The following is a 56087-nucleotide window of genomic DNA, read 5'->3' as shown; positions in this document are numbered from 1 at the left end:
CCGGCCCGGCACCGCCCGGCCCAGCACCGCCCGGTGCGGTGCGGTGCGGTGCGGCACGACGGGGGCGGGGTGGCGGCGCGGCAAGCGTCGTCACCCCGCGTGACGGGCGTCAGCAGGTTGGCCTACCTGTCCACTCCACGGATTCTCGTTGCTGGTGCGCGACAGTGGATTGGGCTGGTTCACGGCGTGCTCGTCTAGGCTGGCCGGCCGGAGGTGGTGCGGGTGCGACGGACAGCGCCGATGGCGAACGCGGTGGGGCTGCTGGCCGGGTATGCGCTGGACAGGGCGCTCGGCGACCCCCGCCGGTGGCACCCGGTGGCCGGTTTCGGGCAGGCAGCGGGCACGCTGGAGCGCCGCCTCTACCGCCCGGACCGAACGGCGGGCACGGCATTCACCGCGCTGGCCGTGGGCGGGCCGGTGTTGCTCGGGGCGGCCGCCGCGGTGGCTACCCGGCACCGGCCGGTGACCCGGGCGGTGCTGGTGGCGGCCGGCACGTGGGCCGTTCTGGGCGGCCGCACGCTACGACACGAGGCGACCGTCATGGGTCGTACCTTGCGTGACGGCGACCTGCCCGCCGCCCGGCGACGCCTCGGTCACCTCTGCGGGCGGGACCCGTCGACGTTGGGCGAGTCGGAGCTGGCCCGTGCCACAGTCGAGTCGGTCGCGGAGAACACCTCCGATGCGGTGGTCGCACCGCTGCTCTGGGGTGCGGTCGCTGGTCTGCCCGGGCTGCTGGGCTACCGCGCGGCGAACACGCTCGACGCGATGGTCGGGCACCGGTCGACGCGCTACGCGCGGTTCGGCACGCCGGCCGCTCGGCTGGACGACGCGCTCAACCTCGTGCCGTCCCGGCTGACCGGGCTGCTCACCATCGCCGTCGCGCCGGTCGCGCACGGGGACCGGCGGCGCGCCTGGCAGGTGTGGCGGCGGGACCGCAACGACCACCCGAGCCCCAACGCCGGTCAGTGCGAGGCGGCGATGGCCGGTGTGCTCGGGGTCCGCCTCGGTGGTCGCAACGTCTACTTCGGGCGCTCCGAGGTGCGGCCGTTCCTCGGCGACGGTCCCCGCCCGGAGGCGCGGCACCTGAAGCGGGCCGCCCGGATCTCCGGCGCGGTGGGGTTGGCCGCCGTCGGGTTGGCCGCCGCGTACCCCGTGACACTCGGCCGGCTGGTTGGCGCGGTGAGCAGGCGTGCGCTGATCGGTGCCGTGGGCCGGCGAGGGCCGGCAGGTGCGGCCGGCGGGCGCGGGCTGGGCGGCGTGGCCGGGGCCCTGCGGCTGGGCGGTGCCGGTGAGCATGGGCTGCGGGGCGTCGGTATGGGCAGGGCTGCCGGGGTGGCCGAGGGCGTCGGGGTGCGGCGGGGGAGTGGGAGGTGAGCGGCGGGCTGCTGGTGGCCGGTACGACGTCCGATGCCGGCAAGAGCGTGCTCACCGCCGGCATCTGTCGTTGGCTGCACCGGCAGGGCGTGAAGGTGGCGCCGTACAAGGCGCAGAACATGTCGAACAACTCGGCGGTGGTCGTCGGGCCGGACGGGCGCGGCGGCGAGATCGGGCGCGCCCAGGCCATGCAGGCCGCGGCGTGCGGGATCGCACCCGACCTGCGGTTCAACCCGGTGCTGCTCAAGCCGGGCAGCGACCTGGCCAGTCAGGTGGTGCTGCTGGGCGAGGCGGTCGACACCATCACCGCGGGCACCTTCCGGCAGCTACGTCCCCGGCTCGCCGAGACGGCGTACGCCGCACTGGCCGAGCTACGCGAGACGTACGACGTGGTGATCTGCGAGGGTGCCGGCAGCCCTGCGGAGATCAACCTTCGGGCCGGTGACTACGTCAACATGGGGTTGGCCCGGCACGCCAACCTGCCCACCATCGTCGTCGGCGACATCGACCGGGGTGGTGTCTTCGCCTCGATGTTCGGCACCGTGGCCCTGCTCGACCCGGCCGACCAGGCGCTGATCGCCGGATTCGTGATCAACAAGTTCCGGGGCGACCTCGGGCTGCTCCAGCCGGGTCTGGACATGCTGCGTCAGGTCACCGGCCGCCCCACGTACGGGGTGCTGCCCTGGGCACTGGACCTGTGGCTCGACGCGGAGGACTCACTCGCCTACGGTCGGGTGCTCGGCCGGCCCGCCGCCCCGCACGGCAGTGAATGGCTGGACGTGGCGGTCGTCCGCCTACCCCGGATCAGCAACGCCACCGACGTGGAGGCGCTCGCCACCGAGCCGGGCGTCCGGGTACGCCTCACCATCGAACCGGCCGAACTGGCCGCCGCCGACCTGGTCGTCCTACCCGGCTCCAAATCCACGGTCGCCGACCTCGGATGGCTGCGCGAAACGGGTCTCGCCGACGCGGTAGCCACCCATGTGGCGGCCGGCAAGCCCCTCCTCGGCCTCTGCGGCGGCTTCCAGATGCTCGGCCGCGCCATCCACGATCCGGTGGAGAGCCGGCAGGGCAGCGTGCCGGGGCTCGGTCTGCTGCCCATGGACATCACCTTCGACCCGCGCAAGACCGTCCGCCAGTCGGTGGGCACCGGCCACGGTGGCCTCCCGGTGCGGGGCTACGAGATCCACCACGGGTACGTCTCACAGGCCGACCCGAACCTGACCCCGCTGCTGACCAGCGACGACGGTGTCGGAGAGGGTGCCGTGCTCGGCGTGGTGCACGGCACGCACTGGCACGGGGCGTTCGAGTCCGACGAGTTCCGCCGCTGGTTCCTCACCGAGGCGGCTCGCCTGGCCGGTCGCAGTGGGTTCCGGGTGGCACCGGCCACCAGCTTCGCCGCCGCCCGGGAACGCTCACTCGACCTGCTCGGCGACCTGGTCGAGCAACACCTGGACACCGATGCCCTCTGGCGTCTCATCGAAGCCGGTCCACCCGCCGACCTCCCCTTCATCCCACCCGGCGCCCCGACCTGACCCTCTTGGCCGGTCCACCGTCCCATGCGGAGCGTGGGGCGGAGGCCGCGCCACGGGCAGCGAGGGTGCTCTTTACCGCGCGCCTGTCGGGCCGCCTGTCGGGCCGCCTGTCGGGCCGCCTGTTGGGCCGTCCGTTGGGGTCCGCCGGGGCCACCGCTTTCGCATGATCGTGCTCGATCCTTGTTTCAGGGGCCTTGTCCGCGCGAGGAGAGGCCTGTTTCCTGGATCGAGCACGATCTTGCGCAGACCGACCGCCCCGGAATGGAACTTGCGGGGCGAGTTCGGGGGGAGTCAGGGGCGGATGTCGGCGGGACGGTCGGTGGTGGGCAGGCCGGCGGCGAGCCAGGCGTCCACGCCGCCGATCATGTCGGTGGCCCGGCGCAGCCCGAGGGTCTGCAGGCTGGCTGCGGCCAGGCTGGAGCTGTAGCCCTGTCGGCACACCAGGATGATCTCCCGGTCGTACCCGGTGGCTTCCGGGATCCGCCAGGCGCTGGCCGGATCGAGGCGCCACTCGAGTACGGTCCGGTCGATGACGACCGCGCCGGGCAGGTCGCCCTGTTCGCGGCGCTGCAGTTCGGTACGGGTGTCGACCAGCAACGCGCCGCCGCGGACCGCCTCGACGGTCTGCTGCGGAGTCAGTCGGTGCAGCCCGGCGCGGGCCTGTTCGAGTAGGGCGTCTATACCGGGGCTCATCACGTCTCGGAGCACCACCCGATCATGCCGATTCGCTGGCACCCCGGGCGGCGAACGGGCCGCCCGTCACCCGTCGCCGCCCCAATTCCCCCGGACGTGACGGTGGCCGGCCGGGGCGGTCAGCCGGACGTGTCAGGCTGACCAACTCAGGCCCACCAATCGGCATGATCGACACGGTCGCAGACAACTGTGGTCCCGCCGACAGGGGCGTCGACGAACCTGAGTCGATCACAGGGCGGGCATCTTCACCGCGGTGCCCTCGCCCGACGAGGCGGCGGCCTGCCCACCAGCGGTGGCGGCATACTTCGGTCATGCACCACGGGAGGCTGCGCTGAACCCGGGAACTGTCGGACCGACGGTGGCGGTCGTCGAGGCGTACGCCGAATTGGCTCGTCGGGTGCTCGCGGGCCCGGCGCGGTTGGGGCGGACCCGGCTCGTCGCTGTCGACGGGCCGAGTGGCGCTGGTAAGAGCCGGTTCGCCGCGCAGCTCGCGGATGCCCTGACGGGGCCGCTCGGCGGCCGACCGCCGGTGGTGCACACCGACGACCTGCTCGACGGGTGGGACGACCAGGTCACCTTCTGGCCCCGGCTCGACGAGGGGGTGCTCGGCCCGCTGCGTAACGGGGAGCCGGGCGCCTACCGGCGGTACAGCTGGGTCCGGCGGTGCTTCCTGCCCCGGCCGGTTCCGGTGCCGGTGGCTCCGGTGCTGGTGGTCGAGGGGGTCAGCGCCGCCCGGGCGGTCGTCCGGCCGGAGCTGACGCTGGCCGTGTTCGTCACCGCGCCCGCGTCGCTGCGGCTGGCTCGCGCTGTCGCCCGGGACGGCCCGGAGATCCTGCCCGAGCTGCGCCGCTGGCATGACGGGGAGCGGGCGCACTTCGCCGTCGACGAGACAGCTGTCCACGCCGACCTGGTGGTGGATGGCGCGCCGACACTGCCGTACGACGCGGATCGGTACTACGTGCGGCTCCGATGAGCGGGGCATGGACGTGGGCCACCGACTGCGGCACGATGCGGAGAGCTACGGCGAACGGGGAGCCACAATGACGGCAGCGGACGCGCCAGCGCGGCGTCGGATCACCCTCACCGGCATCAGCTCGCGGGCCTGGGAGCATCCGGCCGACCGGGGTGCCCTGGTCGCGCTGCGGGAGCTGCGCGGTTTCGACGACGTGCTGCGGGCGTTCTTCGGGATGTGGAACGAGCGGGGTTTCCGGCTGTCCGTGCTGGCCTCCGGCATCCGGGTCGACCACAGGCAGTACCCGGCGGTGTGGCAGCGCTACACCGAGGCCGCGGCGGCGCTCGACGTGGCCGAACTGCCCGAGCTGTACGTGACGCAGTCGCCCTGGTTGGGCGCCGAGGCGGTCGGGCTGGAGCGGCCGTTCATCGTGCTGAACTCCGCCTGCGTGCAGCAACTCGACGAGGATGAGCTGCGCTGCCTGCTCGGCCACGAGTTGGGGCACGTGGGCAGCGGGCACGCGGTCTACAAGACCATGCTCATGATTCTCACCCGGTGGGCGGCGAACCTGAGCTGGTTGCCGGTCGGCGCGATCGCGCTGCGCGCCATCATCGCGGCAATGCTGGAGTGGTGGCGCAAGGCGGAACTCTCCGCCGACCGGGCCGGCCTGCTCGCCGGGCAGGACCCGGGCGCCGCGCTGCGGCTGCTGATGAAGCTCGCCGGCGGCGGTGACCTGTCCCAGGTCGACACCACCGCCTTCCTGGAGCAGGCCGCCGAGTACGCCGGTGGCGGCGACCTGCGCGACAGCCTGCACAAGATCCGGATGACAGCGTGGAGCACCCACCCGGTGCCGGTTGCGCGGGCGGCGTCGCTGCGCCAGTGGATCGACTCCGGGGAGTACGGGCGGGTGCTGGCGGGGGACTATCCGCGCCGCGAGGATGACAGCTCGACAAGCGTGTCGGAGGAGATCAAGGCGGCTGCCGAGTCGTACCGGGAGGAGTTCAGCCGGTCGACCGACCCGCTGGTCGGGTTGCTGCGCCGCCTCGGCGACGGCGCGAGTGACGTCGGCGAGTGGGTGGGCGGCACCGCCGGTCGGGCCCGTTCCTGGATGGACGCCGCCACCGAGGCGGCGGGCCGCGCACACCGCGCCGGGCGGGCCGCCCCGGGCGCGCGGGCCGGCACCGGCCCCGCTGACAGCGGTGACGGCACGGGCTCCGCCGACACGCCCCGGTAAGGCCGGCATACGATGCCGGTCATGACCTCACCGATCATGTCCGAGTCCGAGGTGCGGGCCGCCGTCGAGCGGGAGATGCCCGGCGTCCGGGCCGACCTGGAGCGCCTCGTCCGCATCCCCGGCATCGCCTTCGAGGGCTTCGACCACTCGCACGTGGAGCGCTCGGCCGAGGCGGTCGCCGAGCTGCTGCGCGGCTGTGGCCTGGACGTCGACATCGTGCGATCCGGCGGCCAGCCGGCGGTGATCGGTCGTCGGGCCGCCCCGCCCGGCGCGCCCACCGTGCTGCTCTACGCCCACCACGACGTCCAGCCGGTCGGCGACCGGTCGCTGTGGGAGTCCGACCCGTTCGAGCCGGTGGAACGCGACGGCCGGCTCTACGCCCGGGGCGCGGCCGACGACAAGGCCGGCGTCATGGCGCACGTGGCGGCGCTGCGCGCGTACGGTGACGCGCTGCCGGTCGGCGTGGTCCTCTTCATCGAGGGCGAGGAGGAGTATGGCTCCGACTCGCTGGAGCAACTGCTGGTCGAGCACCGCGACGAGATCACCTCTGACGTCATCGTGATCGCCGACTCCGCCAACTGGGACATCGGCGTACCGGCGTTGACCACCTCGCTGCGGGGCATCGTCAACTGCTTCGTCGAGGTGCGCACGCTGGACCACGCGGTGCACAGCGGCATGTTCGGCGGCGCCGTGCCGGACGCGCTCACCGCGCTGGTCAGGCTGTTGGCGACGCTGCAGGACGACGCCGGTGACGTGGCGGTGGACGGCCTGGTCGGCCGGGAGGGCGCCACCGTCGACTATCCGGAGGACCGATTCCGGGCCGAGGCCGGGCTCGCCGACGGCGTGCAGCTCATCGGCACCGGCCGGATCACCGACCGACTCTGGACCAAGCCGGCGCTGGCCATTCTCGGTGTCGACGCGCCGTCCACCGGCGAGGCGCCGAACGCCCTGGTTCCGGCCGCGAAGGCGAAGCTCAGCATCCGCCTCGCTCCGGGCGACGACCCCAAGCGGGCGTACGCGGCGGTGCGTGCGCACCTGGAGCAGCACGCGCCGTGGGGCGCGCAGGTGACTGTCACCGTCGAACACGACGGTGACCCGTGTGTGATCGACACGTCCGGGCCGATGTTCGACGCCGCCCGTTCGGCCTTCCGGACCGCCTGGGACGGCACCGACCCGGTGGACGTCGGCATCGGCGGTTCGATTCCGTTCATCGCCACCTTCCAGGAGATGTTCCCGAAGGCGGCGATCCTGGTGACCGGCGTGGAGGACCCGCACGCCCGTGCGCACGGCCCGAACGAGAGCCTGCACCTTGGTGAGTTCGCCAGGGTCTGCCTCGCCGAGGCGCTGCTTCTGCGCAACGTGGCGGCGGTGAGCAGTTAGGTGTCAGAACGGCAACTTTGGGCCTGATCTGGGAGTTTACGGCGTGTCGGATGGTCAGCTGTTATAGCCTTTCGTACATGAGTACGAACGAGGTGATGGCCCGGTTGGGGGCCGCTGTCAGCGCGCTGGGAGATGTCGATGTCTCCGCGTGGTCCGAGGACACGCTCAACGAACAGCTCGGTGAGCTCTCCGCCGCACTGGTCGCCCTCGACTCGGTGCTCTCCCGGGTCGCCGGCGAGGTCCGCGCCCGAGGTCTGCGCATCGAGGAACCCGTCTCCGCCTGAACCGTCGTCCGCGTGAGTGGGCGGCACCCTGCCGACACCGCCCGGGCACGGCAATGCCCGGGCGGTGTCGGAGGTGACTGGCAGGATGAGCTGCGTGCGGTTCCTCGATCTGGCAGCCACCTCCGCCGCCGTCGGCGCCACCAGCGGCCGACGGGCCAAGGTGGAGCTGCTCGCTGACGCGCTGCGTCGGCTCGACCCCGGCGAGGTCGAGCCCGGTGCCGGCTATCTCGCCGGTGAGCTGCGCCAACGGCAGACCGGGGTCGGCTACGCGAGCCTGCGTGACCTGCCGCCACCGGCCGCCGAGCCGACGTTGACGGTGGCCGCCGTTGACGCGGCAATCGCGCAGATCGCCGCGGTGCATGGCTCGGGTTCACAGGCTCGGCGTCGGGCGTTGCTCGGCGCCCTCTACGCGGCGGCGACGGCCGACGAGCAGCGGCTGCTCACCGGCCTGTTCAGTGGCGAGCTACGGCAGGGCGCCCAGGCCGGTCTCCTCGCGGACGCGGTGGCCCGGGCCGCCGAGGTGCCGGTGGCGGCGGTCCGCCGGGCGCTGCTGCTCGCCGGTGATCTCCGGGCCGTGGCGGTGGCCGCGCTGGCCGGAGGGGCCGCCGAGTTGGCCGGGTTCGGTCTCCAGGTCGGCCGCCCGCTGGCGCCGATGCTCGCGCAGAGCGCCCCCTCGGTCGACGAGGCGCTGGCCGCTACCGGCACGCCGGCGGTGGTCGACGTGAAGCTCGACGGCATCCGCATCCAGGTGCACCGCTCCGGCACCGACATCGCCGTGTTCACCCGCAGCCTCGACGAGATCACCACCCGGGTGCCCGAGGTGGTCGCCGCGGTCCGTGCCCTGCCGGGCCGGGAGTTGGTCCTCGACGGCGAGGCCATCGGCCTGGACGAGACCGGCCGCCCACTGCCATTCCAGCAGACGTCGAGCCGGGCCGCCCGACGCACCACCCCCAGCACCACCGGGCGCACACCTGTCGCTCCGGCGGTGCTCGCGGCGGCTGCCAGCACCGGCGCGACGGTGCTCACCCCGTACTTCTTCGACCTGCTGCACCTCGACGGCCAGGATCTGATCGACAGCCCCGGCCGGGAGCGGTGGGCCGCCCTCGCCGGTTCGGTGGATTCGTCGCTGCTTGTCGGTCGGATGGAGGTCGACGGCCCGGAGCAGGCCGCCGCCGCGTTCGCCGCAGCGCTCGACGCCGGGCAGGAGGGCGTGGTGGTCAAGGCGCCGGACGCCCCCTACGACGCCGGCCGGCGCGGTGCCGCCTGGGTCAAGGTCAAACCGCGGCACACCCTCGACCTGGTGGTGCTCGCCGTCGAGTGGGGCAGCGGCCGACGCAAGGGCTGGCTGTCCAACCTGCACCTGGGTGCGCGTGACGCGCGCACCGGTGACTTCGTGATGCTCGGCAAGACGTTCAAGGGGCTCACCGACGAGCTGCTGCGGTGGCAGACCGAACGGTTCCTCGGCCTCGCCGTGGAACGCGGCGACTGGGTGGTCCGGGTCCGGCCCGAGCAGGTGGTGGAGATCGCCTTCGACGGGGTGCAGACGAGTTCGCGCTATCCCGGTGGGATGGCGCTGCGGTTCGCCCGGGTGGTGCGCTATCGCGACGACAAGTCCGCAGCGGAGGCGGACACCATCGACGCGGTCCGCGCCATCCACGCCGGCCGCGTGACCGGCTGACCGAGCGGGGTCAGGCGGAAGCGGTCGGCGTCGGCTCGGCGGCCCGGTCCAGGGGAGCCGGGGTGGTGCCGATGCCGGCGGCCCGGCGGGCCTCCCGACGGGCCACCCAGCCATAACCGAAGAGGGCCATCACCGCGAACAGCCACCACTGCACGACGTAGCCGAAGTTCTGCCAGTTGTTGGCGTGCCCGACCGGGACCGCCTTGAACACCGGATCTGCTGCCGGGGTCTGTTCGTCGAGCAGCAGATACGCACCGTAGACCGGGTAGGGAAGCTCGCCGGCCAGCCGCGACACCCCGATCCGCCGGATCTCCAACAGCCCGTCGCGTCGGGTCACCGCGCCGGCGCCGCTCTCGGTCTCATGCACCCGGCCGACCACAGTCACGTCGCCGGTCGGCGCGGCCGGGACCGACGGCTTAGCGGTCGCCCCACCGGGTGCCGGCGGGATCCAGCCCCGGTCCACCAGCAGCGCCGTGCCGTCGGCGAGCACCAGCGGGGTGAGCACCTCGAAACCGACCCGGCTGTCCACCGTCCGGCCACGGACCAGCACTGTGTTCGTGGGGTCGTACCGGCCGGTGACTGTGACCCGGGTCCAGACCTTGTCCTCGGCGGGGGCCGGACCGGCCGTCCCCCCGCCGCCGGTGGGGGCGCGCAGCGCGTCGGCGATCGGCACGGGAGCCATCCGCTGGCCCGCGTCGATCCGTTCGTTGACCTCGGTGCGCCCCCGGTAGCGGTCCAGCTGCCAGTTGCCGAGGAACACCATGACGGCGGCCGCGACCAGGGTCAGCGCGAGGGCGCCCAGCCAGCGTGGGCTCAGCAGGAACCGGTACACGGGACCGAGGCTACTCGTATGACCGGCGCCACTGACCTGGACCGGGCCGGACCGGGCCGGGCGGATGCTCCGGGGCGCTGCCAGGGCCGGGTCGCCCACCCCGGTTGGCGGTGCTCGCGCCTTGAGCCGGGCGGGTATCGTCACGCCGACGGATCGGCCTTGGTCGTCCCGTCGCGTACCCGCCGCCGCTCGCGAGGAGTCGATGATGACCGTCGTGCCGCGCCTGGTGCTCAGCGCGCCGTCCTCCGGGCACGGTAAGAACGCGCTGGCGATCGGGCTGCTCGCCGCCCTGGCCGAGCGAGGGGTCGACGTCGCCGGGTTCAAGCTCGGGCCGGACCACGTCGACGCCGCCTACCTCGGTCTCGCCTCCGGTCGGCCGGGTCGGGTGATCGACCCCCGACTGGTCGGCCTCGACCGGCTCGCCCCGCTGGTGGCGCACGGTGCCGCCGGTGCCGGGCTGGCAGTGGTGCAGGGCAGCATGGGGTTGTACGACTCGGTCGGTGGCCGCCCCGAGCAGGAGTCCACCGCCGCTGCCGCCGCCGCGCTGCGCAGCCCTGTGGTGCTCGTTGTCGACGTGGCCGCGATGGGTCAGTCGGTGGCGGCCCTGGTGCACGGTTTCCGCTCGTACGACGAGCAGTTGTGGCTCGGCGGGGTGATCCTCAACCGGGTGGCGTCGTCGCGGCACGAGGGGATGCTGCGCGAGGCGCTGGACGACGTGGGGGTGCCGGTCTACGGCGCGCTGCGTCGACAGGATTTGCCGGCTGTGCTGCCGTCGCGGCGCCACGGGGTGGCGCCGGTGGTCGACGACTCGGCCGACGCCGTCCGTGCGGTCCGCCGGCTGGGCGAGGCCGTCGCTGCCACTGTCGACCTGGAACGGCTGCTCGGGCTGGCCCGCTCCGCCCCGCCGCTGCCGACGCCGGCCTGGTCTCCCGAGGAGGCCCTCGGCACGTTCACACCCCCGGCGAACCGCCCACTGGTGGCGGTGGCCGGTGGGCCGGGCGGCAGCTTCAGCCACCCGGAGACCACCGAGTTGCTCCGGGCCGCCGGCGCCGAGGTCGTCGTCGTCGACCCGCTGCGCGACGAGGCGCTGCCGGTCGGCACCCGCGCGCTGGTCGTCGGCGGCGCGCTGCCCGAGGCATACGCCGAGCAGTTGTCTGCCAACCGGCGGCTCTGCATCGCGGTGGCCGAGTTGGCGCGGACCGGGCGTCCGGTGATCGCCGAGGGCGCCGGGTTGCTCTGGCTGGCCCGGGAGTTGGACGGGCTGCCGATGTGCGGTGTCCTGGACGCTGTCGGCGTCAGCCGCGACGGTGTGGTGGCCGGCTACCGGGAGGCGACCGCCCAGACCGACAGCGTGGTCGCCGCCACCGGCACGGTGCTGGTCGGGCACAAGGCACACCGTGCGGTGCTCACTCCCCGCGCCGGTCAGCGCCCGGCCTGGAGCTGGGACGGCGGCGCGCCGGAGGGCTTCGTCTGGCGCAACGTGCACGCCTCGCAGCTCACACTGCACTGGGCGAGCCATCCGGAGACGGCGGCTCGGTTGGTCGCCGCGGCGGCGGCCGACCCGACGAGCGAGGTGGTGCCCGCGCAGTCGGGCGAGGTGTCGGTGTGATCGGTCAGGTGGCGGTGCGCCGATTCCCGGCGTTGACCGTCTCCACTCCGCGTACCGAGGTGCGTCAGCTCACGGCGGCTGACGCGGCGGCGGCCGGGGAGATCTTCGCCGACAAGCTGACCCGGCGGTGGCTGCCGCTGCCCGACGACTCCGGCCCGATCGACGGGCTGGCCTGGTGCACCGATCTGGCCCGGCAGCGGCGCGACAGTGGGGAGGGTGACCACTACGCGGTGCTCCGGCGGGAGGACGACCAGGTGGTGGGCTCGCTGTGGACCCGGCGCACCGACTGGGGCGCCCGCCTCACCGAGATCTCCTACGCGATGGCGGCGCACGCGCGGGGCTTCGGCTTCGCCGCCGAGGCGGTCGACGCGGTGGCCATCGCGCTGATCCTGGAGCACGGCTTCCAGCGGGTCGAGTTGCGGGTGGCTCCCGGCAACCTGGCCTCGCGCAGGGTCGCCGAGAAGGCCGGGTTCAGCTACGAGGGTCTGCTGCGCAACGCCGGGTTCGTCAGTGGCGGCCGGGTGGATCTGGAGCTGTGGTCGTTCGTCGCGGCCGACCTGCGCTGAGCCCTGCGCCGGTCAGCCGACGATGGCGTCCGACGGTGGGGTGAACTGGCGGGTCGGGGTGCCTTTCAGGCCGTCGCGCAGGGTCTCCGAAACCGCCTTGATCGGGATCTGGGACTGCCCGTCACCGACAGCGTTGAACGGGTTGTCCGGGTCGGAGATGAAGCTCGCCGCTGCCAACTCCGGGGTGTAGCCCACGAACCAGGCCGACCGGGTGCTGTCGGTCGTACCGGTCTTGCCGGCCACCGGGCGTCCGACGGTGCCCCGCACGCTGTCGGCGGTGGACCAGCCGCCGCAGCTGCCGCGCGCCGGGGTGTCTCCGGTCGGGCAGCGGGCCGCGTCGGTGGCCGCCCGTGCTGCGTCCGCGCTCACCACCTGCCGGCAGCGTGGCTTGGCCACCTCACGGTGCAGGCCGCCCGGGGTGGCGTAGGTGGCGGGCGTGCCGTCCCGGTTCATGATCGCTTGTACGGGGATGGACTCGCAGTAGCGCCCGTCGGCGGCGATGGCGGCGTACGCGTTCGCCATCTCCAGTGGGGTGGCGTCGGAGACGCCCAGGGTGAAGGCACCCCACTTCTTCGCCTTGTCCGGGGAGGCGTGGTCCCGGTCGACGTCGGTGCGCCACCGCAGCCCGAGCTGTTCGGCCAACCGGACCGCCCGGTCCGCGCCGACCTTCTCCTCCAGCCAGACGAAGTACGTGTTCACCGATTTGCCGAAGCCGGACCACATGGTCTGCTGACCGGTCATGGCGCCGCTGGCGTTGGAGGGCGCCCAGCCGTCGTAGACCTCGGAGCGGTAGCGGTATGGGGCGTTGAACGAGGTGGAGAGGGTCATCCCCGAGTCCAGCGCGGCCAGCATCGGGAACATCTTGAACGTCGACCCGGCCTGGTAGCCGGCCAGGTCACCGCCGCCGAGCAGTGGTGCCACGGTGTTCGGGTAGTTGGCCTTCACCTTCGGCCCGGCCTCCGGGTTGGAGCTCTGCGGGTTCTCGGCCAGGTCCAGCGAGTACGTCCGGTTCACCGCCATGGCCTTCACCCGCCCGGTGCCCGGCTCGGACACCACGATGCCGTTGGCGAACGGGCTGCCGGTGGCCTCCTTGGCGCCCACGCTCTTCTCCGCGGCCTCCTGGATCTTCGGGTCGAGGCTGAGCACGATGCGGTAGCCGCCCCGGCGCAGGTTGTCCATCCGTTCCAGCCGGTTCGCCCCGAACGCGGGCTGCGCGCTCCACCAGTTCTTCAGGTAGTCGCAGGCGAAGCCCCAGCTGTTGTACTTTTCCGCCACTGCGGCGCAGTCGTGCGGTGGGGTGGTCAGCTTGAGCCGGATCGGTTCGGACTTGGCGGCGGCGGCCGAGTCGGGGGAGAGGTAGCCGAGCTGGCTCATCCGGTCCAGCACGTAGTTGCGCCGCCCGGTGGCCTCCTTCTGGTCGGAGTCGGCCGGGTCGTACTCCGAGGGGGACTTGACCAGTCCGGCGAGGGTGGCGGCCTCGACCGGGGTGAGGTCCTTCGGGGTCTTGGAGAAGAAGATCTCGCTGGCGGCGTAGATGCCGTACGCCCGGTGCCCGAAGTACGCCGAGTTCAGGTAGCGCTCCATGATCTGTTCCTTGCTGATCTCCTTCTCCAGGTCCAGCGCCATCCGCATCTCCTTGACCTTGCGCAGGCTGGTCTGCTGGGTGGCTTCCTGGACCTCCTTGGGCGTGGTCGCGCTGTCCCGCAGGGCCATCCGGACGTACTGCATGGTCAGCGTCGAGGCGCCCTGGGAGCCGCCGGAGCGGGCGTTGGAGACGAAGGCCCGGGCCACGCCCTTCGGGTCGACGCCGTGGTGCTGGTAGAAGCGGGAGTCCTCGGCGGCGACGATCGCCTGCTGGATGTTCGGCGACATGTCCGACAGCTTGGTGTACTGCCGGTACTCCTCGTAGAACATGGTCAGCACGGTCTTGCCGTCCGGGCCGTAGACGTACGAGGTCTCGGCGGGCAGGGCGGTCTTCAGCACCCGGGTCTTCTGGTCCACGGCGTGCGCGGTGGCCTTCGCGCCGAGCCCGGTGAGGGCGACCAGTGGATAGGCGGCGGCGGCGATCACGATTCCGGCGATCAGTCCGGCGCGGAGGAGAGGGACGAGTCGACCAGCGGCAGCAAGGGGTCGGTTGCTCACCTGGTCAAGTTATGACATTTCCGATTCGTACATGAGAAGAACTCTTAAACCGGCGAGTGGTGACGCGGCTTACGCTGGGATGGACTGTCCCGCCGGCCACCTTCCCGGCAGGATCGCGGACATGTCTGATCAGCCGAGCGCTGTCGCCCCACCCGCTGAGGGCGATCCGGACCTCGCCCACCACGGCGACGCGGAGGCGACAGCCGGTCTGATCGACCTCGCCGTCAATGTCCGTCGGGCGCGACCGCCCGCCTGGCTGGCCGACCCGATCGCCGCGACCCTGACCGACCTGGCCCGCTATCCGGACCCGGCACCGGCCCGGGCGGCGGTCGCCGCCCGGCACCGCCGTCACCCGAACGAGGTGCTGCTCACCGCCGGCGCCGCCGAGGGGTTCGTGCTGATCGCCCAGGCGCTGCGCGGCGTTCGTCGCCCCGTTGTGGTGCACCCTCAGTTCACCGAGCCGGAGGCGGCGCTGCGGGCCGCCGGACACCCGGTCGAGCGGGTCCTGCTCGACGCCGCCGACGACTTCCGGCTCGACCCGTCCCGGGTGCCCGCCGACGCCGACCTCGTGATGATCGGCAACCCGACGAATCCGACGTCGGTGCTGCATCCCGCCCAGACGGTGGCCGCGCTGGCCCGCCCCGGCCGGGTGCTGGTGGTCGACGAGGCGTTCGCCGACACCACAATCGCCTCCGGGCAACCCGGCGAACCGGAGTCGCTGGCCGAACGCCGCGACCTGCCCGGGCTGCTCGTGGTGCGCAGCCTCACCAAGACGTGGGGCCTGGCCGGGCTGCGGATCGGCTACCTGCTCGGCGACGCGGAGCTGCTGTCCCGGCTGGCCGCCGTCCAACCGCTCTGGGCCGTCTCCACGCCCGCGCTGGCGGCAGCGTCGGCCTGCGCCAGCGCCGTCGCGGTCCAGGCCGAACGCGCGATCGCCGCCGACCTTGCCGCCGACCGCGAGCACCTGGTCGCGCGCCTCGCCGAACTGCCCGGTGTACGCGTCGTCGGCCGGCCCGCCAGCGCGTTCGTCCTGCTGCACCTGCCGGGCGCGACAGCGATCCGGGCCGCCCTGCGCGAGCGCGGCTGGGCGGTGCGCCGAGGCGACACGTTCCCCGGCCTCGGCCCGGACTGGCTGCGGGTGGCGGTACGCGACCGAAACACCACCGACGCGTTCATCGACGTGCTGCGCGAGACCATGGAGGCATGATGCTGGAGACCACTGTCGCGGCGATCCGCCCGGCGGACGAAGCGGCCATGGCCGCCGCCCGGGAGCTGCACGGCCGGCTGACCAAGCCGGCGGGATCGCTGGGCGCGCTGGAGGAGCTTTCGGTACGCCTCGCCGGCCTGGCCGGGGTCTGCCCACCACCGCTGCCCGAACCGGCCGCAGTGGCGATCTTCGCCGGCGACCATGGTGTGCACGCCCAGGGGGTGAGCCCCTGGCCGCAGGAGGTCACCGCGCAGATGATCGGCAACTTCCTGGCCGGTGGAGCGGTGGTCAACGCGTTCGCCCGACAGGCCGGCGCCTCGGTGACAGTGGTCGACGTCGGCGTGGCCACCCCGCTGCCCACCGAACCTGCCGCCGAGCCGGCGGTGCGCGACCCGGCCGTGCCTCGGCTGGTTGCCGCGTCCGTCCGCCGGGGCACCCGCGACCTCACCGCGACCGCCGCGCTGACCCGGGACGAGGCGCTGGCGGCGGTGCAGACCGGCATCCGGATCGCCGACGAGCTGATCGACGCCGGCGCCGGCATCCTGCTCACCGGGGACATGGGCATCGGCAACACCACCCCGGCCGCCGTGCTGATCGCCGCGTTCACCGGCGCCGACCCGCTCGACACCACCGGTCGGGGCACCGGGGTCGACGACCCGACGTACGCGCGCAAGGTGGCCGTGGTGCGGGCCGCGCTGGCCCGGCACACCCCCGACCCGGCCGACCCGCTGGGCGTGCTGGCCGCCGTCGGTGGTCTGGAGCACGCCGCCCTGGCCGGGCTGATCCTGGGGGCTGCCGCACGCCGCACGCCGGTGCTGCTGGACGGCGTGATCGCGGTCTCGGCAGCGCTCGCCGCCGCCGCGTTCGCCCCGGAAGCGGTCTGTGCCATGGTCGCCGGCCACCGCTCGGCCGAGCCCGGTGCCACCGTCGCGCTGCGCCACCTCGGCCTCGACCCGCTGATCGACCTGGGGCTGCGCCTCGGCGAGGGCACCGGCGCGCTGCTGGCGTTGCCAGTGGTCACCGGCGCGGTCCGGGTGCTGCACGAGGTGGCCACCTTCGACTCGGCCGGGGTGGTCGAGAAGTGAGCACGTGCAGCGAACGAGCCGTGCGCCTCGGTGGTGCGGCGTGAGCTCCAATCCGTACCCCCTCGGTTTGCGGCTGCACGGGCGGCGGGTGGTCGTGGTGGGTGGCGGCGCGGTCGCCACCCGGCGCGTACCCGCGCTGCTGGACGCTGGTGCGGACGTCCTGCTGGTGGCCCCGGAGCTGACTCCGGCGTTGCGCGCCCGGGCCGACGCGGGTCGGTTGCACTGGGTGCCGCGCCGGTTCGTGCCCGAGGACCTGGACGGCGCCTGGCTGGTCCAGGTCGCTGTCGACGACCCGATGGCGGCGGCCTCGGTGAGCGCCGTCGCCGCCGAGCGGCGGATCTTCTGCGTCCGGGCCGACGACCGGACGGCCGCCACCGCCTGGACCCCGGCCGTGACCCGGCACGGCCCGGTCACCGTGGCGGTGCTCGGCGGCGGCGACCCGCGCCGGGCGATGACGGTCCGCGACGCCATCCGCGACCTCCTCGCCGTGCGCGTGGCACCGGACGGGATCGCTGGCCGGCCCGACGCTTCCACCGGGACGACCGGCGGACGGCAGGCCGGGCGGGTGGCGCTGGTCGGGGCGGGGCCGGGGGACCCGGAACTGATCACAGTGAAGGGCTGGCGGCTGCTCACCGAGGCCGACGTGGTGGTCGCCGACCGGCTGGTACCCGGGCTGCTCCTCGACGAGCTGCGCCCGGACGTCGAGCTGGTGGACGCCTCGAAGATTCCCTACGGCCCGTCCCGGGCCCAGGAGGAGATCAACCAGATCCTTGTCGACCGGGCCCTCGCCGGCGCCTTCGTGGTGCGGCTCAAGGGCGGTGACCCGTACGTCTTCGGGCGCGGCGGTGAGGAGTTGCTGGCCTGCGCCGCCGCCGGAGTGCCGGTGACAGTGGTGCCCGGCGTGACCAGCTCGATCGCCGCGCCGGCCGCGGCCGGCATCCCGGTCACCCATCGGGGGGTGGCGCACGAGTTCACTGTGGTCTCCGGGCACCTGGCACCCGACGCTCCAGCTTCGCTGGTGCGCTGGGACGCCCTCGCCGGTCTGCACGGCACCCTGGTGATCCTGATGGGGTTGAAGAACCTGGCCGCCATCACTGCCACCCTGATCGCCCACGGTCGGTCGCCGCAGACACCGGCCGCCGTCGTCCAGGAAGCCACGACGGGCACCCAGCGGGTGCTGCGCTCCACGCTGGGCGAGGTGGCCGCCGACGCGCTCACGGCCGACCTGCGCCCGCCCGCCGTCGTGGTGGTGGGCGACGTGGTGGGCGCGCTCGACGGCTGAGGCGACGGAGCGCGGCGGTGAACTCCGGCGACGCGCCGGTCAGAACATTGGCGGTGTGGCCCGAGGAAGCGGGTCGGTGTCCCCGAAACCGCCTAGAGGTGCCGGCACAGACGACGGGCCGGAGCAGCGCTGCTCCGGCCCGTCGTGGTCTGTCCGTCGACTACTGCTTGAGCATGTTGTCCAGCAGCAGGGCACAGCGGATCAGCCCGAGGTGGCTGTACGCCTGCGGGTGGTTGCCGAGGCCGCGCTCGGCGAGCGGGTCGTACTGCTCGGGGAGCAGCCCGGTCGGGCCGGCGGTCAGCACCATCTGCGCGAACAGCTCCTCGGCGTCGGTGCGGCGGCCGGTGCGCAGGTACGCCTCGATCAGCCACGCCGTGCAGATGTGGAAACCGCCCTCGCGGCCGGGCAGGCCGTCGTCCCAGTGGTAGCGGTAGACGACCGGGCCGCTGCGCAGGTCCGCCTCGATCCGCAGGACGGTGGACAGGAAGCGCGGGTCGTCGCCCGGGAGCAGGCCGGAGAGGCCGATCCAGAGCGACGAGGCGTCCATGTCCTCGTCCCCGTACGCGACGCTGTACGCCTCGACGTCGGAGTGCCAGCCGTGCTCCAGCACGTTGGCGCCGATCCGGTCGCGCAGGTCCTTCCACTCGGGCCGGTCCTCGCCGCCGTGCTCGCGCATCACGTGCAGCGCGCGGTCGACCGTCATCCAGCACATCACCTTGGAGAAGACGTGGTGCCGAGGTGGCAGCCGTGCCTCCCAGATGCCGTGGTCGGGCTCGTGCCAGCGGCGGCGGACCGCCTCGACCATGTTCTCCAGGACCCGCCACTCGTCGTCGCGCACTGAACCGCGAGCGTCGGCGACGGCCGCGATCAGGTCGGCGATCGGGCCGAAGACGTCCAGCTGCAACTGGTGGTTGGCGAGGTTGCCGACCCGGACCGGCCGGGAGCCGGCGTACCCGGGCAGCGTGTCGATGACCGCCTCGGCGCCCAGCTCGTAGCCGTCGATGGTGTAGAGCGGGTGCAGTCGCTCCGGGTGCCCGCCGGTGCGCTCGATGCAGCCGTCCACCCAGCGCAGCAGCGCCTCGGCCTCCTCGACGGAACCCAGGTCGACAAGTGCGCGGGCGGTCAGCGCCGCGTCGCGCAGCCAGCAGTAGCGGTAGTCCCAGTTGCGGACGCCGCCCAGCTCCTCGGGGAGCGAGGTGGTCGCTGCGGCCAGGATCGAACCGGTGGCTTCGTGGCAGAGCCCGCGCAGGGTGAGGGCGCTGCGCGCGACCAGGTCACGGGCGGTGGACGGCAGCCGCAGCGAGGCGACCCAGTCCTTCCACGGCTGCTCGGCGGCGGCCTGCCGCTCGTGGATCGGCACCCGGTGGTGCTCCAGGCTGTGCGTGCCGAAGCGCAGCTCCAGCACGACCTGCCCACCGGCGGCGGAGAGGTCGACGATCGCCTTGGCGGTCTCGTACCCTCCGTCGTTGCCGACCTCCCACTGCACACCGGGGGCGTAGAGCGCCACCGGTTCGTTGGAGCCGAGCACCAGCAGACCGTCGCCGAGCGGCTGCAACTGGACGGCCACCTGGCCGAACTCGGGCCTCGGCGCGAACTCCACCTTGGCCTTGCCGCTGCCGGTGAGCACCCGGACCAGTGTCGAGTCGCCGGTGATGACCGCCGGGCTGTCGTCCGGGGTGGTCTCCCGGGCGGGCTTGTCCAGCCAGTCGGTGACGGTGAGCCCGGACCAGCGGGTCTCCACTGTCATCGTGCCGGAGCGGTAGCGCTGGCCCAGCGGGATGCCGCCACGTTCCGGTGCGACGCTGAAGTGGCCGGCCGGGCTGCCACCGACCAGGTCGGCGAAGATCGCCGCCGAGTCCGGCTTGGGGTGGCAGAGCCAGCTCACCTTGGCCTCGGGGGTGAGCAGCGCGACGGTACGACCGTTGGCCAGCATGGAGTGCCGTTCGATCGGCACCGCCCGCTCACCGAACAGCCAGTGCCGCCGTGTCTCCAGGAGCAGCGCCAGCGCGCGGGCGGCCTCCAGCGGGTCGGCCACCCGGTAGCTGGCCTGGGTGTCGCCGGGGCCGATCTTGATGCCGAGGTCAGGGCCGTGCAGGTGAGCGAACCCGTTCTCGTCGGTGATGTCGTCGCCGATGAACAGCACCGCGCTGGAGGCGAGCTGGGTCCGCAGCTGGTCGAGCGCGGTGCCCTTGTGGGTGGCCACCACGGAGAGTTCGATGACCTCCTTGCCCTGGGTCACCGTGACGCCGTCGAAGGTGGCCGGACCGTTGCGGACCGCCTCGATGGCGGCGGCGGCGATCTGCGGGTCGACCCCACGGGTGTGCATCGCGACGCTCGCCGGTTTGCGTTCCAGCCTGATGCCCGGGTGCTGGGCGGCGATCTCACGCAGCGCGTTGCGGACCTGGGTCCGCACGGCGACCAGCTCGGGGGAGAGTCGCTCGACGAAGCCGATGTCGAACTCGGAGCCGTGGCTGCCGACGAGGTGCACCTCGCTGGGCAGCCGCGAGAGCGCGGCCAGGTCGCGCAGCGCCCGACCGGAAACCACAGCCACTGTGGTCTGCGGCAGCGCGGCGAGCGCGCGGACCGCTGCCACCGACTCGGGTAGCGGGACGGCAGTGCTCGGGTCTTCCACGATCGGCGCCAGGGTGCCGTCATAGTCGCAGGCGACCAGGAGCTGGGGGACCCGGGCGATCCGGCCGATGGCGGAACGCAACTCAGGGTCCATGACCCCGGTGGCGTTTGCCGCCCCATCATTGACGGACGTGTTCACTCGGCCTCCGCCTCGGGAACTCCGAGCTCCGAGAGGAAAGACTTGGCCCAGTGGCCCACGTCGTGGGTACGCAGGTGACGTTGCATTGTCCGCATCCGGCGGCGTGCCTCGGTTTTCTCCACGTGCACTGCCCGGAGGAGGGCGTCCTTGACCGCGTCCGGGTCGTGCGGGTTACACAAAAATGCCTGGCGAAGCTCGGTGGCGGCACCGGCGAACTCACTGAGTACGAGCGCGCCACCCTGGTCGGCACGTGATGCTACGTATTCCTTCGCCACGAGGTTCATTCCGTCTCGCAGCGGGGTCACCATCATCACGTCGGCAGCAACGTACATCGCCGCCAGCTCACTGCGACTGTACGACTGATGGAGGTAATGGACCGCCGGCACGCCGACCCTGCCGAACTCGCCGTTGATCCGACCGACCTCGCGCTCCACCTTCACCCGTAGTGCCTGGTAGTGCTCCACGCGCTCGCGGCTGGGTGTGGCGACCTGAACCATGACCGCGTCGGGAACTGTCAACTTTCCGTCAGCCAGCAGCTCCCGGAAGGCCTTGAGTCGCAACTCGATGCCCTTTGTGTAGTCCAGCCGGTCCACGCCCAGGATTATCGTCTTCGGGTCGCCCAACTCGGCGCGAATCTGCTTGGCCCGGGCCTGGATCGCCGGGTCGGCGGCCATCCGTTCCATCTCCTGGGTGTCGATCGAGATGGGGAAGGCGCCCGCCTTCACCTGCCGACCGTCGACCTGGATCATCTGCCCCTCGTAGCGCAGCCCGAGCAGGTGCCGGGCCAGCCGGACGAAGTTCTGCGCGGCCAGCCGCTGCTGGAAACCGACAAGGTCGGCGCCGAGCAGGCCGCGCAGGATCTCGGTACGGAACGGCATCTGCATGAACAGCTCGATCGGCGGGAACGGGATGTGCAGGAAGAACCCGATCCGCAGGTCCGGACGAAGCTCGCGGAGCATCGCCGGCACCAACTGGAGCTGGTAGTCCTGCACCCAGACCGTCGCGCCCTCGGCCGCCACATCGGCTGCGGCCTCCGCGAACCGGGCGTTGACCAGGCGGTACGCCTCCCGCCACCGGCGCTTGTAGGCCGGCGTCTCCACAGCGTCGTGGTAGAGCGGCCAGATCGTGGCGTTGGACTGGCCCTCGTAGTAGCGCTCCAACTCCTCGGCGCTGAGCGGGACCGGGTGCAGCCGGATCCCCTCCAGGTCGAACGGCTCGGGGGCCGCGCCGGTGCCACCGGCCCAGCCGACCCAGGTGCCCTTGTGTTCGGCGAGTACGGGATGCAGCGCGGTGACCAGCCCGCCAGGGCTGCGTCGCCACTGCCGACCCTCGGGTGTGCTCACCTCGTCGACCGGCAGACGGTTCGCCACTACGACAAAGGAGCTACGGACGGTCACGATCGGCTACCTCCGGGTACTGACGGGTCCACCGCGATGAGCGTACTGAGCGTAGCTGCGGCGTCTTGTGCCCCGTGCCGGAGTCTCCTACCCGCCTCGGCGCGACCGAATCCTAAAGGTGATCTTGTCGACAGCTCGCCGGTCAGAGGTCGATGATCGGCCATTCCTTCGGCAGTACCTCGCCGAGCAGTTCCCGCCGATCCGTCATGATCGGTGTGGTCGCCCTCGCGGCCTCCATCGCGGCCTGGGCCAGATCCATGCCGCCAAGGCTCCGTGACCAGCCGCCCAGGATCATGCACATGTCGTGCTCCACGGGCGTCACAACGACCTGGTCCAGGTCGCCGACGATGTCGAGCAGGGGCCACCCGTCGTGTGTCACCTGGCGGTACGCGGCGGCCAGGCAGAGCGCCGGGACGATTACGGCCTGTCGCCTGTCCGCGACCTTCGCGATCTGCTCCCCGACCACTTCCACGCCCTCGGAGTAGGCGAGAAGGCATGCGGTGTCGAGTACGAGACCTGCGTCAGTCACGAATCGTCATCCGTCCGCGAGATGCCTCGCTCAGCAGGGCGGCTGCCTTTGCGCGCAACTCCGGAGTGATCTTCGCGTGTGCCTCGTCGAGTTTCCTGCCCGCCTCGGCGAGGCCTTCATCAGTGAGCCGGAAGCCCACCTGTCGAAGTGCGCGCCGCGTGCGCTCGCCAGCCATCCGCTGACGAACCGACTCGGTAATGAAGGCGGAGGCGTTGGATTCCTGCGCCAGCCGCTCCGCCACGTCGTCGGGCACGCTGATCGCGATCTTCTTGGTCATACCGAGGACGCTAGTGGGTGATACCAGGGTCGGCAAGGAGGCGCGCCCGCGTACTCCTGGGGCGGGGTGATGTGGGCGAAGCGCGCCGTACCTGTCAGGATTGACGATGGCGTGCGCGCGGCCGGCTCCCGGCCGGCGGCGGCGGGCGGTCCTCGCAGCCCGCGCCGCGCCGCCGATCAGCGACAGCAACCGACGGAGGTAGCCCGCACCGTGGCCCAGTACATCTACGTTCTGGAAAAGGCGCGCAAAGCGCACGGCGACAAGGTCGTGCTCGACAACGTCACGTTGAGCTTCCTGCCGGGAGCCAAGATCGGTGTGCTCGGTCCGAACGGCGCCGGTAAGTCCAGCCTGCTCAAGATCATGGCAGGGCTGGACAAGCCGAGCAACGGCGAGGCCCGACTCATGCCCGGCTACACCGTCGGCATGCTCGCCCAGGAGCCCCCGCTCAACGAGGCCAAGACCGTGCTCGGCAACGTCGAGGAGGCGGTCGCCGAGACCAAGGCCAAGCTGGAGCGGTTCAACAAGATCGCCGAGCAGATGGCCACCGACTACTCCGACGAGCTGATGGAGGAGATGGGCAAGCTCCAGGAGGAGCTCGACCACCTCGACGCCTGGGACGTCGACTCCAAGCTCGAACTGGCCATGGACGCGCTGCGCTGCCCGCCACCGGACGCCGACGTGACCCAGCTCTCCGGCGGTGAGCGTCGCCGGGTCGCGCTCTGCAAGCTGCTGCTGGAGGCGCCCGACCTGCTGCTGCTCGACGAGCCGACCAACCACCTGGACGCGGAGAGCGTCTCCTGGCTGGAGCAGCACCTGGCGAAGTACGCCGGCACCGTCATGGCGATCACCCACGACCGGTACTTCCTCGACAACGTGGCCGGCTGGATCCTGGAGCTCGACCGCGGCCGGGCCATCGGCTACGAGGGCAACTACTCCACCTACCTGGAGAAGAAGGCCGCTCGGCTGGCCGTCGAGGGTCGCCGCGACGCCAAGATGAAGAAGCGCCTCACCGAGGAACTGGAGTGGGTCCGCTCCAACGCCAAGGCCCGGCAGACCAAGTCCAAGGCCCGCCTGGACCGGTACGACGAGATGGCCAACGAGGCGGAGAAGACCCGCAAGCTCGACTTCGAGGAGATCCAGATCCCGCCGGGCCCGCGCCTGGGCAGCACTGTGATCGAGGCGGTCAACCTCAGCAAGGGCTTCGGCGACCGGCTGTTGATCGACAACCTGTCGTTCTCGCTGCCGCGCAACGGCATCGTCGGCATCATCGGCCCCAACGGCGTCGGCAAGACCACCCTGTTCAAGACCATCGTCGGGCTGGAAGAGCCGACCGGCGGCCAGGTCCGGGTCGGCCCCACCGTCTCGCTGTCGTACGTCGACCAGAACCGCGAAGGCCTCAACGGCGACAAGACCGTCTGGGAGGTCGTCTCCGACGGGCTGGACTACCTGATGGTGGGCAAGGTCGAGATGCCGTCGCGGGCGTACATCGCCGCGTTCGGCTTCAAGGGACCGGACCAGCAGAAGCCGACGAAGGTGCTCTCCGGCGGTGAGCGCAACCGGCTCAACCTGGCGCTGACCCTGAAGATCGGCGGCAACGTCATCCTGCTCGACGAGCCGACGAACGACCTGGACGTGGAGACGCTGTCCAGCTTGGAGAACGCGCTGCTGGAGTTCCCCGGCTGCGCCGTGGTCATCTCGCACGACCGGATGTTCCTGGACCGGGTCGCCACGCACATCCTGGCCTGGGAGGGCGACGACCAGGACCCGTCCCGGTGGTTCTGGTTCGAGGGCAACTTCGAGGCGTACGAGAAGAACAAGATCGACCGCCTCGGCGCGGAGGCTGCCCGGCCGCACCGGGTGACCTACCGCAAGCTGACCCGCGACTGACCGGCCGAGAAGGTGTCTGACCGCTTCGTCTACCACTGCACCCTGCGCTGGTCCGACCTGGACGCGTACGGCCACGTCAACAACTCGCGCTTCCTCACCCTGTACGAGGAGGCGCGGGTGGCGTTGATGTTCGCCGGTGGCCGGGCCTGGGGCGTCGGCTCGTTCGCCGACGGGGTGGTGATCCGCCGGCACGAGGTCGACTACCTGCGCCCGGTCGACTACGCGCTCGGCCGCGCCACCGCGGAGGCGGCACCCACAGTGCGGATCGAGCTGTGGGTGGAGGAGATCCGGGCCTCCCGGTTCACCGTCGCCTACGAGTTGTACGACGGTGAGGTGCTGGCCAGCCGGGCCCGCTCGGTGCTGGTGCCGTTCGACCTGACCCGCCAGGTGCCCCGGCGGATCACCACCGAGGAACGCGACTTCCTGCTCACGTACGCGCCGCAGGGTGGTGTGGCGTGACCCGGCCGGGCACCGCCGAGCCGGGCCGGACGGCGGCGTCCACCCACGGTGTCGCCGGGGTGGCGGACGCGGGCGCCTTCCTGGCCCGGCTGGTCCGGTTGGATCCGGTCGCGCTGGTCCGGCTGCGGCCGGCCGGCGCACCGGGCCGGGTCGCCCTGTGGGCCCGGCTGCCGTGGCAGGTCCTGGTGGTCCGCACTGTTGCCGGTGGGCCGACCGACGGCGTCGCTGAGGACGTCACGGTGGCCGCCTCGGAGCTGCTCGGCGAGCTGGAGCGGGGCGGCGCGAGCCTGCCGACCCGCCGGGACGCCCAGTGGCGGTGGCCGCTGCCGCCGACGGGGAGCCGCCAGGTGGAGGCGCTGCCCGTCGCCGAGTTGCGGCGGATCGCCGACGCGGCGGCGGGCACCCTGCGGACGGCGAGCGAGCAGGGTGTGGCCGGCCGTGCCGTGGGCCAGCGGGTCTTGCGGGACGCGCTGCTCGACCACGTGGCGGTGCTGATCACCCCGGACGGGACGCCCGCCGCGCCGGTCGAGGTGCCGCAGCGGCTGGTGCAGGGGGTGGTCCGGATGGGCTTCCTCGGCGCCGCCCACGGCTCGCCGGCTGGCGAGGGCGGAAACGCCGTTCAGGTGCGGGTGGCCGGTCGTTGGGTCGGCCTGGTGGGACCGCACGGAGCGGCGTGGTTGCAGAAGGCCACGGATCTTGCCGTGACACCCCTGAGCGCTCGTCCGAACGGATGACCCCGGATCATTCTTCTGGTCAGGGGCGGTCGTTGGGGGGGTGCTTCAACCCGGCTGTCCGGGTACCGTCCATCCTCGGATCCAACGCACCGTAGGCGACTGGATCCGCTGGGGAGTGAGGTGCGCGAGCGATGCCGTGGTGGTCATGGCGCCCCGGTCCCGCCGACGGCGGCGATCCGGAAACCCGAAGCGGGGTCACAGTCGATAGCGCGGTCCGGATCGGGCCGCCCAGCCCTCGTCAGCCGGGGGACGACTGCCCGTCCAACGAGCGGCCCGTGCTGACCGAGATGCCCGCCACCGTCGAGCCGGTGAGTCTGCGCCGGGTCTGTGACGCGCTCGATCTGCTCGACGTGCGTTACCTGGCCGACGGCGACGGCAACCTGCTGGCGATGTGGGAGCGGCACGCGGTGCTGGTCACCCTCGAAGGGCCGGAGGACGAGATCCTGGTCATGCGGGCACGCCCGCACGCCACGGTCCCGCCGGACTGGGCCGACCGGGCGTACCGGGTGGTCAACGAGTGGAACCACACCCGCCGGTTCTGCAAGGCGTACATCGGTGACCCGACCGAACGCGGTCAGCTACCGATCTACGCCGAGCTTCAGGTGCCCCTGGGCGCCGGCACCCACGACGCGCTCCTGGTCGAGATGCTCGACTGCGGCGCGGCGGTAGCCACCAGCTTCGTGGACTGGCTGCACGACGAGGGCGCGCTGCTCTGACGCCGCTCCGGGTGGGCTGGGTCAGCCGCCGTTGGCCGGGTCGTCCTCGACGTTGACCATGAAGTACGCGGCCCGCTCCAGGTAGTCCCAGAGGGTGCCTGCGATCTGCGGCTCAAGGTCGAGCCGGTCCACGGCGCGGCGCATGTTCCGCAGCCAGGCGTCCCGTTCGGCCGCGCCGATCCGGAACGGCGCGTGGCGCATCCGCAGCCGCGGGTGCCCACGCTGAGCGGAGTACGTGTTCGGCCCGCCCCAGTACTGCATCAGGAACAGGGTCATCCGGTCCGCGGCCGGGCCCAGGTCCTCCTCCGGGTACATGGGTCGCAGCAGGGGGTCGTTCGCGATGCCGGCGTAGAACTCGTCGACCAGCTTGCGGAAGGTGGGTTCGCCGCCGACCGCTTCGAAGAGGGTCATCGACGCACCGGGACGGTCGGATTCACCTGCGGAAGTCACAGTTCCATCCTGCCAGGTGCGTCAGGCGCCGACCCGACCCGCACGACGTGCGTCGGATCACGCCGCGTCGACGACCCCGAATATCGGTCACCCGGCCTGCACGGCTGGCGGTCGGTTCGACGCTCAGGTGACAGCGTGCCGGCGGTGGCCGTCACCGGCACGCGGGTCGGACGCGCCCGCCACCGGGCGGTCGCCGGCCGGGTCGCCGAGCCCGGAAGGCGGCGGGTCGGCGTTGGCCAACGCGGCGGCAGTGATCGCGTCGTCCACCGTCTGCCGATCCGGCCAACGCAGCGTGGCCACCGCCATCAGCACCACCCCGGCTGCGCTCCAGACCCCCACCACGATCGGAATGGGGAACCGTTCGGCGAGCAGCCCGGTGACCAGCACCGAGAGGCCCTGGATGACCTGTATGCCAGTGGCCATCACCCCGAAGGCGCGAGCGCGGAAGCCGTTGGGCAGCGCCTGGACGAACAATCCGTTGGCCATCGGCATCATGCCGGCGACAGCGAACCCGCAGAGCGCGGCGAGCAGCGCGACCACCAGCGGCGGGGGGTCGAGTAGCACCGGCACGAGCACCAGCGGGGCGAGCACCGCGAGCGGCCGCATCAGCTTCAGCCGGCGAGCCGGCCCGAACAGCCGACTCACCAGCAACCCACCGAGGATGAAGCCGATCGGGTTGGCCACCATGATCGCCGCTTGTGCGGTGCCCGCGCTCACCGCGCCACGGCCCTCCTCGTTGGCCCAGGCTGCGGCCAGGCCCTCGGGAACGATCGAGAAGAGCATCGAACTGAACACCAGCACCGCGATGGCCCGCAGCACCGGTGTGCGGAACACGATGCCGAACCCCTGCCGAGTCTCCTGCAGCAGGTGGCTGCGGTGCTCCGGGTGCATCACCGGCGGGCGGTGGCGCACACCGAGGCGAACCAGCAGAGCCGAGAGACCGAACGTGACCGCGTTGAACAGCAGCGCCGCCTCCGGGTCGACAGCGGCGACAGCGGCGCCGAAGACGTACCCCACGACCTGGGCGGCCTGCCCGACGCTGCTGTTCAGCGACAGCCCCAGCACCAGTCGGTCCCCGGTGAGCAACTGCGGGATCAGCGCGGACTTCGCCGCCTGGCTTGGCGGGTTCGCGAGCGTGGCGGCGAAGATGAGCACCAGCACCGCCTGGTACGGCAGGCCCGGAATGGCGATGAGCAGCATCAGCGCCATCCGGATGAGGTCGCACGCCACCATCACCCGACGGAACGGGTACCGCTCAGCGAGTGCGGCGAGCACGGGACCGCCGAGCAGCCAGGGCAGGAAGCTGACCGCGAAGGCAGCCGCGGACAGCGCGACGGACCGGGTCTGCTGATAGACGAGCAGGGTGACGGCGGCCTTCGCGACATAGTCGCCGATCCAGGAGAGAGCGCCAGCCACGAACACAGCACGAAACTCGTGCTGGGCGAAGACTTCGCGGAATGTGGCGGGGCCTTCCGCAGAAGGTCGCTCGTCAGGCACCGTCGCCTCCATCGGCCCCGGCTCAGCCGCTCGTGGCAGCCCGGCCGGAAGCGCTCGTCAGATCTACGGATCAGCGAGGATGTGATCACGCTTTGGTGGGAACGCGTGCTCCGGATTCTGCCCGATCGTCTGACAACTAGCTAGGTCGAACGGGCCGTTCGTCGCCTCCCCGACTGAACGAACGGACGATACCCGAGGGGCCGGCCGGCCCGCGACCCCTGAATTGCCGGACATTGTCGACGGTGTCAGGTGGCGCCGCCCTGACCGGTCTCGCCCTCGGACAACGGCCGGGTCGACAGACCGGGATAGATGCGGGCCGCAGCGATCTGCGCGGTGATCCCCGAATTTTCCAGCGCCTCGGCGAGACGCCGACGCAGTTCCCGGCCCACCGCGAACTGCCCGTCCGCTGTCGTCTTCACCACCGTGCGGATGACCGCGCCGTCCACCGTCACCTGCTCGACACCCAGCACCTCGGGCGCCTCCACGATCTCCGGTGACAGCTCCGGGTCCATTGCGACCGAGGCGGCCGCTGTCCGTAGCACCGCCGTGGCCTCCTCGGTGCTGTTGAAACCGATGGGCAGGTCCACCACCACGAGGGCCCAACCCTGGCTCTTGTTACCCACCCGGATGATCTCGCCGTTGCGGATGTACCAGAGCACGCCGCGGCCGTCGCGCACAGTGGTGACCCGCAGGCCGACCGACTCGACCACGCCCATCGCCTCACCCAGGTCGACGTTGTCACCTACGCCGTACTGGTCCTCGATCAGCATGAACAGGCCGGCGATCAGGTCCTTCACCAGGCTCTGCGCGCCGAAGCCCAGCGCGACGCCGGCGATCCCCGCGCTGGCCAGCAGCGGAGCCAGGTCGAAGCTGAACTCCCGCAGGATCATCAGCAGCGCGATGCCGAAGACGAACGCGGTGGTCAGGCTGCGTAGCACCGACCCGATCGCCTCGGCCCGCTGCCTCCGTCGCTCGGGCACGAACTCGGCCGGGTCAACAGCGGCGGTGGGTACCCGCTCGCGCAGCGGCCGCAGCATCGTCGGCACCGCACCGTCGGTGGTCGTTCGAACCAACCGGTCGATCGTCCGGTGCAGCGCCCAGCGGGCCACCATCGCCAGTGCCAGGATCAGCAGCACCCGAAGCGGTTTGAGCAGGATCCAGTAGCTTCCCTCGGCGAACCAGGCCGACCCGGTGATCCGGTAGATCCACTCGCAGGAGGTGCTGCCCTGGCAGCTCACCGAGACGGCGTCGGACAGGGCTAGGGGCGTCACGCTGGGGGCACTCACCCTGTCTTCGTACCGCAAGGGGCCCGAGCGCCCGCCGCCGACCCACCGGCCGGGTGAGACCTACCGCCGAGGGCAGGATGTCCGCTGCCTGTTGCTCACCCTCTCCCGGGCAACGCGGCGCGCAACCGTTCGTACTCGGCCTGACTACCGATCGCCGCCCGGTGTTCGGGGTGCGCGACGTAGTGCCCGATGACCGCGGCGAGGAACCCCGCGTCGACGATGTCCGTCCGCAACGCCCCCCGGCTCCGCGGAATGCCGCGTCGCCGAACCAGCCGGGGTTCTGTGATCCTCATCGGGAGCCACTGGCGGCGGTCAGCAGCCGGGGGGATCTGCGGGGCCAGGAGGGCCTCCCACGGCACGGTGAGCGAGCCCAGCGGCCAGGTCTGCCGTACGCCGGACGGATGCAGCCGCACCCCGTGACCCCGCCACGCCCACGTCACCAGCAGCGCGGCCAGGACGATCCAGAGAACATCGAGAACCACGTCGAACGTCGACAGGGTGCCCTGTCTGGACGAGCGCAGCAGTGCGTCGACGCGGGTGGACGCGGGCCCGAGGTAACCCAGGGCGAAGAGCACCGTCCAGGCGGGCCCGGGTGTGGCGAAGGCCGGGATCTGCGGCCACACCACGAAGTAGGCCGGACGGACCCCCATGATGACGATCGCCAGGATCAGCGCCGCCAGGGAGATGAGGATCAACAGGCGCTGCCCCACGACGGAGGCGGCCCCCGAGGCTACGGCGTTCACGCCGACCAGGAGAAGCCCAAGTGCCAGGACGACGTGCCGGTGGCGCACGATCGCGTCGGCAAGCTTGTCGATCATGCCGCTGACCATAGGGGTGGATGGCTGCTGGACCTGTCGGCCGATCGGTCGAGGCTGAGCACTGGAGCGTCGTACCGAGGTGGCTGGTGAGACCGGTGGCGATCAGGCGGCCGGCGCAGGCCCGGCACCGGTGGGACCGGCGGCGGGGGTGTCACACGTCAGCGTCCGCCCAGGCTGGAGCAGTTGCCCGTCCCGGCGTGGGTGATCCGCTTACCAGAAGAGAGATTAGTACGTGCAATCCGGGGTCCGATCAGGGACTATTGGCGCAACGGACGTCGGTGATCGGCCCGGCGTCGACCGTGTGGGCCCTTGTGCCCGGCCCCGGTCGGCGGCGGTCCCCAGCAGCCGCTGAACCGGGAGGGTGAGCGCGATGCCTGACATACGACCCACTGTGGGCTCCGGCGCGTTGGTCCTCAACGCCACCTACGAGCCGCTGTGTGTCGTGTCGGTGCGTCGCGCCGCGATTCTCGTCCTCACCGCCAAGGCGGTCTGCGTCGCCGACGGTGACGGCATCCTGCACAGCGCCCGGGACGCGCTCCCGGTGCCATCGGTGGTCCGGCTGACGCGCTTTGTCCGGGTGCCGTACCGAACGCATGTCGGGCTGTCCCGCCGGGCGATCTTCGCGCGGGACGGGTGGCGGTGCGCCTACTGCCGAGGCCCGGCCGAGACCATCGACCACGTCTTTCCGCGCAGCCGGGGTGGCCGGCACGCCTGGGAGAACGTGGTCGCCGCGTGTGCCAGGTGCAACCACACGAAGGGCGACAAGACCCCTGCCGAGATGGGGTGGCGGTTACACGCCTTGCCGACCGCCCCGAAGGGCACCGCCTGGCGGGTGCTGGGCCACCGCGCCCCCGACCCCCGCTGGGCCGACTGGCTGGACCTGCGGGAGCCCGAGGCAGCCGCCTGACCCCGCAGGGCTTCGTCAGGTTCCGGATTGGGGGCGGATCGCCCGGCGCGCTGCGCGTTCGTGGCGATCGACCGCTCGGCGGTACGCGATATCGAGTAGCCGGTCGATCTCGGGCAGCAGTTGCGGACCGGGCATGACGATGCTGGCGAAGCCGTACTGTGCGTAGCCCGGGTGCGGTACGAGGGTGTCCAGTCGGGCGAAGTCGAACTCGTGCCGGTGCTCATCGAATGCCTTGGGCGGGAAGCCGAACAGCCGCTCGAACTCGGCCCGGCCCACGTCCAGGTTGAGGCGGAAGACGCCGGGGCGGTCAAGCTGTGCGGCCTCGTCGAAGCCGGGCACGTCATGCTCGACGATGGTGGCGAACGGCTGGCGGCGGTCCGGGCCGACGAAGAAGAACCGGTCGCCCCAGGCCGGCTCGGGTGATCCGTTCTCCTCGCTCGCCACCAACTGCTCGACGCCGCCCAGCGCGACGATCCGATCGGCGAGCACTGCCGGGTCGACACCGGTCGGCACGTGCAGGACCACGTCGGCGTGTTCGATGGCGGCCTGGTCCAGCGGGAAGTAGCGGTAGTCGTGCGTCCGCTGCTCCGCCGCTGCGATGTCGGACGTCGGCAGGTACCGGGGAAGGTTGGTCTCCTGCTGGAGTCGGCCCTCGTAGGTCGAGGCGGCGGGCGGTCCGATGCCGAGCGCCGGGCTCGCGCCGAGGCTGCCGGCGATCACCGCGTACCGGTCGCCCAGCAGCGACGCGACGATCGCGCCAGCGCCGGCCCAGGACACCTGGGTGTCGGCGAGCGTCATAGTGCTCAGGTGTCGCTGCAGGTGCGTGTTGTGCGCGAAGACAAGCGTGGGCCCGCGGTGTGCCTCGGCCGACCGGATCGCGAGCAGGTTCTCGGCCATCAGCGCGTCCCGGACCGCGGCCAGGCGGGCGAAGCGTTCCTCCTGGGCCAGTGGTGCGGCGGCTGCGGCGTGGTAACGCAGCAACGCGACAGCGGCCGTGGCGTGCACGAACGCCGCCGGCCAGCCCGCTGACCTCCACGGCGCCCGCAAATACAGCTCGGTCAGCAGGTCGTCGGCGAGCACCCGCAGTCGCTGGGCGTCGGCCGAGCGCCCGACCGATCGGCCCGGTTCCCAGATCGCGGCCGTGTCGCTCCACCGCGCGTCGTCCCCGATCAGGTCGTCGATCTCGGCAGCCCGGTCCAGGTTCAGGAACTGGCAGACCTGGGAGAGGTGACGGCGCGGGCTCGGGGCGCTCTCCAACTCCACCGGGGCGTCGAAGCCGTGGAACGTCAGGCGCTCGGCGACCGGCCGTCCGGCGTTCCACTCCCGCATCCTCAGCAGGAGGTCGCGGTTGGCCGGGGCCGCACCGAATCCGTGGCTGAACCCTTCGGCGAGCGCCCGGTCGAGCGTCACGGCGGCGACGCCCTGCACGAAGTCGTCGGCGATCAGCCCGGCCGCCCGGTCGCTCTCCACGGCGATCGAGCGGTAACCGTGCTCCGCCAGTGACAGAAAGGCCTCGTTGCGGAGCTGGAGGAAGGCGGACTCACCGTGCGTCGGTTCGCCGAGCGCGAGCAGGTCCGGGGATACCGCCAGCAGGTCGAGAAATCGTGGCATTCCATGAACCGTATCGTTGAACCAGCGTTTGAAACTCACGAGCCTTGGAGCGCGGTGACAGCCACAAAACCTTCAAACACGGGGGTACGCAGGCCGGTCGACCTCGCGCGCGCCCACGGTCTCTCCGCGCAGGCAGTACGCAACTACGAACGAGACGGCGTCCTGCCGCCGGCCCAGCGCACCCCGAACGGCTACCGTCGCTTCACCGAGCCGCACGCCAAGGCATTGCGTGCCTACCTCGCGTTGATCACGGGCCACGGCTATGCGGCCAGTGGCGAGATCATGCGGGCCGTCAACCGGGGTGAGATCGACACGGCGTTGCGCGTCATCGACGAGGGCCATGCCCTGCTCCAGCGCGATCGGGAAACCCTGGACGCGGTCGAGACGGCGGTGGCGACGCTCACCGGAACGAGACCGCAGCCGCAGAGCCAGAAAGCCGTGCCGATCAGCGTGCTGGCCCACCGGCTCGGTCTCCAGCCGGCCACGCTGCGCAAATGGGAGCGGGCCGGGGTGCTGCGACCGGTACGTGACCCGGTGACCCACTACCGGCTCTACCGTCCCGACGACGTCCGGGACGCCGAACTGGCGCACCTGTTGCGCCGCGGCGGGTACCGGCTCGACCACATCGCCGGCGTGCTGCGTCGGGTGCGCGAGGCTGGCGGTGCCGAACCGCTCGCCGCGTCGCTGCGCCAGTGGCGGCAACGGCTCACCGAGCGAGGCCGGGCCATGCTCACCGGGGCCGCCCGGCTCGCCGAGTACGTCGACGCCGGTCAGCCGCCTGAACGCGCCTTGACCAGCGAGGCGAAGACCACCACGTTGTCCGCGTAGCCGGTCTCGCCGCCGTCTTTTCGATACATGCCGAGCTGGATCGCACTGTAGAACATTTAGTTCTACACTCTGTCCCATGGAGCGTATCGGGGTCCGGGAGCTGAACCAGAACACGAGTCAGGTCCTGGCTCGGGTGAGTGGTGGCGAGACCGTCGAGATCACCGATCGTGGGCGTCCCATCGCCCGACTGGTTCCGGTCAGTGACGACAGGTCGATGCTGGCCAAGCTCGTAGTGGCAGGGCGGGCCGTTCCGCCAACCGGGAGCGGTCCTGTCCCGCTTCCGCCAACGCTCGGTGCCGAGGACGTGGACGTGGCTGCCGCGCTCGCCGAGATGCGGGACGAGGAGCGCTGGTGATCTACCTCGACTCCGCCGCCGTCGTGAAGTTGGTTCGGCAGGAGGCGTGCAGCGCTGACCTTGTTTCCTGGATCAACGCTCAGGGCGACGTTCCGCTGGTCTCCTCAGCTCTCGTCGAGGTTGAGGTGCCCAGAGCGTTGCGCCGATCAGCCCCGCAAGCGTTGATCGGAGTGCCGGTAACTGTCGGGCGCCTCTTCCGGCTGGAGATCGACGGAACTATCCGCGCGACCGCCGCCGCGTTCGCCGAGCCGACGCTACGCAGCCTCGACGCCATCCACCTTGCCACTGCCCAGGTCCTGACAAACGAGTCCGGGGTGGCACTTGTCGCCTTCGTCAGCTACGACCGGCGACTGCTCGACTGTGCCAAGGCCGTCGGGTTGCCTGTGGCCAGTCCGGGCCAGAACTGACTCGTAGTCCCGATCTGACTGCCTCAACCACCACGCGCCTTGACCAGCGAGGCGAAGACCACCACGTTGTCCGCGTAGCCGGTCTCGCCGCCTACCCACTGGCCGCCGCAGGTGATCAGTCGGAGGCTCGGGCGACTGAAGTCGCCGTACACCTCGTCCACCGGCAGCCCGCCCTTGTCGAACTTCTCCACCGAGTTGACCTCGAAGACCGCCACGCGCTGATCGGTGCGGGTGACCTCGATCTCGTCACCGGAGCGCAGCTCGCGGAGTTTGTGGAAGACCGCCGGCCCGCTGGTGGTGTCGACGTGCCCGACGATCACGGCTGGGCCGTACTGGCCCGGGGTGGGCCCCTGGTCGTACCAGCCGGCCTCCTGGGCGCGGGCCGCGTCCGGCACGGCGATCGTGCCGTCCGGGGCGATGCCCACGTCGTGTACGGGCGCCTGCACGTCGATCTTCTCGATGGTGAGGCTGGTGGGATGGCTGGCCGGCAGTACCGGAAACTTCTTCGGAGGCGGTCGCAGGCCGGCGCTGAGCCGGTCCGGCAGCAGGCTCATTCCGGTCACCTGCTCGACGCCGAGCATCGCCACGATCAGCACCATCAGCGCGGCGATGGCCAGCACCGGGAAACCGGGGCTCGTACCGAACCGGTGTCGGGCCGACGACGGCCCGGCCGGACGCTGCGGCGGCAGCGGGCCGGCGGCCGGATCGGTGGTGGTGACGCTGGCCGACACGGCCTGCCCGGCGACCCGGCGCAGCCGCCCGGAGACGCGGGCCACCAGCCGGCCGGACGCGCGTAGCGCCGGCCCGGCCCGGAGGCGGGCGCGGCGGTCCCGCCGCGCACGCGCGGATCTGCGGGTCATTGGTGATCCGGCTCAGGAGCCGGCTCCCGGTCGACGTCGGCCGCCGGCCATCCCGAGCACTATCGCGGTGGCCACCAACGCCACGCCACCGAGCACCAGCAGCGAGCCGGTGCCACGCCCGCCGGCCATCCCACCGCCGCCGGTCGCCGGGCCCTTGCTGGGTGAGGCCATGTTCAACACTGTCAACGTGGTCGAGGCCGTCTGGCCGTTCTCGCATTGCAGGTCGACCGGGTAGTCACCGGCCGCCTTGTCCCTCGGAATGGTTACCTGCCCGGTCAGGAAGCCCTTGTCGGGTTTGAGCATCACGTGCCCGAACGCGTCGGAGTGCACGTTGGACTGCCGATTGTTGTTGTCGTTGTCGCAGCTCGCCTTGATGTTGACCCGGCTGCCTGCCTGGGCGCTGTTCGGTGTCACCTCGACGAAGACGTTCTCGCCAGCTCGTGCCGGCGCGACCGACAACAGGACGAACGCCCCGACCAGCCCCACCAGTGTCAGTGCGGACGAGAGCGCGCGGTTGATCGTGCGGATTGCCTGCATGATTTCCCCCCAACCGGCGACGACCGCCGGAACCCTCCCCTGGGCACGCGCGCTGCTTTCCCGCTGGCCCGGAGGCAAACCCGCCCCACCCCCACCCCACCCCTCGCCCCTCGCCCCACCCACGCTCGCGATCTTGCACTTTCTGCGCCGACGAAGCGTCTCTTAGACGACATTTCGCCAACAGAAACTGCAAGATCGCGGGGGCGGGGGTGGGGGCGGGGTGGGGTTAGCGGGGGCGGGGGATTGGTCCGGTGGTGGGCAGGGGGGTGACGGGATGCCAGTTCAGTGGGGAGGAGAGGACCATCGTGCTCGACGGTTGGCCGTACGGGGCCAGGCGGTCGATGACTCCCTCGAACGCGCCGATCGAGCCGGCCGCCACCTTCAGCACGCTGCATGCGTCCCCGGTGATCCGGTGGATCTCCAGGATCTCCGGCCAGTCCGCCACCGCCGGGTCGTGCAGGATGCACCGCGCGCCGTAGCAGGACATTCGGATCAGCGCGACAACGGTACGGCCGGCGCGGGCCAGGTCGACGTGGGCGTGGTAGCCGGTGATGATCCCGGCCTCCTCCAGCCGGCGGACCCGCTCCGCGACGGACGGTGGCGACAGGTGCACCCGGCGGGACAACTCGCTGAAGGAGAGCCGCGCGTCGGCCTGCAACTCGCGCAGCAGCGCCCAGTCCATGTCGTCCACGCTCAGACCTTACTTTCGTGAACCGACTTCGCCTAGTTGCCTTTGGTTTGCCAGGAGAAGGCGGCGAGAGCCGTTGATTCGGCATTCCGCAGGCCGATCCGACCGCGAGATCATGACGTCGGCTAGTCCGGGGGAGGGAGACGAGATGGTGGATCAGACGGAGCGGCGGGCGCCGAACCGCCGTGCCACGGTGCAGCCGGTGACCCCCGGACAGCGCGTCGCGCAGGCGGAGCGCACCGGCGGTGAGCCGACCCTGGAGTTCGCCGACATGGTGCCGTACGACGCGTACGTGCAGGCCAGCGCCCTGCACAAGATGCAGCACCCGCTCAGCAGCGACCCGGGCGAGATGTCCTTCCTGATGGTCAGCCAGATCATGGAGCTGTACTTCGGGCTGACCTGCCACGAGCTGCGGGAGACCCAGCGGCTGATCCGCGCCGACCAGATCTGGGAGGCGTTGGCCCCGCTGGGCCGAGCCAAGCTGCACCTGGAGGGGCTCAACGCCGCCTGGCAGGGCCTGCGCTGGATGAGCCCGGCCGACTTCAACCGGTTCCGCAACCTGCTCGGTGAAGCCTCCGGCTTCCAGTCGGCGATGTACCGGCAGTTGGAGTTCCTGCTCGGCCTGCGTGACCCGACGTTGATCCGTCCGTTCCGCCGGCAGGCCGAGGTGCATGCCGAGCTGAGCGCCGCGCTGTCCACCCCGAGCCTCTGGGACGACGTGCTCGCGTTGCTCGCCCGGCGCGGCTTCGACCTCCCCGCCGACCTGCTCGACCGGGACGTGGCCGTCGAACACGACCCGCACCCGTTGGTCGAGGCGGCCTGGGTACGGATCTACGACGACGCCAGCCCGGACAATCACCTGCGGCTGCTCGGCGAGGCGCTGAGCGCTGTCGCCGAGGAGTTCGGCGACTGGCGCTGGAACCACGTCAAGGCGGTGCAGCGGACGATGGGCGCCAAGGTCGGCAGCGGAGGCTCCGCCGGCCTGGCGTGGTTGCAACGCAGCATGGCCCGGGTGGTCTTCCCGGAGCTGTGGTCGGCCCGCACCGCGATGTGACCGGAGAGCGAGAACAAGCAATGACTACCCCTGAAGCCGAGTCGCACCGCCTCGCCCCTGGCGACGCCGAGTCGCACCGCCTCGCCCCTGGCGAGGCCGAGTCGCACCGCCTTTCCGTTGGCGAAGCGGAAGCGCACCGCCGTGACGAGGCCGACCCCGGTCACCGGCACCTGTTCCACGTGCCGCCGGCCGACGGCGGCGACCACAGCGAGTCGGCGTACCTGGCCGGCAACTCGCTCGGCCTGCAACCTCGGGCCACCCGCGACGAACTTCTGGCCGACCTGGAGGCGTGGGGGCGGCTCGGCGTGGAGGGTCACCTGGAGGCGGAGCGCCCCTGGCTGCCGTACCACGAGTTGTTGACCGGGCCGGCCGCGCGACTGGTCGGCGCCCGGCCCGCGGAGGCCGTGGTGATGAACTCGCTCACCGTCAACCTGCACCTGCTGATGGTGAGTTTCTACCGACCGGCCGGCGCGCGCACCCGCATCGTCATCGAGGACGCCGCGTTCCCCTCGGACAGTTACGCCGTGCGCAGCCAGGCCCGGTTCCACGGCCTGGACCCGGACGACGCAGTGGTCCGGTTGCGTCCGCGCGCGGGTGAGGACGCCCTGCGTACCGAGGACGTGACCGACTACCTGGCCGCTGAGGGGGACCGGGTGGCGTTGCTGCTGCTCGGCGGGGTCAACTACCTCACCGGTGAGCTGCTGGACATCCCGGCGATCACGGCTGCCGGCCGGGCCGCCGGCGCGGTGGTCGGTTGGGACCTGGCCCACGCGGTGGGCAACGTGCCGCTGGCCCTGCACGACTGGGACGTCGATTTCGCCGCGTGGTGCTCCTACAAGTACCTGAACTCCGGCCCTGGTGCGCTGGCGGGCGTCTTCGTGCACGAGCGGCACCTCGGCGACGAGAACCTGCCCCGGTTCGAGGGGTGGTGGAGCACCGCGGCGGCGACCCGGTTCGAGATGACGCCGGTGTCCCGGCCACCAGCCACTGTGGAGGCCTGGCAGATCTCCAACCCGCCGATCTTCGCGATGGGCCCGGTGCGTACCTCGCTGGAGCTGTTCGACGCGGTGGGGATGACCGCGCTTCGCGCGCGCAGTCAGCGCCTCACCGGCTGGCTGGAGTCACTGCTCGACGAGGTGACAGTCGGCCGGCCGCTGCGGGTGGTCACCCCGCGCGACCCGGCCCGCCGAGGCTGCCAGCTCTCCGTGCGCATCGGTTCGGGCAGCGCCGCCGAGCTGACCAAACGCCTGCGGTACGAACACGGGGTCATCGCCGACGCCCGCGAACCCGACGTCGTGCGGTTCGCTCCGGTGCCGCTCTACTCCACGTATCTCGATTGTTGGCGTGCGGCTGCCGCGCTCGCCGCGACGGTGGGGGCGACCTCATGACAGCGCGGCGCGACGAGATCGCGATCATCGGTGCCGGGCTGGCCGGCTGTCTGGCTGCCTGCTTCCTGGCCCGGCGTGGCTACCCGGTGGCCCTCTACGAGCGCCGCTCCGACCCGCGTGTCGGCACCGCCGAACGCGGTCGGTCGATCAACCTGGCGCTCTCCGAGCGCGGCCTGGACGCGTTGCGCCGCATCGGGCTGGCCGAGCAGGTGATGACCGACGCGCTGCCGATGCGCGGCCGGATGATCCACCCGGTCGAGGGCGAGCAGCAGTTCCAGTCGTACAGCGCGGCCGGCGACCGGGCGATCAACTCGATCAGCCGGGGTGCGCTGAACAACGCCCTGCTGGACGAGGCCGCAGCGCTGCCGGGCGTGCGGGTCGTCTTCGACCACCGGCTGGTCGGGCTCGACCCGACCGACGGCGCCCTGAGCTTCGAGACCCCGCAGGGCACGGTCGCGGCGAAGGCGTCGGTAGTGCTCGGTGCCGACGGCGCCGGCTCCGCGGTGCGCGGGCAACTGCTGGCGTACGGGCTGCTGGACGAGAGCGTGGACTTCCTCGACTACGGCTACAAGGAGCTGACGATTCCGCCGCTGGGCGGGGACTTCGCCCTGGACCCGGACGCGCTGCACATCTGGCCCCGGGGCACCTCGATGATGATCGCGCTGCCGAACCCGGACCGCTCCTTCACCTGCACGCTGTTCTGGCCCAACGACGGTGCCGGCAGCTTCGCCTCGCTGACCAGCCCAGCGGAGATCGAACGGCACTTCACCGAGCACTACCCGGACGTGGTCCCGCTGGCCCCGAACCTTGTCGACGACTACCAGCACAACCCGGTGGGCGTGCTCGGCACTGTGCGCTGCACCCCGTGGCAGGTCAACGGAAAGGTCGGCCTGCTCGGCGACGCGGCGCACGCGATAGTGCCGTTCTACGGCCAGGGCGCCAACTGCGCCTTCGAGGACGTGGTCGAGCTGGACCGCTGCCTGGACGAGTGCGCCGACGACTGGTTGGCGGCGCTGCCGCTGTTCCAGCGGCGCCGACAGGAGAACGCCGAGGCCATCGCGACGATGGCGCTGACGAACTTCGTGGAGATGCGGGACAAGGTCGCCTCCCCGGTCTTCCAGACCCGGCGGCGGGTGGAGCACGCACTGGAACGGGCCCTGCCCGGCCGGTACGTTTCCCAGTACGAGCTGGTGTCGTTCTCCACCACCCCGTACGCGGAGGTGCGCCGCCGGGTGCGCCGACAGCACCGGGTGCTCGGGGCGGTCGTCGGCGGGGCCGCGCTGCTGCTGGTCGGCGCGGTCGGTGCGGCACTGAGCCGAGGGGGGCGGGCATGACCGGCAACTGGGATCCGCTGCTGATGGCCGGCCACGCGCCGAGTGGCCCGCAGCGGTTGCGTAACTTCGTCGCCGGCGAGTTCGTCGACGGCGGGGACACGTTCGCCAAGGCCAGCCCGGTCACCGGGGAGCAGGTCTTCGAGGTGGACGAGGCGTCGCAGTCCACTGTGGATGACGCGGTGGCCGCCGCCCGGGCGGCGCTGCGGGGGCCGTGGGGCCGGATGGGGGAGCGCGAGCGCGCCGAGGTGCTGCGCCGCGTCGCCGACGAGCTGGAGCGCCGCTTCGACGACCTGGTCACCGCCGAGGTCGCCGACACCGGCAAGTCCATCGCCCAGGCCCGCACCCTGGACATCCCGCGCGGCGCGGCGAACTTCCGCGCGTTCGCGGAGATCGTGGCGACCGCCCCCACCGAGTCGTTCACGACTGTCACCCCGACCGGCGGCCGGGCACTCAACTACGCGCTGCGCAAGCCGGTCGGCGTGGTCGCGGTCATCGTGCCGTGGAACCTGCCGCTGCTGCTGCTCACCTGGAAGGTGGCTCCGGCGCTGGCCTGCGGCAACACCGTCGTGGTCAAGCCCAGCGAGGAGACTCCCGCCTCGGCGACGGTGCTCGCCGAGGTGATGGCCGCCGCTGGCGTGCCGGCCGGGGTGTTCAACCTGGTGCACGGCTTCGGGCCGGACTCGGCGGGTGAGTTCCTCACCCGTCACCCGGGCGTCGACGCGATCACCTTCACCGGCGAGTCGGCCACCGGCGGCGCGATCATGCGGGCTGCCGCCGACGGGGTGAAGGCGGTGAGCTTCGAACTCGGCGGCAAGAACGCCGGCCTGGTCTTCGCCGACGCCGACCTGGACGCCGCGGTGGCCGGCTCGGTGCGGTCCAGCTTCACAAACGGCGGGCAGGTGTGCCTCTGCACCGAGCGCATCTACGTGCAGCGTCCGGTCTTCGAGGAGTTCACCGTCCGGCTGGCGAAGCGGGCCGGCGAGCTGGCGTACGGCTGGCCGACCGACGAGGCCACCGCCACCATGCCGCTGATCTCCCACCAGCACCGGGCGAAGGTGCTCGGCGCGTACGAGCTGGCCCGCTCGGAGGGCGCCGAGGTGCTCACCGGCGGCGGCACGCCCACCTTCGGCGACACCCGCGACGGCGGGTCGTACGTGCAGCCGACGGTCCTCACCGGGCTCGGCCCGGACGCCCGCACCAATCGGGAGGAGATCTTCGGCCCGGTGGTGCACATCGCGCCCTTCGACACCGAGGACGAGGCGTACGCCCTCGCCAACGGCACCGAGTACGGCCTGGCGGCGACCGTGTGGACCCGGGACGTGGGCGTCGCGCACCGGGCCGGCGCTCGGCTCGACGCCGGCATCGTCTGGGTCAACACGTGGTTCCTGCGTGACCTGCGGACCCCGTTCGGCGGGGTGAAGGCGTCCGGGATCGGTCGCGAGGGCGGCGTGCACTCGCTGAACTTCTACTCCGAACTCACTAACGTCTGCGTGGACCTGTCGTGAGCCGTAGCGAGGGAGCGGGCATGGAAGCTGACATCGAGGCCGCCAACCGGGAGTTGGCCGATGCCCGCAGCACCGGTAAGCCGTGCGCGCCGCTTCGGGGCCGGCTTTTGCCGGAGGGCGACGTCGAGGCCGCGTACCGGGTGCAGCAACTCCAGTCGCGGGCCTGGCAGGGCCGCGGCGAACGCCGGGTCGGCGCAAAGATCGGGTTGACCTCCCGGGCCGTGCAGGAGACCTTCGGGGTGTTCCAACCGGACTTCGGCATGCTGACCGACGCCATGGCGGTGGGTGACGGGGTCGAGGTTCCCATCGACCGGCTGCTCCAGCCCCGCGTGGAGGCGGAGATCGCCTTCGTGCTCGACAAGGATCTCCCGAACCCCCAGCTCACCACCGTCGACCTGATCCGCGCTGTCGACCACGTGCTGCCGGCGATCGAGATCGTCGACTCCCGGATCGCCGCCTGGGACATTTCCATAGTGGACACCGTTGCCGACAACGCCTCCAGCGGGCTCTTCGTGCTCGGCACCACGCCGCGCCGGCTCGCCGACGTGGACCTGCGGCTGTGCGGGATGGTGCTGGAGCACGCCGGCGAGCCGGTCTCGGTGGGCGCGGGCGCCGCCTGCCTGGGCAACCCGCTGCACGCCCTGCAGTGGTTGGCCGGCACCCTCGCCCGCGCCGGTGACCCGCTGCGCGCCGGGGACGTGGTGCTCTCCGGGGCGCTCGGTCCGATGGTGCCGGTCACCCCGGGTGCCGCGTACGAGGCCCGGATCTCCGGTCTTGGTTCGGTACGGACATCCTTCAGCGACAGGGGCGGTCAGTGACCACTAACGTGGCGGTGCTGGGATCGGGAAACATCGGCACCGACCTGATGATCAAGGTGCTGCGACTCAGTGACAGCCTGCGCATGGTGGCGATGGCCGGCATCGACCCGGCCTCCGACGGCCTGGCGCGCGCTCGCCGGCTCGGCGTCGCCACCACCGCCGAGGGAGTGGACGGGCTCGTCGCGATGCCCGAGTTCGCCGACGTCGAGCTGGTGTTCGACGCCACCTCCGCTGGCGCGCACCGACGCCACGACGAGGTGCTGCGCGCCCTCGGCCGAACTGTGGTCGACCTGACCCCTGCCGCGCTCGGCCCGTACGTGGTGCCGCCGGTCAACCTCGACGAGCACCTGCACCAGCCCAACGTCAACATGGTGACCTGTGGCGGGCAGGCGACAGTGCCGATCGTCGCCGCCGTTCGCCGGGTGACCCCGGTGGCGTACGGGGAGATCGTCGCCTCGATCGCGTCGAAGTCCGCCGGGCCGGGCACCCGGGCCAACATCGACGAGTTCACCGAGACCACGGCCCGCGCCATCGAGGTGGTGGGCGGGGCCGAACGGGGCAAGGCGATCATCGTGCTGAACCCGGCGGACCCGCCGCTGCTGATGCGGGACACCGTCTACTGCCTCTGCCCGGACGCCGACGCCGACACCGACGCCATCGCCGCCTCGGTCGCCGAGATGGTGGCGGCGGTGCAGGAGTACGTCCCCGGCTACCGGCTCAAGCAGGACGTGCAGTTCGACCGGGTCGAGGCGTACCTGCCGACGCTCGGGCGGCGGCTCGTCGCCCTTCAGGTGTCGGTCTTCCTGGAGGTCTCCGGCGCCGGGCACTACCTGCCCGCGTACGCCGGGAACCTGGACATCATGACCTCCGCCGCGCTGCGCACCGCGGAGCGGCTGGTCGCCCTGCGTTCTTCGGAGGTGGCCGCGCCATGACCGACCTGTACATCCAGGACGTGACGCTGCGCGACGGCATGCACGCCATCGCCCACCAGTACACAGTCGACCAGGTACGCACCATCGCCGCCGCCCTGGACGCCGCCGGGGTGGCCGCCATCGAGGTGGCGCACGGCGACGGCCTCGCCGGCTCCAGCGTCAACTACGGCCACGGCGCGGCCAGCGATGCGGAGTGGATCTCCGCGGCGGCCGAGGTGCTGACCACGGCGAAGCTGACCACCCTGCTGCTTCCGGGCATCGGCACGATCGCCGACCTGAAGGCCGCGAAGGCGCTCGGGGTGACAAGCGTCCGGATCGCCACCCACTGCACGGAGGCGGACATCTCCGCCCAGCACATCTCCTGGGCCCGGGAGAACGGCATGGACGTGGCCGGGTTCCTGATGATGTCGCACATGAACGATGCGGCCGGGCTGGCCGGGCAGGCCAAGCTCATGGAGTCGTACGGGGCGCACTGCGTCTACGTCACCGACTCCGGTGGTCGGCTGCTGATGTCCGACGTGGCGCAGCGGGTCGACGCGTACCGGCAGGTCCTCGCCCCGGAGACGCAGATCGGCATCCACGCGCACCACAACCTGTCGCTCGGGGTGGCCAACAGCGTGCTCGCCGTCGAGCACGGCCGGGTCACCGGGTCCGCGCCGGTCGGCCCCGACGTGGTGCACGGCCGGACGGTCCGCGTCGACGCCTCCCTTGCCGGCATGGGCGCGGGCGCCGGCAACGCCCCGCTTGAGGTCTTCGTCGCGGTGGCCGAGTTGCACGGCTGGAAGCACGGCTGCGACGTGTTCGCACTGATGGACGCCGCCGACGACATCGTCCGCCCGTTGCAGGACCGGCCGGTCCAGGTGGACCGGGAGACCCTCTCCCTCGGGTACGCCGGGGTCTACTCCAGCTTCCTGCGGCACGCCGAGCGGGCGTCGGCGAAGTACGGCGTGGACGTCCGGTCGATCCTGGTCGAGCTGGGCCGTCGCCGGATGGTCGGCGGCCAGGAGGACATGATCGTGGACGTGGCACTCGACCTGGCCGACCAGGAGGAGGCTGTGAGCGCGAGGAGTGAGCCGGGTTTGCGAGCCCCGCAGTCGCGAACGGAAGGTGGCTCGCTGTGAGCGCGAGGAGTGAGCCGGGTTTGCGAGCCCCGCAGTCGCGAACGGAAGGTGGCTCAGCATGATCGGACCGGACATCGTGGGGATCGCCGAGAAGTTGGGCACGGCGGCCGACACGGCCACCGCGATCCCGCAACTCGCCGCCGAGACCGGCCTCGACGTGGACACCGCGTACGCCGTGCAGGCCGCGCTGCTGCAACGCCGGCTCAACGCCGGTGAGCGGTTGGTCGGGCTGAAGATGGGGCTGACCAGCAGGGCGAAGATGGCCCAGGTCGGCGTGGACGAGGTGATCTGGGGGCGGCTCACCAACGCGATGCGGGTGCCCGACGGCGGCACCGTGGATCCGGCCGCTTACATCCATCCCCGGGTCGAGCCGGAGGTGGCGTTCCTGCTGGACCGGCTGCCCGAGCCGGGCGAGCCGGTCGGCGACTTCGCCACTGCGGTCCGCGCTGTCGCCCCGGCCATCGAGTTGATCGACTCCCGGTACGCGGACTTCCGGTTCTCGTTGCCGGACGTGGTCGCGGACAACACCTCGGCCGCCGCCTTCGTGATCGGGCCGTGGTCGCCGGTGCCGGCGGGGCTGGACAACCTGGGCGTGCTGCTGGAGGTCGACGGGCGGGTGGCGCAGGTCGGCTCGACGGCGGCGATCCTCGGTGATCCGCGCCGGGCGCTCGACGAGGGCATCCGGCTGGCGGGCCGGCACGGGGTGCGACTGGAGTCCGGCTGGGTCTTCCTGGCCGGTGCCGCCACCGCCGCTGTTCCGCTGCGTCCCGGCGCGCACGTCCGCGCCGTGGTCGAGAAGCTCGGCACCGCCTCGGTGCGGGCGTCGTCATGACCGCCCGGGTCGTCGCCGGGAAGGCCGTCCCTCGGGGGGCTTTTCCGCACGTCAAGGTCGCCGGTGGGTTCGTCTTCGTCTCCGGTACGTCGTCGCGGCGCGCGGACAACACCTTCGCCGGTGTCGAGGTGGACGGGTTCGGCACCACCAACCTCGACATCCGTGTGCAGACACGGGCCGTCATCGAGAACGTGCGGGATCTGCTGCGTTCGGTCGGCGCGGACCTCACCGACCTGGTGCAGGTGACGGCGTATCTGGTCAACATGAACGACTTCGGTGGTTACAACGAGGTGTGGGCCGAGTTCTTCGACGCCTCCGGACCGACCCGTACGACGGTGGCGGTACACCAGTTGCCGCACCCGCACCTGCTGATCGAAATCCAGGCCGTGGCCCTTCTTCCCTCGGGAGGTCAGTCGTGAGTGAGATCGCCGAGCCGTTCAGCTTTCCGGGCTGGATCGCCGACAACCAGCACCTGTTGAAGCCCCCGGTGGGCAACAAGGAGATGTTCCCCGGCGGGGACGACTTCATCGTGATGGTGGTGGGTGGGCCCAACCAGCGCACCGACTTCCACGTGGACCCGTACGAGGAGTTCTTCTACCAGGTCAAGGGCAACATGCACATCAACCTGGTCACCCCGGAGGGGCCGCGCACTGTGCACGTGCGCGAGGGGCAGATGTGGATGCTGCCGCGCAACACTCCGCACTCGCCGCAGCGGCCGGAGGCCGGCTCGATCGGTGTGGTCGTCGAGCGGGTCCGCGAGGAGGGCACGCTGGAGACGTTCCAGTGGTACTGCCCGGAGTGCGGCAGCAAGGTGCACGAGGTCGAGTTGCAGGTCCGCGACATCGCCGCCGACCTGCCCCCGGTGTTCCAGGCGTTCTACGCCGACGAGGCGGCACGCACCTGCGCCAACTGCGGCACCCTGCACCCGGGCAAGGGCTGATGCCCGCAGGCGTGGTCGACGTGCACACGCACGTCGTACCGAAGGGTTGGCCGGACCTCGGCGCGGCGTGCGGTGGGTCCGGTTGGCCGTGGTTGCGGGTCGACTCCGAGCGCGCTGCCATGATCATGGTGGGGGAGACGGAGTTCCGCCCGGTCGGCGCCGAGTGCTGGGACGCGTCGCGCCGACTGGCCGACATGGACGCCGACGGCGTGGCAGTGCAGGTGGTCTCGCCCACCCCGGTCTTCTTCAGCTACGACCGCCCGGCCGACCAGGCCGTGAAGGTCGCCCGGATCTTCAACGACCTGACCCTGGAGGTCACCGCGGCCGGGGGTGACCGACTGGTGCCGTTCTGCCAGGTGCCGCTCCAGGACCCGGACGCCGCGTGTGCCGAGCTGGACCGCAGCCTCGCCGCCGGGCACGTGGGCGTGGAGATCGGCAACCATGTCGGCGACCGGGACCTGGACGACGCCGGCGTGGTCACCTTCCTTCAGCACTGTGCCGAGGTGGGCGCACCCGTCTTCGTCCACCCGTGGGACATGCCGGGCGGGCCACGACTGGACCGTTGGATGGCCCGTTGGCTCACCGGGATGCCCGCCGAGACGCACCTGTCGGTGCTGGCGATGATCCTCGGCGGTGTCTTCGACCGGGTGCCCGAGACGCTGCGGATCTGCTTCGCGCACGGCGGCGGCAGTTTCCCGTTCTGGCTCGGCCGCGCCGACAACGCCTGGCACCGCCGTGGCGACCTGGTCCGGGGCGCGTCCGCCGGCCCGCCCAGCAGCTACCTCGACCGGTTCAGCGTCGACTCGGTGGTCTTCGCGCCGCCCGCCCTGCGGCTGTTGGTCGACACCCTGGGGGAGGATCGGGTGCTGGTCGGCAGCGACTACCCGTACCCACTGGGTGAACGGCCGGCCGGCGCGGTGGTCCGTGCGGCCGACTTCCTCAGCGACGACCAACGCGACAAGCTGCTGTCCGCCAACGCCCTCCGTTTCCTGCACGGCTGAGCACAGCGCCTCATCGGCGCGAGGAGATCTTGGACAGTTTCCGTCAGCAGTGAACGGAAACCGTCCAAGATCTGCGGCTCGACCCGGCAAGCGGGCAGCGCTCGAGCCAGCAAGCGGGCAGCGGCTGTCCGCTTGGTCCGTTTCCGATCGCCAGCGCGTGTCGGCTGCGCGAAGGGCCGACTGCCGGCAGGATGACGGCATGGCCGAGCCGCACGACCTGACCGCGTTGGAACAGGCCGCCGCGATGACCCGCGGCGAGCTGTCCAGCGTCGACCTGGTCGAGCACTCCCTGCGCCGGGTGGCGGCGCTCGGCGACACCGTGGGCGCGTTCGTCACCGTCACACCGGACCTCGCCCGGCAGGCCGCGCGCGCCGCCGACGCGGTGCCGAAAGAGGAGCGCGGCCCGCTGCACGGCGTGCCAACCGCGATCAAGGACCTGACGCTCACCGCCGGGATTCGCACCACCTTCGGTTCGGCAGCCTTCTTCGACTTCGTCCCGCCGGTCGACGCCGACGTGGTCCGCTTCATCAAGGCCGCCGGTCTGGTCAGCCTGGGCAAGACGACGACCTCCGAGCTGGGCTGTTCGCTCTACTCGGAGGGCCGGGTCGCGCCGCCGGCCCGCAACCCGTGGCAGTTGGCGTACACAGCGGGCGGGTCCAGCGGCGGCGCGGCGGCGGCGGTCGCGGCCGGGCTGGTCCCGGTCGCCCAGGGGTCCGACGGCGGTGGGTCGCTGCGCATCCCGGCGTCACTCTGCGGCCTGGTCGGCTACAAGCCCAGTCGGGGCCTCGTCTCCGGCGGGCCGGTCGGCTCCGGCGCGTTCGGCCTGCCCATCAGCGGCCCGCTCGGGCGGACGGTCACCGACGTCGCGGCACTGCTGGACGTCATTGCCGTTCCGGTCCCCGGCGAGCCCTACCTGCCGCCGCCCGCGCCGTCCGGCGGCTACCTGGCCGTCGCGCGCCGGGCCGAGCCCGGCCCGCTGCGGATCGGCCGGTTCACCACACCGATGCTCGCCGACGAACCGGTGCATCCCGACTGCGTGGCCGCCGTGGACCGGGCCGCCGCGCTGCTCACGGCGGCCGGCCACGAGGTGGTCGAGGTGCCGCCGCCGCTCGGGCCGGCGGCGTGGCCGCTGTTCGAGATCCTCTGGTACGTGCTGGCGCTCGCCCCGGTGCCACCGCAGCGGGAGGCGGAGCTGCTGCCGTTGACCCGGCTGCTCCGGGCCCGGGGCGCCGAACTCTCCGCCGGCACCCTGTCCGCCACCCTCGGGGAGTTGCAGGCGCAGGTGCGCCTCGGTGCCCGCCGCACCGCCGGCTGCGACCTGCTCCTCTGTCCCACCCTGGCCACCCCGCAGGCACCCGTCGGCTGGTTCACCGCCGACGCGGACCCGGCCGCCGACTTCGACAGGCAACGCCGATTCTCGCCCTACTGCGCCATCTTCAACGTCACCGGCGATCCCTCCGTCTCTCTGCCACTGGGTACCACCACCGACGGCCTGCCCGTCGGGGTGCTGCTCACCGGTCGGTACGGCGATGACGCGCGGCTTATCGCTACCGCTGCGCAACTGGAGAACTCCAGTGACGGATGGGATCGGCACCCCGCAATCTGGCGGGCCGTCGACTCCGCTAACGTGAATGGTGACGGAGTCGGGCGGTCGGCAGCGTGATCGTCCATCCGACCCGGTTGTTCACTGTCGTCCTTCTTCCGCCTGGGGGCGTTGGGATTGTCTGTTACCGAGACGTTGCTGGTCTTCGTCGGCATCCCGTTGGCCGCGGTGCTGGTCATCGCCGGCCTGTCGTACGCCGGTAGCCGTGGGGGTGCCACCGGTGGCGGCGGTGGCGCGAAGCGCTACCGGCCGGGCCGGCCCTTCGACTTCACTCCGGTCTGGTTCCTGGGCCGTCCGGAGCAGCTGGCCGACTCGGCCGGCACCGCGCTGACGGCGGGGGCGCAGGCGCCCGCGCTGACCAGCCACAAGCTTGAGCAGGCCAGCGTCGAGGCGCCGGCCGGTGGAACCGGAGGCGCAAGTGACCGTTGGTGAGAAGCAGGCCGGGTCGGAAAATCCGCCCGAGGTGCTCGACGGGCCGTTCTCGACCCGCCAGCTGCTGCGCATCGACGAGGCGTTGCGCCTGGCCGACAAGGGCACGGGTCTGGTCTTCTCGGTCTTCGTCGGTGGTCTCGACGAGCCGATCCGTGAGCACGCCCAGCGGCTGCACCGTCAGCTCGCCGAGCCCGACAAGTCGGTGCTGATCGCCGTGTCACCCAACCAGCGTCAGCTGGAGATCATCACCGGGCGGTACGCCCGCAAGCGCATCCCTGACACGTACGCCAAGCTGGCCGCGCTCTCCATGGTCGGCGCGTTCAGCGGCGGTGACCTGGCCGGTGGCATCATCAACGGCCTCGACCAGCTCGCCAGCCACGCCGGCAGGGGCTGACCGACACGACGCACGGGCATGCACGATCGTGCCTGATCCAGGAAAGTGGGGCCTCGGCTGCGGCTGAGGCCCCTCTTTCCATGTTCGAGCACGATCTTCGCCACCGACGGTCCGGGGCCGGCGCGGGCTCACACCCACGCCGGCCCCGGCCGGACAACGCTGCTCAGGCGCTCTGGGCGTCCTTCGCGCGGGCCTTCAGCGCCCGCATCACACCGTCGCGGCCCTCGGCCACCAGCCGACGCAGCGGGGCGGGGTGCCCGTCACCGGCCAGCCACGCGTCGGTGGCCGCGACCGTGTCGTCATCCACCAGGTAGGTCGGGTACGCCAGCTGGGCGAACTCCTGCGCCGGCTCGCTGTCCCGGGTGGCCCACACCTGCCCGATCGCCGCGAAGTACCGCTCCCGGTACGGCGTGACCAGCTCCACCTGCGCCGGGTGGGCGAAGCCCTGCAACAGCGCCCGGTGCCGCCAGTTGGGCAGCGCGTCCGGGCCGGTGAGCAGGGCCCACACGGCGGCCTTGTTCTCGGCCGTCGGCACCAACGCGTGCGCGTACGCGGCTTCCCGCTCGCCGCTGGCGGTGCGGTCGCTGCTCAGCTCCGCCTCGATCTCGGCGGCCCCGGCGGCGCCGTTGGCCACCAGCGCGGCCAGGACCGACCAGCGCAGCTCGGTGTCGACGGTCAGCCCGGCCGGCATCCCGGTGCCGTCCAGCCAACCGCGCAGCGTGGCCAGGTCCTCCTCGGAGCGGACCGCCGAGGTGAACGCACGGGCCCAGGCCAACTGGAACCCGCTGCCGGGCTCGGCGGCGGCGAGTGCGTCGCGGGCGGTACGGGCCAGGTCAGCCCAGCCGGTCGGCGCCCACGCCGAGTCGGCGTACAGGGTGAGCGTGGTGGTCGCCTGCCGCAGGGTGGCGGTGACCAGGTTGATGTCGGTCTCCGCGGGCAGCCCGCTCAGCGTCAGCGCCACGTAGTCGCGGGCGGACAGCTCGGCGTCGCGGGTCATGTCCCACGCGGCGGTCCAGCAGAGCGCGCGGGCCAGCGACGAGTCGAAGCCCCCGATGTGCTGCACCACCGTCGCCATCGAGCGCTCGTCGAGGCGCAGCTTGGTGTAGCTGAGGTCGTCGTCGTTGAGCAGCAACACGTCGGCCGCCCGGACGCCACGCAGCGGGGCGAGATCCGTGTGCTCGCCGGTCACGTCCACCTCGTACCGCTCCCGTCGGACCAGCCGCCCGTCGGTCAGGTCGTACAGGCCCACGCCGATCCGGTGGGTCCGCAGCGTCGGGTACGCCGCCGGGGCCTCCTGCCGCACCAGCACCTGCTCGTACGTGCCGTCGGCCCCGATGGTCACCTCCGGACGCAGCGTGTTGACCTGCGCGGTCTCCAGCCACTGCGCGGCGAACTTGCGCAGTTCTCGACCGGATGCGGCCTCCAGCTCGGTGAGCAGGTCGTCGAAGGTGGCGTTGCCCCAGGCGTGCTTGCCGAAGTAGGCCCGCAGCCCGGCCACGAACGGCTCCTCACCCACGTACGCGACGAGCTGCTTGAGCACGCTCGCGCCCTTGGCGTAGGTGATGCCGTCGAAGTTGACCTCCACGGCCTCCATGTCCGGCATCTCCGTGTAGACCGGGTGGGTGGAGGAGAGCTGGTCCTGCCGGTAGCCCCAGTTCTTCCGGATGGACAGGAAGGTCGTCCACGCCTCGGTGAACCGGGTCGCGTTGGTGTTGCACCAGTGGCTGGCCCACTCGGCGAACGACTCGTTCAGCCACAGGTCGTTCCACCAGCGCATGGTGACCAGGTCACCGAACCACATGTGGGCCAGTTCGTGCAGGATCGTGTTGGCCCGCTGCTCGTACTCGAAGTCGGTGACCTGCGAGCGGAACAGGTAGTGCGACTCGGCGTGCGTCACGCAGCCGAAGTTCTCCATCGCGCCGGCGTTGAAGTCGGGCACCCAGAGCTGGTCGTACTTCGGCAGCGGGTAGCGCACGTCGAACTTCTCGTGGAAGAAGTCGAAGCCCTGCTTGGTGATCAGGAACAGCTCGTCGGAGTCCAGGTACTGGGCCATCGACGCCCGGCAGAACACCCCCAGGTCGATGCCGTCGTGCGCGTCGCGCACCTCGTGGTACGGCCCGGCGCACATCGCCGTGATGTAGGTGCTCATCCGGGGCGACTCGGTGAAGTGCAGCGTCTTGAGCGCCTCACCCGCCGGCTCCTCCCGCTGCACCGGCATGTTGGAGACCGCCCGCCAGTGCGCCGGCACTGTGACGTGCCAGGTGTAGACGCTCTTCAGGTCGGGCTGGTCGAAGCAGGCGTACACCCGCTGCGCGTCGGCCGTCTCGAACTGGCTGTAGAGGTACGTCTCGCCGTCCACCGGGTCGACCGTCCGGTGCAGACCCTGCCCGCTGCTGGAGTAACCGAAGTCGGCGTCGACCACCAGGACGTTGTCGCTGTCCAACCCGGACAGGGTCAGGCCCTTCTCCGCGGACCAGTCGGAGAGGTCGACGGGCGTGCCGTTCAGCGTCGCGGACCGCACCGACTCGGCGGCCACCTCCACGAAGGTGCTCGCGCCCGGTTCGGAGCAGCGGAACCGGACCTCGGTCGTCGACCTGAACGTGCGGCCGTCGGCCGCCAGCACGGCACTGGACAGGTCCAGACTGATGTCATACCCCGTCACGTTGAGCAGGCGTGCCCGCTCGGTCGCCTCGACCTGCGTCAGGTTGCGCACTCCCGGCACTGTTCGTCTCCATCCCACATGTCGCCGTACGCCCGGCGGCGCCCGTTCGCCTACCGCTCGTGACGGCTGGCCCGAATCGAGTCTTCCATGTACGGGCAGCCCGCGGTGGCCGAGGTCACGCTCTCATTCGGGTGCCGGTCAATGCGCTGCGGGGTGAAGATTCACCTGAGACGCCGACCTGTCGGCGCCACCCGTCGCGAAGGGATCTCACAGTGACCGAACGTGTCACCGCCGACATGTGGTTCGACCCGGCCTGCCCGTGGGCGTGGATCACCTCCCGCTGGCTGCTCGAGGTCGAGCAGATCCGGGATGTGGACATCCGCTTCCACGTGATGAGCCTGGCCGTGCTCAACGACGGCCGGGACGAGCTGCCCGAGGACTACAAGGAGTTCCTGAAGACCGCGTGGGGCCCGGTGCGGGTCTGCATCGCCGCCGAGCAGCTGCACGGCAATGACGTGCTGCGCCCGCTCTACACCGCACTCGGCACCCGGATCCACCTGCAGAAGCAGGAGCGGGGTCCGGAGCTGTACGTGGCCGCGCTCACCGAGGCCGGCCTCGACCCGGCACTGGCCGCGGCTGCCGACAGCACCGACTACGACGAGGCGCTGCGGGCCAGCCACGAGGCGGGCATGCGCCCGGTCGGGCAGGACGTCGGCACTCCGGTGGTGCACGCGCCCGGCCCGGACGGCACCCCGGTTGCGTTCTTCGGCCCGGTGATCACTCCGGCTCCGAAGGGGGAGGCCGCCGGCCGGCTCTGGGACGGCGTGCTGCTGGTCGCCGGCACGCCGGGCTTCTACGAGCTCAAGCGCACCCGCGAGCAGAGCCCTATCTTCGACTGAGCGACGACCACCGCGCCCCCGTCCGTGCCTGCCTCATTGGCGCGGACGGGGGCGTTTCTCGTCCGATGCCGAGGTCGGCGCAGGCTCGTGGCGTCACCGGGAGGCGGGCGGCGTCGTTTCCCTCGGTGTCCGCCGCAGCGACCCGAAGGGCCGCACGCCGCAGTTCGTGGAGGCAAATCCCGATGGCCAAGCACCGTGCGTCCGGTGACGATCAGTTGACCCGGCAGGGGGTGATCGAGACTCCCGGCGCTGACTACTGGTCCGTTGACGACTCCCGCTGGCCGACGGTCCGCCCGGACCTGCCCGCCCACCTGGTGGATCTACTCGCGCCGCCCATCGTGGTGGGCGTGGCCCGGGTCCCGGTGACCTCCCGGCTCACCCCGCCCAGGGCGATCGACCCACTGCCGTCGTCCGTCGACGCGGTGCCGACCAACGTGTCGGCGCTGGTGCCGTCGGGGGCGGCGCCGGCCGAACCGGCGCCTCCGCCGCCGGCGCCGGCTCCTCCGCGGCCGGTGCCGACCCCGCCGCTGAGCCCGCGGCCCGTGCCGACGCCTCCTCCCGACCGTCCCGTGCCGGGGCCGCCCGCGTCGCCCCGCCGCGCCCTGAACACCGGGCCTGTCGGGGCCGGTCGGCGTGGCAACGGTGGGCCGGTGAGCGCGGGTAAGCATCGCCGGGGCACCTCCGACCGCGCCGGCTGACCGGCCGGGCCCCACCTGTCGCTTTCATCTGGTGGACGCCCCGCGGGTCCCCGTCGGCGGCGACATCGTCGCCGGTAGCGTCAGTGGGCATGACGGTCGTGCATCCGATCACCCGGGCCTGGGTCACCACTGGCGGCACCGGCGCGCAAAACTACGACGAGTTCGCCGACGACGCGGAGATCACCGCGATCATCGGGTCGAACCCGCACAGCGCTCTCGGCATCGAGATGCCGCATCGCGCCCCGCAGAGCCTGGGCAAGTCGTTCCTCGACGCGCTGCCGGACGCGGTGGCCCGCCTCGCCGAGGCCAAGGCCGACGGCAGCTACACCCCCGCCGAGCAGGTGGTGGTCCTCTACCGGATCAGCGCGCCCGGCGAGGAGCCGGCGTACGGGCTGTTCGCGATGGTGGACACCGACCAGATCTCCACTCGGGCGGACGAGCCAGGCCTGGTCATCCGCAACGAGGACGTCTTCATCGCCAAGGTGCGCGAGCGGGTGGCACTGGCCGACGCGCTGGGCCACCTGCTCTCACCCGTACTCCTGCTCCAGACGGGGCGTGGCGACGAGCTGCACGCCGCGCTCGCGGCGGCGACCGACACGGCAGGTGCGCCCGCCGCGACGGACACCGACCAGGCGGGGCGCACGCACGCCATCTGGCTGCTCGGCCCGGGCCCGGAGCAGGCCACGCTGACGGCTCTCGCCGGTGGTGGGGACCTGGTCGTCGCGGACGGCAACCACCGCAGCCTGGCCGCCCAGACCGGAGGGCTGCCGCGCTTCCTGGCCGTTGTCACCACCCCCGCGTCGGTGGCCATCCAGCCGTACAACCGGCTGGTCAGCGAGCTGACCACCACCCCGGCCGAGCTGCTCGACCGGCTGCGGGCCGCGGGCGCCGAGGTCGAGCCGATCGACGGCCCGGTCGAGGTCCCGGCGGCCGGCGGCACCGTGCACCTCCGCCTCGACGGCCAGGGGTACGCGGTACGCCTGCCCGCCACCGCCTCCGCCCGCCTGGAAAACCTGGACCACGCTCTGGTCGAGCGGCTGGTGCTGCGCGACGCGCTCGGTCTGGACCCGGGCGACAAGCGAATCACCTACGTCGGCGGTGACTACCCGGCGAGCTGGCTCACCGGTGAGGTCGACGCCGGCCGGGCCGAGCTGGCCATCCTGATCGCGCCGGTGACAGTGGCAGATTTCGTCGCGGTCAACCTGGCCAGGGAAAAGATGCCCCGCAAGAGCACCTGGTTCACCCCGAAGGCGCGCGGCGGGCTGGTCGTCGCCGAGCTGCCGCGTTGAGCATCATCCCCACGACCGTGTGACGAACCCGGCTCGGGGACGCCCCTGTGACGTCCCCGAGCGCGGCCTGACAGACTGCCCGGTATGCGCGTCTACCTGGGATCCGATCACGCCGGTTTCGAGTTGAAGGTGCACCTGGCCAACCACCTGGCCATGCAGGGCTACGACGTGGTCGACGTCGGCCCGCACAGCTACGACCCGGACGACGACTACCCCACGTTCTGCCTGCACACAGGCGACCAGGTGGTGGCCGACGAGACGGGCCTCGGAGTGGTCATCGGTGGTTCCGGCAACGGTGAGCAGATCGCCGCGAACAAGG

General features: G+C 71.7%; 53 protein-coding genes and 1 pseudogene (1 of these 54 only partly in view). 38 read left to right on the top strand and 16 right to left on the bottom strand.

Annotation, left to right across the window (positions count from 1 at the left end; all coding sequences use genetic code 11):
* Positions 1 to 240 precede the first annotated feature (240 nt).
* A pseudogene (locus MED01_RS14480) lies at positions 241 to 1221 on the top strand (cobalamin biosynthesis protein); the annotation flags it as partial.
* A 149-nt stretch (positions 1222 to 1370) separates the two neighbouring features.
* The gene (locus MED01_RS14475) at positions 1371 to 2909 is read left to right on the top strand and encodes a cobyric acid synthase (RefSeq protein ID WP_238669077.1); all 1539 of its coding nucleotides are present in this window, start codon (positions 1371 to 1373) and stop codon (positions 2907 to 2909) included.
* Positions 2910 to 3200: 291 nt separating this feature from the next.
* Here the strand turns inward: MED01_RS14475 and MED01_RS14470 are convergent, their stop codons facing one another.
* Positions 3201 to 3602, bottom strand: a complete 402-nt coding sequence (locus MED01_RS14470; protein ID WP_112584171.1) for a rhodanese-like domain-containing protein — start codon at positions 3600 to 3602, stop codon at positions 3201 to 3203.
* A gap of 253 nt (positions 3603 to 3855) precedes the next feature.
* Between MED01_RS14470 and MED01_RS14465 the strand changes: the two genes are divergently transcribed.
* The 5 genes from MED01_RS14465 (at position 3856) to MED01_RS14445 (ending at position 9130) form a co-directional block, all read left to right on the top strand.
* On the top strand, positions 3856 to 4575 hold the full coding sequence (locus tag MED01_RS14465) for a uridine kinase family protein (RefSeq protein ID WP_238669076.1): 720 nt from the start codon (positions 3856 to 3858) through the stop codon (positions 4573 to 4575).
* A 67-nt stretch (positions 4576 to 4642) separates the two neighbouring features.
* Complete coding sequence (locus tag MED01_RS14460) at positions 4643 to 5788, top strand: M48 family metallopeptidase (RefSeq protein ID WP_238669075.1); 1146 nt, start codon at positions 4643 to 4645, stop codon at positions 5786 to 5788.
* A gap of 36 nt (positions 5789 to 5824) precedes the next feature.
* Positions 5825 to 7168 (top strand): dipeptidase, encoded by a 1344-nt coding sequence (locus MED01_RS14455; RefSeq protein ID WP_238669084.1) that lies wholly within the window; start codon positions 5825 to 5827, stop codon positions 7166 to 7168.
* Positions 7169 to 7245: 77 nt separating this feature from the next.
* Entirely contained in the window at positions 7246 to 7452 is a 207-nt protein-coding gene (locus MED01_RS14450) for a hypothetical protein (protein ID WP_030333429.1), read from the top strand.
* 85 nt (positions 7453 to 7537) lie between these two features.
* The gene (locus MED01_RS14445; protein WP_238669074.1) at positions 7538 to 9130 is read left to right on the top strand and encodes an ATP-dependent DNA ligase; all 1593 of its coding nucleotides are present in this window, start codon (positions 7538 to 7540) and stop codon (positions 9128 to 9130) included.
* A 10-nt stretch (positions 9131 to 9140) separates the two neighbouring features.
* On the opposite strand, the gene MED01_RS14440 is transcribed toward MED01_RS14445, so the two are convergent.
* The gene (locus MED01_RS14440) at positions 9141 to 9962 is read right to left on the bottom strand and encodes an SURF1 family cytochrome oxidase biogenesis protein (RefSeq protein WP_238669073.1); all 822 of its coding nucleotides are present in this window, start codon (positions 9960 to 9962) and stop codon (positions 9141 to 9143) included.
* Positions 9963 to 10167: 205 nt separating this feature from the next.
* Here MED01_RS14440 and MED01_RS14435 point away from each other — a divergent pair, with 205 nt between their 5' ends.
* Positions 10168 to 11571 (top strand): cobyrinic acid a,c-diamide synthase CobB, encoded by a 1404-nt coding sequence (locus tag MED01_RS14435; RefSeq protein WP_238669072.1) that lies wholly within the window; start codon positions 10168 to 10170, stop codon positions 11569 to 11571.
* Positions 11568 to 12137 carry a GNAT family N-acetyltransferase gene (locus MED01_RS14430; protein WP_091405515.1) on the top strand — a complete coding sequence of 190 codons (570 nt, stop codon included), beginning with the start codon at positions 11568 to 11570 and terminating at the stop codon, positions 12135 to 12137. Before MED01_RS14435 ends, MED01_RS14430 begins: the two co-directional genes overlap by 4 nt.
* A 12-nt stretch (positions 12138 to 12149) precedes the next feature.
* Here MED01_RS14430 and MED01_RS14425 read toward each other — a convergent pair whose 3' ends face one another.
* Positions 12150 to 14279: a transglycosylase domain-containing protein gene (locus tag MED01_RS14425; RefSeq protein ID WP_238669071.1), complete on the bottom strand. Its 2130-nt coding sequence runs from the start codon at positions 14277 to 14279 to the stop codon at positions 12150 to 12152.
* Positions 14280 to 14400: 121 nt separating this feature from the next.
* Here MED01_RS14425 and cobC point away from each other — a divergent pair, with 121 nt between their 5' ends.
* The 3 genes from cobC to cobA are packed head-to-tail and all read left to right on the top strand — an operon-like array spanning position 14401 to position 17853.
* Positions 14401 to 15486, top strand: a complete 1086-nt coding sequence (gene cobC / locus MED01_RS14420) for an Rv2231c family histidinol phosphate aminotransferase CobC (RefSeq protein WP_238669070.1) — start codon at positions 14401 to 14403, stop codon at positions 15484 to 15486.
* Entirely contained in the window at positions 15486 to 16571 is a 1086-nt protein-coding gene (cobT, locus tag MED01_RS14415; RefSeq protein WP_238669083.1) for a nicotinate-nucleotide--dimethylbenzimidazole phosphoribosyltransferase, read from the top strand. Before cobC ends, cobT begins: the two co-directional genes overlap by 1 nt.
* A gap of 40 nt (positions 16572 to 16611) precedes the next feature.
* Positions 16612 to 17853, top strand: a complete 1242-nt coding sequence (cobA, locus tag MED01_RS14410) for a uroporphyrinogen-III C-methyltransferase (protein WP_238669069.1) — start codon at positions 16612 to 16614, stop codon at positions 17851 to 17853.
* A 160-nt stretch (positions 17854 to 18013) separates the two neighbouring features.
* Here the strand turns inward: cobA and otsB are convergent, their stop codons facing one another.
* The 4 genes from otsB to MED01_RS14390 all read right to left on the bottom strand — a co-directional run bounded on the left by otsB (position 18014) and on the right by MED01_RS14390 (position 22826).
* On the bottom strand, positions 18014 to 20578 hold the full coding sequence (gene otsB, locus MED01_RS14405; protein WP_238669082.1) for a trehalose-phosphatase: 2565 nt from the start codon (positions 20576 to 20578) through the stop codon (positions 18014 to 18016).
* A gap of 41 nt (positions 20579 to 20619) precedes the next feature.
* Positions 20620 to 22020 carry an alpha,alpha-trehalose-phosphate synthase (UDP-forming) gene (locus MED01_RS14400; RefSeq protein ID WP_030333449.1) on the bottom strand — a complete coding sequence of 467 codons (1401 nt, stop codon included), beginning with the start codon at positions 22018 to 22020 and terminating at the stop codon, positions 20620 to 20622.
* Between the two features lie 142 nt (positions 22021 to 22162).
* Positions 22163 to 22549 carry a hypothetical protein gene (locus tag MED01_RS14395; protein ID WP_238669068.1) on the bottom strand — a complete coding sequence of 129 codons (387 nt, stop codon included), beginning with the start codon at positions 22547 to 22549 and terminating at the stop codon, positions 22163 to 22165.
* Entirely contained in the window at positions 22542 to 22826 is a 285-nt protein-coding gene (locus MED01_RS14390; RefSeq protein WP_238669067.1) for a hypothetical protein, read from the bottom strand. The genes MED01_RS14395 and MED01_RS14390 overlap by 8 nt, the downstream gene beginning before the upstream one ends.
* Positions 22827 to 23036: 210 nt before the next feature.
* Here MED01_RS14390 and ettA point away from each other — a divergent pair, with 210 nt between their 5' ends.
* The 4 genes from ettA (at position 23037) to MED01_RS14370 (ending at position 26622) form a co-directional block, all read left to right on the top strand.
* Positions 23037 to 24713 carry an energy-dependent translational throttle protein EttA gene (gene ettA, locus MED01_RS14385; protein WP_179783536.1) on the top strand — a complete coding sequence of 559 codons (1677 nt, stop codon included), beginning with the start codon at positions 23037 to 23039 and terminating at the stop codon, positions 24711 to 24713.
* A gap of 12 nt (positions 24714 to 24725) precedes the next feature.
* Positions 24726 to 25172, top strand: a complete 447-nt coding sequence (locus MED01_RS14380) for an acyl-CoA thioesterase (protein WP_112584127.1) — start codon at positions 24726 to 24728, stop codon at positions 25170 to 25172.
* Positions 25169 to 25906: a DUF8185 domain-containing protein gene (locus MED01_RS14375; RefSeq protein ID WP_238669066.1), complete on the top strand. Its 738-nt coding sequence runs from the start codon at positions 25169 to 25171 to the stop codon at positions 25904 to 25906. The genes MED01_RS14380 and MED01_RS14375 overlap by 4 nt, the downstream gene beginning before the upstream one ends.
* 131 nt (positions 25907 to 26037) lie before the next feature.
* Positions 26038 to 26622 (top strand): type III secretion system chaperone family protein, encoded by a 585-nt coding sequence (locus MED01_RS14370; protein ID WP_238669065.1) that lies wholly within the window; start codon positions 26038 to 26040, stop codon positions 26620 to 26622.
* A 21-nt stretch (positions 26623 to 26643) separates the two neighbouring features.
* Here MED01_RS14370 and MED01_RS14365 read toward each other — a convergent pair whose 3' ends face one another.
* From MED01_RS14365 to MED01_RS14350, 4 genes are all read right to left on the bottom strand, one after another.
* Positions 26644 to 27033 (bottom strand): globin, encoded by a 390-nt coding sequence (locus MED01_RS14365; protein WP_238669064.1) that lies wholly within the window; start codon positions 27031 to 27033, stop codon positions 26644 to 26646.
* Between the two features lie 162 nt (positions 27034 to 27195).
* Complete coding sequence (locus tag MED01_RS14360) at positions 27196 to 28581, bottom strand: MFS transporter (protein WP_238669063.1); 1386 nt, start codon at positions 28579 to 28581, stop codon at positions 27196 to 27198.
* A gap of 233 nt (positions 28582 to 28814) precedes the next feature.
* Positions 28815 to 29855, bottom strand: coding sequence for a mechanosensitive ion channel family protein (locus tag MED01_RS14355; protein WP_504898954.1), 1041 nt, complete (start codon positions 29853 to 29855; stop codon positions 28815 to 28817).
* A 95-nt stretch (positions 29856 to 29950) separates the two neighbouring features.
* Complete coding sequence (locus MED01_RS14350) at positions 29951 to 30673, bottom strand: hypothetical protein (RefSeq protein ID WP_238669062.1); 723 nt, start codon at positions 30671 to 30673, stop codon at positions 29951 to 29953.
* A 370-nt stretch (positions 30674 to 31043) separates the two neighbouring features.
* Between MED01_RS14350 and MED01_RS14345 the strand changes: the two genes are divergently transcribed.
* Positions 31044 to 31580 (top strand): HNH endonuclease, encoded by a 537-nt coding sequence (locus tag MED01_RS14345; protein ID WP_238669061.1) that lies wholly within the window; start codon positions 31044 to 31046, stop codon positions 31578 to 31580.
* A 15-nt stretch (positions 31581 to 31595) separates the two neighbouring features.
* Here MED01_RS14345 and MED01_RS14340 read toward each other — a convergent pair whose 3' ends face one another.
* A complete protein-coding gene (locus tag MED01_RS14340) occupies positions 31596 to 33191 on the bottom strand; it encodes a DUF6194 family protein (protein ID WP_238669060.1) in 1596 nt (531 codons plus the stop codon).
* A 54-nt stretch (positions 33192 to 33245) separates the two neighbouring features.
* On the opposite strand from MED01_RS14340, the gene MED01_RS14335 reads away from it, so the two are divergent.
* The 3 genes from MED01_RS14335 to MED01_RS14325 all read left to right on the top strand — a co-directional run bounded on the left by MED01_RS14335 (position 33246) and on the right by MED01_RS14325 (position 34781).
* Positions 33246 to 34019 (top strand): MerR family transcriptional regulator, encoded by a 774-nt coding sequence (locus MED01_RS14335; RefSeq protein ID WP_238669059.1) that lies wholly within the window; start codon positions 33246 to 33248, stop codon positions 34017 to 34019.
* A 76-nt stretch (positions 34020 to 34095) separates the two neighbouring features.
* Positions 34096 to 34374 carry a type II toxin-antitoxin system Phd/YefM family antitoxin gene (locus MED01_RS14330; protein ID WP_238669058.1) on the top strand — a complete coding sequence of 93 codons (279 nt, stop codon included), beginning with the start codon at positions 34096 to 34098 and terminating at the stop codon, positions 34372 to 34374.
* Positions 34371 to 34781, top strand: coding sequence for a type II toxin-antitoxin system VapC family toxin (locus tag MED01_RS14325; RefSeq protein ID WP_238669057.1), 411 nt, complete (start codon positions 34371 to 34373; stop codon positions 34779 to 34781). Before MED01_RS14330 ends, MED01_RS14325 begins: the two co-directional genes overlap by 4 nt.
* Before the next feature lie 23 nt (positions 34782 to 34804).
* On the opposite strand, the gene MED01_RS14320 is transcribed toward MED01_RS14325, so the two are convergent.
* The 3 genes from MED01_RS14320 to MED01_RS14310 form a co-directional block, all read right to left on the bottom strand.
* Positions 34805 to 35641 carry a class F sortase gene (locus MED01_RS14320; protein ID WP_238669056.1) on the bottom strand — a complete coding sequence of 279 codons (837 nt, stop codon included), beginning with the start codon at positions 35639 to 35641 and terminating at the stop codon, positions 34805 to 34807.
* A gap of 12 nt (positions 35642 to 35653) precedes the next feature.
* Positions 35654 to 36178, bottom strand: coding sequence for a hypothetical protein (locus tag MED01_RS14315; RefSeq protein WP_238669055.1), 525 nt, complete (start codon positions 36176 to 36178; stop codon positions 35654 to 35656).
* Positions 36179 to 36404: 226 nt separating this feature from the next.
* Positions 36405 to 36869 (bottom strand): Lrp/AsnC family transcriptional regulator, encoded by a 465-nt coding sequence (locus MED01_RS14310; protein WP_238669054.1) that lies wholly within the window; start codon positions 36867 to 36869, stop codon positions 36405 to 36407.
* Positions 36870 to 37017: 148 nt separating this feature from the next.
* On the opposite strand from MED01_RS14310, the gene MED01_RS14305 reads away from it, so the two are divergent.
* The 14 genes from MED01_RS14305 to MED01_RS14240 all read left to right on the top strand — a co-directional run bounded on the left by MED01_RS14305 (position 37018) and on the right by MED01_RS14240 (position 50220).
* A complete protein-coding gene (locus tag MED01_RS14305) occupies positions 37018 to 37920 on the top strand; it encodes a tryptophan 2,3-dioxygenase (RefSeq protein ID WP_238669080.1) in 903 nt (300 codons plus the stop codon).
* Positions 37896 to 39308: a kynureninase gene (gene kynU, locus MED01_RS14300; protein ID WP_372493663.1), complete on the top strand. Its 1413-nt coding sequence runs from the start codon at positions 37896 to 37898 to the stop codon at positions 39306 to 39308. Before MED01_RS14305 ends, kynU begins: the two co-directional genes overlap by 25 nt.
* Positions 39305 to 40642: an FAD-dependent oxidoreductase gene (locus tag MED01_RS14295; RefSeq protein WP_238669052.1), complete on the top strand. Its 1338-nt coding sequence runs from the start codon at positions 39305 to 39307 to the stop codon at positions 40640 to 40642. Before kynU ends, MED01_RS14295 begins: the two co-directional genes overlap by 4 nt.
* A gap of 23 nt (positions 40643 to 40665) precedes the next feature.
* Entirely contained in the window at positions 40666 to 42147 is a 1482-nt protein-coding gene (locus MED01_RS14290; RefSeq protein ID WP_238669079.1) for a 2-hydroxymuconic semialdehyde dehydrogenase, read from the top strand.
* A gap of 20 nt (positions 42148 to 42167) precedes the next feature.
* Complete coding sequence (locus MED01_RS14285; RefSeq protein WP_238669051.1) at positions 42168 to 42965, top strand: 2-keto-4-pentenoate hydratase; 798 nt, start codon at positions 42168 to 42170, stop codon at positions 42963 to 42965.
* The gene (locus MED01_RS14280; protein ID WP_238669050.1) at positions 42962 to 43897 is read left to right on the top strand and encodes an acetaldehyde dehydrogenase (acetylating); all 936 of its coding nucleotides are present in this window, start codon (positions 42962 to 42964) and stop codon (positions 43895 to 43897) included. The genes MED01_RS14285 and MED01_RS14280 overlap by 4 nt, the downstream gene beginning before the upstream one ends.
* The gene (gene dmpG / locus MED01_RS14275; RefSeq protein WP_238669049.1) at positions 43894 to 45018 is read left to right on the top strand and encodes a 4-hydroxy-2-oxovalerate aldolase; all 1125 of its coding nucleotides are present in this window, start codon (positions 43894 to 43896) and stop codon (positions 45016 to 45018) included. Before MED01_RS14280 ends, dmpG begins: the two co-directional genes overlap by 4 nt.
* Before the next feature lie 58 nt (positions 45019 to 45076).
* Positions 45077 to 45850, top strand: a complete 774-nt coding sequence (locus tag MED01_RS14270) for a 2-keto-4-pentenoate hydratase (RefSeq protein ID WP_238669048.1) — start codon at positions 45077 to 45079, stop codon at positions 45848 to 45850.
* The gene (locus tag MED01_RS14265; protein WP_238669047.1) at positions 45847 to 46269 is read left to right on the top strand and encodes a RidA family protein; all 423 of its coding nucleotides are present in this window, start codon (positions 45847 to 45849) and stop codon (positions 46267 to 46269) included. Before MED01_RS14270 ends, MED01_RS14265 begins: the two co-directional genes overlap by 4 nt.
* Positions 46266 to 46790 carry a 3-hydroxyanthranilate 3,4-dioxygenase gene (locus MED01_RS14260; protein ID WP_030488252.1) on the top strand — a complete coding sequence of 175 codons (525 nt, stop codon included), beginning with the start codon at positions 46266 to 46268 and terminating at the stop codon, positions 46788 to 46790. Before MED01_RS14265 ends, MED01_RS14260 begins: the two co-directional genes overlap by 4 nt.
* A complete protein-coding gene (locus MED01_RS14255; RefSeq protein ID WP_238669046.1) occupies positions 46790 to 47791 on the top strand; it encodes an amidohydrolase family protein in 1002 nt (333 codons plus the stop codon). The genes MED01_RS14260 and MED01_RS14255 overlap by 1 nt, the downstream gene beginning before the upstream one ends.
* A 199-nt stretch (positions 47792 to 47990) precedes the next feature.
* Positions 47991 to 49454 (top strand): amidase, encoded by a 1464-nt coding sequence (locus tag MED01_RS14250; RefSeq protein WP_238669045.1) that lies wholly within the window; start codon positions 47991 to 47993, stop codon positions 49452 to 49454.
* A gap of 57 nt (positions 49455 to 49511) precedes the next feature.
* The gene (ctaJ, locus tag MED01_RS14245) at positions 49512 to 49826 is read left to right on the top strand and encodes an aa3-type cytochrome oxidase subunit CtaJ (protein WP_428842198.1); all 315 of its coding nucleotides are present in this window, start codon (positions 49512 to 49514) and stop codon (positions 49824 to 49826) included.
* Positions 49813 to 50220, top strand: coding sequence for a DUF5130 family protein (locus tag MED01_RS14240; protein WP_238669044.1), 408 nt, complete (start codon positions 49813 to 49815; stop codon positions 50218 to 50220). The genes ctaJ and MED01_RS14240 overlap by 14 nt, the downstream gene beginning before the upstream one ends.
* Positions 50221 to 50383: 163 nt before the next feature.
* On the opposite strand, the gene pepN is transcribed toward MED01_RS14240, so the two are convergent.
* Positions 50384 to 52933, bottom strand: a complete 2550-nt coding sequence (pepN, locus tag MED01_RS14235) for an aminopeptidase N (RefSeq protein ID WP_238669043.1) — start codon at positions 52931 to 52933, stop codon at positions 50384 to 50386.
* A 221-nt stretch (positions 52934 to 53154) separates the two neighbouring features.
* Here pepN and MED01_RS14230 point away from each other — a divergent pair, with 221 nt between their 5' ends.
* From MED01_RS14230 to MED01_RS14215, 4 genes are all read left to right on the top strand, one after another.
* Positions 53155 to 53781, top strand: a complete 627-nt coding sequence (locus tag MED01_RS14230) for a mycothiol-dependent nitroreductase Rv2466c family protein (RefSeq protein WP_210786053.1) — start codon at positions 53155 to 53157, stop codon at positions 53779 to 53781.
* Between the two features lie 182 nt (positions 53782 to 53963).
* Positions 53964 to 54479, top strand: a complete 516-nt coding sequence (locus MED01_RS14225) for a hypothetical protein (RefSeq protein ID WP_238669042.1) — start codon at positions 53964 to 53966, stop codon at positions 54477 to 54479.
* 89 nt (positions 54480 to 54568) lie between these two features.
* Entirely contained in the window at positions 54569 to 55768 is a 1200-nt protein-coding gene (locus tag MED01_RS14220; RefSeq protein ID WP_238669041.1) for a DUF1015 family protein, read from the top strand.
* Positions 55769 to 55852: 84 nt separating this feature from the next.
* Positions 55853 to 56087: the 5' portion of a ribose-5-phosphate isomerase gene (locus MED01_RS14215; RefSeq protein ID WP_238669040.1), read on the top strand. 233 nt of this gene lie beyond the right edge of the window; the window shows 235 of its 468 coding nt (coding positions 1-235); it begins with the start codon at positions 55853 to 55855; the stop codon falls past the right edge of the window.

Origin of the sequence: Micromonospora alfalfae, assembly GCF_022230925.1 — a bacterium.
GTDB lineage: Bacteria > Actinomycetota > Actinomycetes > Mycobacteriales > Micromonosporaceae > Micromonospora > Micromonospora alfalfae.
The sequence above is the reverse complement of the archived record's forward strand: the minus strand, read 5'-3'. Positions and strand labels throughout refer to the sequence as shown.

Coding starts and splice junctions, on each gene's coding strand:
- MED01_RS14285 (WP_238669051.1), top strand. CDS start 42,168: ATGGAAGCTGACATCGAGGCCGCCAACCGGGAGTTGGCCGATGCCCGC.
- MED01_RS14470 (WP_112584171.1), bottom strand. CDS start 3,602: ATGAGCCCCGGTATAGACGCCCTACTCGAACAGGCCCGCGCCGGGCTG.
- MED01_RS14290 (WP_238669079.1), top strand. CDS start 40,666: ATGGCCGGCCACGCGCCGAGTGGCCCGCAGCGGTTGCGTAACTTCGTC.
- MED01_RS14225 (WP_238669042.1), top strand. CDS start 53,964: ATGGCCAAGCACCGTGCGTCCGGTGACGATCAGTTGACCCGGCAGGGG.
- MED01_RS14340 (WP_238669060.1), bottom strand. CDS start 33,191: ATGCCACGATTTCTCGACCTGCTGGCGGTATCCCCGGACCTGCTCGCG.
- MED01_RS14390 (WP_238669067.1), bottom strand. CDS start 22,826: ATGACCAAGAAGATCGCGATCAGCGTGCCCGACGACGTGGCGGAGCGG.
- MED01_RS14350 (WP_238669062.1), bottom strand. CDS start 30,673: ATGATCGACAAGCTTGCCGACGCGATCGTGCGCCACCGGCACGTCGTC.
- cobT (WP_238669083.1), top strand. CDS start 15,486: ATGCTGGAGACCACTGTCGCGGCGATCCGCCCGGCGGACGAAGCGGCC.
- MED01_RS14315 (WP_238669055.1), bottom strand. CDS start 36,178: ATGCAGGCAATCCGCACGATCAACCGCGCGCTCTCGTCCGCACTGACA.
- MED01_RS14455 (WP_238669084.1), top strand. CDS start 5,825: ATGTCCGAGTCCGAGGTGCGGGCCGCCGTCGAGCGGGAGATGCCCGGC.
- MED01_RS14250 (WP_238669045.1), top strand. CDS start 47,991: ATGGCCGAGCCGCACGACCTGACCGCGTTGGAACAGGCCGCCGCGATG.
- dmpG (WP_238669049.1), top strand. CDS start 43,894: ATGACCGACCTGTACATCCAGGACGTGACGCTGCGCGACGGCATGCAC.
- MED01_RS14435 (WP_238669072.1), top strand. CDS start 10,168: ATGACCGTCGTGCCGCGCCTGGTGCTCAGCGCGCCGTCCTCCGGGCAC.
- MED01_RS14295 (WP_238669052.1), top strand. CDS start 39,305: ATGACAGCGCGGCGCGACGAGATCGCGATCATCGGTGCCGGGCTGGCC.
- MED01_RS14370 (WP_238669065.1), top strand. CDS start 26,038: ATGCCGTGGTGGTCATGGCGCCCCGGTCCCGCCGACGGCGGCGATCCG.
- MED01_RS14270 (WP_238669048.1), top strand. CDS start 45,077: ATGATCGGACCGGACATCGTGGGGATCGCCGAGAAGTTGGGCACGGCG.
- otsB (WP_238669082.1), bottom strand. CDS start 20,578: ATGGACCCTGAGTTGCGTTCCGCCATCGGCCGGATCGCCCGGGTCCCC.
- MED01_RS14220 (WP_238669041.1), top strand. CDS start 54,569: ATGACGGTCGTGCATCCGATCACCCGGGCCTGGGTCACCACTGGCGGC.
- MED01_RS14330 (WP_238669058.1), top strand. CDS start 34,096: ATGGAGCGTATCGGGGTCCGGGAGCTGAACCAGAACACGAGTCAGGTC.
- MED01_RS14460 (WP_238669075.1), top strand. CDS start 4,643: ATGACGGCAGCGGACGCGCCAGCGCGGCGTCGGATCACCCTCACCGGC.
- MED01_RS14360 (WP_238669063.1), bottom strand. CDS start 28,581: ATGGAGGCGACGGTGCCTGACGAGCGACCTTCTGCGGAAGGCCCCGCC.
- MED01_RS14450 (WP_030333429.1), top strand. CDS start 7,246: ATGAGTACGAACGAGGTGATGGCCCGGTTGGGGGCCGCTGTCAGCGCG.
- MED01_RS14255 (WP_238669046.1), top strand. CDS start 46,790: ATGCCCGCAGGCGTGGTCGACGTGCACACGCACGTCGTACCGAAGGGT.
- MED01_RS14265 (WP_238669047.1), top strand. CDS start 45,847: ATGACCGCCCGGGTCGTCGCCGGGAAGGCCGTCCCTCGGGGGGCTTTT.
- MED01_RS14365 (WP_238669064.1), bottom strand. CDS start 27,033: ATGACCCTCTTCGAAGCGGTCGGCGGCGAACCCACCTTCCGCAAGCTG.
- MED01_RS14345 (WP_238669061.1), top strand. CDS start 31,044: ATGCCTGACATACGACCCACTGTGGGCTCCGGCGCGTTGGTCCTCAAC.
- cobC (WP_238669070.1), top strand. CDS start 14,401: ATGTCTGATCAGCCGAGCGCTGTCGCCCCACCCGCTGAGGGCGATCCG.
- MED01_RS14320 (WP_238669056.1), bottom strand. CDS start 35,641: ATGACCCGCAGATCCGCGCGTGCGCGGCGGGACCGCCGCGCCCGCCTC.
- MED01_RS14445 (WP_238669074.1), top strand. CDS start 7,538: ATGAGCTGCGTGCGGTTCCTCGATCTGGCAGCCACCTCCGCCGCCGTC.